The organism is Shewanella sp. QJM3NY_23, assembly GCF_056173105.1.
Map to the genome: position 1 here is coordinate 3,171,931 of NZ_CM149657.1, position 57,671 is coordinate 3,229,601.

53 protein-coding genes, 1 pseudogene and 1 riboswitch (1 of these 55 running past the window's edge) are annotated in these 57,671 nt (G+C 48.8%); of the genes and pseudogenes, 16 read left to right on the top strand and 38 right to left on the bottom strand.

Features of this window, described 5'->3' with window-relative positions:
- Nucleotides 1–2,099: the 3' portion of an OmcA/MtrC family decaheme c-type cytochrome gene (locus AC0VXX_RS14065; RefSeq protein WP_475514747.1), read on the top strand. Its footprint begins 79 nt before the window's first position; the window shows 2,099 of its 2,178 coding nt (coding positions 80–2,178); its start codon lies off the left edge, out of view; its stop codon occupies nt 2,097–2,099.
- A gap of 1,285 nt (nt 2,100–3,384) precedes the next feature.
- Here the strand turns inward: AC0VXX_RS14065 and AC0VXX_RS14070 are convergent.
- A pseudogene (locus AC0VXX_RS14070) lies at nt 3,385–3,510 on the bottom strand (phage integrase N-terminal SAM-like domain-containing protein); the annotation flags it as partial.
- 233 nt (nt 3,511–3,743) lie between these two features.
- Between AC0VXX_RS14070 and AC0VXX_RS14075 the strand changes: the two are divergent.
- Nucleotides 3,744–4,175, top strand: coding sequence for a hypothetical protein (locus tag AC0VXX_RS14075; RefSeq protein ID WP_475514748.1), 432 nt, complete (start codon nt 3,744–3,746; stop codon nt 4,173–4,175).
- A 695-nt stretch (nt 4,176–4,870) separates the two neighbouring features.
- Here the strand turns inward: AC0VXX_RS14075 and AC0VXX_RS14080 are convergent.
- The 3 genes from AC0VXX_RS14080 to AC0VXX_RS14090 all read right to left on the bottom strand — a co-directional run bounded on the left by AC0VXX_RS14080 (nt 4,871) and on the right by AC0VXX_RS14090 (nt 7,634).
- Nucleotides 4,871–6,277 carry a hypothetical protein gene (locus tag AC0VXX_RS14080; RefSeq protein ID WP_475514749.1) on the bottom strand — a complete coding sequence of 469 codons (1,407 nt, stop codon included), beginning with the start codon at nt 6,275–6,277 and terminating at the stop codon, nt 4,871–4,873.
- A 66-nt stretch (nt 6,278–6,343) separates the two neighbouring features.
- Nucleotides 6,344–6,862, bottom strand: a complete 519-nt coding sequence (locus AC0VXX_RS14085; protein WP_475514750.1) for a hypothetical protein — start codon at nt 6,860–6,862, stop codon at nt 6,344–6,346.
- The gene (locus AC0VXX_RS14090; protein ID WP_475514751.1) at nt 6,855–7,634 is read right to left on the bottom strand and encodes a winged helix-turn-helix domain-containing protein; all 780 of its coding nucleotides are present in this window, start codon (nt 7,632–7,634) and stop codon (nt 6,855–6,857) included. Before AC0VXX_RS14090 ends, AC0VXX_RS14085 begins: the two co-directional genes overlap by 8 nt.
- Nucleotides 7,635–8,293: 659 nt before the next feature.
- On the opposite strand from AC0VXX_RS14090, the gene AC0VXX_RS14095 reads away from it, so the two are divergent.
- Both AC0VXX_RS14095 and AC0VXX_RS14100 read left to right on the top strand, forming a co-directional pair.
- Nucleotides 8,294–9,115, top strand: a complete 822-nt coding sequence (locus AC0VXX_RS14095) for a cytochrome c3 family protein (RefSeq protein ID WP_475514752.1) — start codon at nt 8,294–8,296, stop codon at nt 9,113–9,115.
- An 11-nt stretch (nt 9,116–9,126) separates the two neighbouring features.
- Entirely contained in the window at nt 9,127–9,660 is a 534-nt protein-coding gene (locus AC0VXX_RS14100; protein ID WP_475514753.1) for a hypothetical protein, read from the top strand.
- Nucleotides 9,661–10,080: 420 nt separating this feature from the next.
- Here the strand turns inward: AC0VXX_RS14100 and AC0VXX_RS14105 are convergent, their stop codons facing one another.
- The 6 genes from AC0VXX_RS14105 to tkt all read right to left on the bottom strand — a co-directional run bounded on the left by AC0VXX_RS14105 (nt 10,081) and on the right by tkt (nt 17,421).
- Nucleotides 10,081–10,512, bottom strand: coding sequence for a winged helix-turn-helix domain-containing protein (locus AC0VXX_RS14105; protein ID WP_475514754.1), 432 nt, complete (start codon nt 10,510–10,512; stop codon nt 10,081–10,083).
- Nucleotides 10,513–10,788: 276 nt separating this feature from the next.
- A complete protein-coding gene (locus tag AC0VXX_RS14110) occupies nt 10,789–11,529 on the bottom strand; it encodes a DUF481 domain-containing protein (protein ID WP_475514755.1) in 741 nt (246 codons plus the stop codon).
- 198 nt (nt 11,530–11,727) lie between these two features.
- On the bottom strand, nt 11,728–12,792 hold the full coding sequence (gene fba, locus AC0VXX_RS14115; protein WP_110457336.1) for a class II fructose-bisphosphate aldolase: 1,065 nt from the start codon (nt 12,790–12,792) through the stop codon (nt 11,728–11,730).
- A 177-nt stretch (nt 12,793–12,969) separates the two neighbouring features.
- Complete coding sequence (locus tag AC0VXX_RS14120) at nt 12,970–14,145, bottom strand: phosphoglycerate kinase (RefSeq protein ID WP_475514756.1); 1,176 nt, start codon at nt 14,143–14,145, stop codon at nt 12,970–12,972.
- 124 nt (nt 14,146–14,269) lie between these two features.
- Nucleotides 14,270–15,289 carry an erythrose-4-phosphate dehydrogenase gene (epd, locus tag AC0VXX_RS14125; RefSeq protein ID WP_475514757.1) on the bottom strand — a complete coding sequence of 340 codons (1,020 nt, stop codon included), beginning with the start codon at nt 15,287–15,289 and terminating at the stop codon, nt 14,270–14,272.
- A 137-nt stretch (nt 15,290–15,426) separates the two neighbouring features.
- Nucleotides 15,427–17,421 (bottom strand): transketolase, encoded by a 1,995-nt coding sequence (gene tkt / locus AC0VXX_RS14130; RefSeq protein ID WP_110457333.1) that lies wholly within the window; start codon nt 17,419–17,421, stop codon nt 15,427–15,429.
- Nucleotides 17,422–17,984: 563 nt separating this feature from the next.
- Here tkt and metK point away from each other — a divergent pair.
- Nucleotides 17,985–19,139: a methionine adenosyltransferase gene (metK, locus tag AC0VXX_RS14135; protein WP_475514758.1), complete on the top strand. Its 1,155-nt coding sequence runs from the start codon at nt 17,985–17,987 to the stop codon at nt 19,137–19,139.
- Nucleotides 19,140–19,237: 98 nt separating this feature from the next.
- On the opposite strand, the gene AC0VXX_RS14140 is transcribed toward metK, so the two are convergent.
- The 6 genes from AC0VXX_RS14140 to AC0VXX_RS14165 all read right to left on the bottom strand — a co-directional run bounded on the left by AC0VXX_RS14140 (nt 19,238) and on the right by AC0VXX_RS14165 (nt 22,806).
- A complete protein-coding gene (locus tag AC0VXX_RS14140) occupies nt 19,238–19,870 on the bottom strand; it encodes a flavin reductase family protein (RefSeq protein WP_475514759.1) in 633 nt (210 codons plus the stop codon).
- Nucleotides 19,871–20,008: 138 nt separating this feature from the next.
- Complete coding sequence (locus AC0VXX_RS14145; protein WP_475514760.1) at nt 20,009–20,839, bottom strand: SDR family NAD(P)-dependent oxidoreductase; 831 nt, start codon at nt 20,837–20,839, stop codon at nt 20,009–20,011.
- Nucleotides 20,836–21,225: a thiol-disulfide oxidoreductase DCC family protein gene (locus tag AC0VXX_RS14150; protein ID WP_475514761.1), complete on the bottom strand. Its 390-nt coding sequence runs from the start codon at nt 21,223–21,225 to the stop codon at nt 20,836–20,838. The genes AC0VXX_RS14145 and AC0VXX_RS14150 overlap by 4 nt, the downstream gene beginning before the upstream one ends.
- Nucleotides 21,226–21,657 carry a DUF3429 domain-containing protein gene (locus tag AC0VXX_RS14155; protein ID WP_475514762.1) on the bottom strand — a complete coding sequence of 144 codons (432 nt, stop codon included), beginning with the start codon at nt 21,655–21,657 and terminating at the stop codon, nt 21,226–21,228.
- A gap of 159 nt (nt 21,658–21,816) precedes the next feature.
- Nucleotides 21,817–22,182 (bottom strand): hypothetical protein, encoded by a 366-nt coding sequence (locus tag AC0VXX_RS14160; RefSeq protein WP_475514763.1) that lies wholly within the window; start codon nt 22,180–22,182, stop codon nt 21,817–21,819.
- A gap of 75 nt (nt 22,183–22,257) precedes the next feature.
- Entirely contained in the window at nt 22,258–22,806 is a 549-nt protein-coding gene (locus AC0VXX_RS14165; protein WP_475514764.1) for an N-acetyltransferase family protein, read from the bottom strand.
- A gap of 119 nt (nt 22,807–22,925) precedes the next feature.
- On the opposite strand from AC0VXX_RS14165, the gene AC0VXX_RS14170 reads away from it, so the two are divergent.
- Nucleotides 22,926–23,903: a GGDEF domain-containing protein gene (locus AC0VXX_RS14170; RefSeq protein ID WP_475514765.1), complete on the top strand. Its 978-nt coding sequence runs from the start codon at nt 22,926–22,928 to the stop codon at nt 23,901–23,903.
- 16 nt (nt 23,904–23,919) lie between these two features.
- Here AC0VXX_RS14170 and AC0VXX_RS14175 read toward each other — a convergent pair whose 3' ends face one another.
- Nucleotides 23,920–24,126, bottom strand: coding sequence for a hypothetical protein (locus AC0VXX_RS14175; protein ID WP_475514766.1), 207 nt, complete (start codon nt 24,124–24,126; stop codon nt 23,920–23,922).
- Nucleotides 24,127–24,283: 157 nt separating this feature from the next.
- Here AC0VXX_RS14175 and AC0VXX_RS14180 point away from each other — a divergent pair, with 157 nt between their 5' ends.
- Nucleotides 24,284–24,697 carry an META domain-containing protein gene (locus tag AC0VXX_RS14180; protein ID WP_475514767.1) on the top strand — a complete coding sequence of 138 codons (414 nt, stop codon included), beginning with the start codon at nt 24,284–24,286 and terminating at the stop codon, nt 24,695–24,697.
- A 127-nt stretch (nt 24,698–24,824) separates the two neighbouring features.
- On the opposite strand, the gene AC0VXX_RS14185 is transcribed toward AC0VXX_RS14180, so the two are convergent.
- Nucleotides 24,825–26,144, bottom strand: a complete 1,320-nt coding sequence (locus AC0VXX_RS14185) for a dicarboxylate/amino acid:cation symporter (protein ID WP_475514768.1) — start codon at nt 26,142–26,144, stop codon at nt 24,825–24,827.
- 147 nt (nt 26,145–26,291) lie between these two features.
- Complete coding sequence (locus tag AC0VXX_RS14190) at nt 26,292–26,630, bottom strand: hypothetical protein (RefSeq protein ID WP_475514769.1); 339 nt, start codon at nt 26,628–26,630, stop codon at nt 26,292–26,294.
- A gap of 141 nt (nt 26,631–26,771) precedes the next feature.
- On the opposite strand from AC0VXX_RS14190, the gene AC0VXX_RS14195 reads away from it, so the two are divergent.
- Entirely contained in the window at nt 26,772–27,215 is a 444-nt protein-coding gene (locus AC0VXX_RS14195; protein ID WP_475514770.1) for an N-acetyltransferase family protein, read from the top strand.
- Nucleotides 27,216–27,297: 82 nt separating this feature from the next.
- On the opposite strand, the gene AC0VXX_RS14200 is transcribed toward AC0VXX_RS14195, so the two are convergent.
- Entirely contained in the window at nt 27,298–28,665 is a 1,368-nt protein-coding gene (locus tag AC0VXX_RS14200; protein ID WP_475514771.1) for an L-serine ammonia-lyase, read from the bottom strand.
- A 63-nt stretch (nt 28,666–28,728) separates the two neighbouring features.
- Nucleotides 28,729–30,000 (bottom strand): serine/threonine transporter, encoded by a 1,272-nt coding sequence (locus AC0VXX_RS14205; RefSeq protein ID WP_475514772.1) that lies wholly within the window; start codon nt 29,998–30,000, stop codon nt 28,729–28,731.
- 515 nt (nt 30,001–30,515) lie between these two features.
- Between AC0VXX_RS14205 and yjjX the strand changes: the two genes are divergently transcribed.
- The 5 genes from yjjX (at nt 30,516) to AC0VXX_RS14230 (ending at nt 35,393) form a co-directional block, all read left to right on the top strand.
- Nucleotides 30,516–31,085, top strand: a complete 570-nt coding sequence (gene yjjX, locus AC0VXX_RS14210) for an inosine/xanthosine triphosphatase (RefSeq protein WP_475514773.1) — start codon at nt 30,516–30,518, stop codon at nt 31,083–31,085.
- A gap of 193 nt (nt 31,086–31,278) precedes the next feature.
- Complete coding sequence (locus AC0VXX_RS14215) at nt 31,279–32,247, top strand: bifunctional helix-turn-helix transcriptional regulator/GNAT family N-acetyltransferase (RefSeq protein WP_475514774.1); 969 nt, start codon at nt 31,279–31,281, stop codon at nt 32,245–32,247.
- Between the two features lie 328 nt (nt 32,248–32,575).
- Complete coding sequence (locus AC0VXX_RS14220; protein WP_475514775.1) at nt 32,576–33,616, top strand: NADP(H)-dependent aldo-keto reductase; 1,041 nt, start codon at nt 32,576–32,578, stop codon at nt 33,614–33,616.
- Between the two features lie 89 nt (nt 33,617–33,705).
- Nucleotides 33,706–34,917: an aminotransferase class V-fold PLP-dependent enzyme gene (locus AC0VXX_RS14225; RefSeq protein WP_475514776.1), complete on the top strand. Its 1,212-nt coding sequence runs from the start codon at nt 33,706–33,708 to the stop codon at nt 34,915–34,917.
- A 32-nt stretch (nt 34,918–34,949) separates the two neighbouring features.
- Nucleotides 34,950–35,393: a SufE family protein gene (locus AC0VXX_RS14230; RefSeq protein ID WP_475514777.1), complete on the top strand. Its 444-nt coding sequence runs from the start codon at nt 34,950–34,952 to the stop codon at nt 35,391–35,393.
- Nucleotides 35,394–35,481: 88 nt separating this feature from the next.
- On the opposite strand, the gene AC0VXX_RS14235 is transcribed toward AC0VXX_RS14230, so the two are convergent.
- The 4 genes from AC0VXX_RS14235 to AC0VXX_RS14250 form a co-directional block, all read right to left on the bottom strand.
- A complete protein-coding gene (locus tag AC0VXX_RS14235) occupies nt 35,482–35,823 on the bottom strand; it encodes an FKBP-type peptidyl-prolyl cis-trans isomerase (protein WP_119977673.1) in 342 nt (113 codons plus the stop codon).
- A gap of 76 nt (nt 35,824–35,899) precedes the next feature.
- Nucleotides 35,900–36,364 (bottom strand): DUF6691 family protein, encoded by a 465-nt coding sequence (locus tag AC0VXX_RS14240; protein ID WP_475514778.1) that lies wholly within the window; start codon nt 36,362–36,364, stop codon nt 35,900–35,902.
- Nucleotides 36,365–36,373: 9 nt separating this feature from the next.
- Nucleotides 36,374–36,817, bottom strand: coding sequence for a YeeE/YedE family protein (locus tag AC0VXX_RS14245; protein ID WP_119977671.1), 444 nt, complete (start codon nt 36,815–36,817; stop codon nt 36,374–36,376).
- 64 nt (nt 36,818–36,881) lie between these two features.
- Complete coding sequence (locus AC0VXX_RS14250; protein WP_475514779.1) at nt 36,882–38,585, bottom strand: FAD-dependent oxidoreductase; 1,704 nt, start codon at nt 38,583–38,585, stop codon at nt 36,882–36,884.
- Between the two features lie 415 nt (nt 38,586–39,000).
- Here AC0VXX_RS14250 and pyrC point away from each other — a divergent pair, with 415 nt between their 5' ends.
- Nucleotides 39,001–40,029 carry a dihydroorotase gene (pyrC, locus tag AC0VXX_RS14255; protein ID WP_475514780.1) on the top strand — a complete coding sequence of 343 codons (1,029 nt, stop codon included), beginning with the start codon at nt 39,001–39,003 and terminating at the stop codon, nt 40,027–40,029.
- Nucleotides 40,030–40,306: 277 nt separating this feature from the next.
- On the opposite strand, the gene AC0VXX_RS14260 is transcribed toward pyrC, so the two are convergent.
- From AC0VXX_RS14260 to AC0VXX_RS14280, 5 genes are all read right to left on the bottom strand, one after another.
- Complete coding sequence (locus tag AC0VXX_RS14260; protein ID WP_475514781.1) at nt 40,307–40,690, bottom strand: MAPEG family protein; 384 nt, start codon at nt 40,688–40,690, stop codon at nt 40,307–40,309.
- 50 nt (nt 40,691–40,740) lie between these two features.
- Nucleotides 40,741–41,559, bottom strand: coding sequence for a cobalamin-binding protein (locus AC0VXX_RS14265; RefSeq protein WP_475514782.1), 819 nt, complete (start codon nt 41,557–41,559; stop codon nt 40,741–40,743).
- Between the two features lie 214 nt (nt 41,560–41,773).
- Nucleotides 41,774–42,019 (bottom strand): Rho-binding antiterminator, encoded by a 246-nt coding sequence (locus AC0VXX_RS14270; RefSeq protein ID WP_475514783.1) that lies wholly within the window; start codon nt 42,017–42,019, stop codon nt 41,774–41,776.
- 190 nt (nt 42,020–42,209) lie between these two features.
- Nucleotides 42,210–42,416 (bottom strand): zinc ribbon domain-containing protein, encoded by a 207-nt coding sequence (locus AC0VXX_RS14275; protein WP_110457298.1) that lies wholly within the window; start codon nt 42,414–42,416, stop codon nt 42,210–42,212.
- A 415-nt stretch (nt 42,417–42,831) separates the two neighbouring features.
- Nucleotides 42,832–43,044: a hypothetical protein gene (locus AC0VXX_RS14280; protein ID WP_475514784.1), complete on the bottom strand. Its 213-nt coding sequence runs from the start codon at nt 43,042–43,044 to the stop codon at nt 42,832–42,834.
- A 1,203-nt stretch (nt 43,045–44,247) separates the two neighbouring features.
- Between AC0VXX_RS14280 and AC0VXX_RS14285 the strand changes: the two genes are divergently transcribed.
- Nucleotides 44,248–45,207: an integron integrase gene (locus tag AC0VXX_RS14285; RefSeq protein WP_475514785.1), complete on the top strand. Its 960-nt coding sequence runs from the start codon at nt 44,248–44,250 to the stop codon at nt 45,205–45,207.
- 527 nt (nt 45,208–45,734) lie between these two features.
- Here AC0VXX_RS14285 and cobO read toward each other — a convergent pair.
- The 8 genes from cobO to AC0VXX_RS14325 form a co-directional block, all read right to left on the bottom strand.
- A complete protein-coding gene (cobO, locus tag AC0VXX_RS14290; RefSeq protein ID WP_373317383.1) occupies nt 45,735–46,412 on the bottom strand; it encodes a cob(I)yrinic acid a,c-diamide adenosyltransferase in 678 nt (225 codons plus the stop codon).
- A 109-nt stretch (nt 46,413–46,521) separates the two neighbouring features.
- Nucleotides 46,522–48,072, bottom strand: a complete 1,551-nt coding sequence (locus tag AC0VXX_RS14295; RefSeq protein ID WP_475514786.1) for a cobyric acid synthase — start codon at nt 48,070–48,072, stop codon at nt 46,522–46,524.
- A gap of 19 nt (nt 48,073–48,091) precedes the next feature.
- A complete protein-coding gene (gene cobU / locus AC0VXX_RS14300; protein WP_119977659.1) occupies nt 48,092–48,619 on the bottom strand; it encodes a bifunctional adenosylcobinamide kinase/adenosylcobinamide-phosphate guanylyltransferase in 528 nt (175 codons plus the stop codon).
- Nucleotides 48,616–49,383, bottom strand: a complete 768-nt coding sequence (locus AC0VXX_RS14305) for an adenosylcobinamide-GDP ribazoletransferase (RefSeq protein WP_475514787.1) — start codon at nt 49,381–49,383, stop codon at nt 48,616–48,618. Before AC0VXX_RS14305 ends, cobU begins: the two co-directional genes overlap by 4 nt.
- Nucleotides 49,384–49,444: 61 nt before the next feature.
- A complete protein-coding gene (gene cobT / locus AC0VXX_RS14310; protein WP_475514788.1) occupies nt 49,445–50,473 on the bottom strand; it encodes a nicotinate-nucleotide--dimethylbenzimidazole phosphoribosyltransferase in 1,029 nt (342 codons plus the stop codon).
- 38 nt (nt 50,474–50,511) lie between these two features.
- Complete coding sequence (locus tag AC0VXX_RS14315) at nt 50,512–51,576, bottom strand: FecCD family ABC transporter permease (protein ID WP_475517042.1); 1,065 nt, start codon at nt 51,574–51,576, stop codon at nt 50,512–50,514.
- Nucleotides 51,576–52,370, bottom strand: a complete 795-nt coding sequence (locus AC0VXX_RS14320) for an ABC transporter ATP-binding protein (protein WP_475517043.1) — start codon at nt 52,368–52,370, stop codon at nt 51,576–51,578. The genes AC0VXX_RS14315 and AC0VXX_RS14320 overlap by 1 nt, the downstream gene beginning before the upstream one ends.
- A 153-nt stretch (nt 52,371–52,523) precedes the next feature.
- A riboswitch (cobalamin riboswitch) is annotated at nt 52,524–52,694 on the bottom strand.
- A 149-nt stretch (nt 52,695–52,843) separates the two neighbouring features.
- Entirely contained in the window at nt 52,844–53,449 is a 606-nt protein-coding gene (locus tag AC0VXX_RS14325; RefSeq protein ID WP_475514789.1) for a histidine phosphatase family protein, read from the bottom strand.
- A 327-nt stretch (nt 53,450–53,776) separates the two neighbouring features.
- On the opposite strand from AC0VXX_RS14325, the gene metH reads away from it, so the two are divergent.
- Entirely contained in the window at nt 53,777–57,499 is a 3,723-nt protein-coding gene (metH, locus tag AC0VXX_RS14330; RefSeq protein WP_475514790.1) for a methionine synthase, read from the top strand.
- Nucleotides 57,500–57,671 lie beyond the last annotated feature (172 nt).

Below are 57,671 nucleotides of genomic sequence, written 5' to 3' on the forward strand. Positions count from 1 at the left end.
ATGATGGTAAAAACGGTGTTGATGGTGAAAACGGCCAGCCTGGCGTGCCAGGACAACCCGGCGGTAACGGCCTCAATATCGACATGGCTGACGAAGCCATCGCCAATATCAGCAGTGCGCGTTACGAAAATGGCATTATTACCGTCGACTTTAGCCTGGAAAATAGCCAAGGCGTTGGACTAATAGGATTAAATGGCACTAATCCCTTTCACGATTTTCGCTTCTCATTAGCCCAGTTGCAGACCAAAGATGGCACCGAGCTCAAGCAGTGGTTTTCACTTCTCAATGAAACCACCAATGATGCTGGCACCACCTTTGAGCAGGGCTTTGAAAAGATAAACGACTGCCCAGAGTGCTTAACCGATCATCAAGACGGTACTTACACCTATACCTTTAACACTAATCTAACCACGGCTGACGATCCTGCTGGCGTCACCTTCGACCCACAACTGACCCAACGCATCGCCATTGAGATGCAGTTTGAATATGACTCAGGCCATGAGCTGGCAGAGAATGCTCATTTCGATTGGATCCCATCGACCAATGCCAGTGAAGGCATAGAGACCCGCGATCTAGTCACCATGCAAACCTGTTACACCTGCCACCAGCCAGACAGCCTAAAAGCCCATGGTGGCCGTCGACTCGATATGGAAAATTGCCAGTCTTGTCACAATGGTATTGTCACCGATCCTAACGCTATTTCTGTCGAGTTAGGCCATATGGTGCACGCCATCCATATGGGGCCCCACCGTGAAGGTAAAGACAGCGAAGGCAATGTGGTGCCCATGCCCTACACCATCGCAGGTTATGGTGGCGATCACGCCTTTGACTACCCGGCTTTCCCGACTAAACCCTTTATGGATTGCGCCGCCTGTCACGTTGAAGATGACAGCTTAGCCGATAAAGATCTCTGGCTCGCTAATGCCAATGCCAACGCTTGTACCGGTTGTCATACCGACTCTCCTGTGCAGCATAAGTCAGATAAAAACCCAGAGCTGACCTGTACCGATTGTCACAGCGCTGCGGTGCATAACGACCATGCTAAGCCTTACCAAGCGGCAAAAGCCTATGACGCCGTCGTCACTAATGTTGCCATCAGCGTCGCCAATGAAATTAGCTTCGATCTGAAGATAATGGATGAAGCAGGTACGCTTGTCAGCCAAGATGAAGTCTATAAACAGGGTTACAGCAAGCCTTATGTTGTGGTGAGCTGGGATGTTGAGAAAGATTATCCCGATTATGATCAATCTCCCTACAGCCAGCGCCGTATCGACATTAAAGATCCAGCTAAAGCAACTTGGAATAGCGACAACAGTGTTAGCGTTAAGGTCGCGATGAACTTCCCAGCCGATATCGCTTCACGCTCACTAGAAGTACTGCCTGTGCTTAAAGTGTGTTTCGAAGAGAGCAGCACTAACCGTACTAGTTGTGATGCGACCAATGCATATCCTGCCTATGTCCAAACAGAGGCTTATCGCACCATCCTTAACGACACCGCTGCGGTTGTTGCACAGCGCCGCGCGATTATTGATGAGCAAACCTGCTACGACTGTCATAGCTATGAGTTTTACCATGACTCAAATGGCGTCAATTGTATCGCTTGCCACACCAACGATAAGAAACTCGGTGCGGTTGAAGATGCTAATGGCGACGCGCTTGCTTCGGGCGAAATGAAGTCCACCAGCTTTATGTATAAAGCCCATAAAGCACAAGGTCATGATAATGGCCATGGCGGTAGTGGTACCCTACTGAAGACTGACTGCACCACTTGTCATGCTGAAGTCGAAGGTTGGAGTGGTAAAGATTATGGTTTCGAGCTCGGTCGTAATGCAGGCCAAGCCCATGCTGTACCTAGCTTTATTCCAGGTAAAAATAACGATCCCGCGCTAACGCCAGTTGAAACTTGGTATGCTTCATCTGATGCGGCTTCGTGCATTAGTTGTCACCAGAAGTATCTGTCAGATGCCGCTATGGAACACATGAAAAATAACGGCGCCTACTTTGGCCCTGTTAAGCAAGAAGCCAAAGACGCTAAAGAAGCCTGTGCGACTTGTCATAGCCCAGAGAAAATTATGGAGCACCACGGACACCAGCTATAACCACAAGTGATACCCCATTAGGTGCTTGGTGATACCAAGCACCTACACTAACCCTGCAAAGTTAGTCCCTGCAACTGTTTCACCCTGCAAAGTCAAAGGCGCCCTCGGGCGCTTTTTTATTCGCTCAACATTATCAATTTAGCGTCTAGCAGTTGGATAAGCTGTGCGGCTCAACCGTGTTCGAGGCGTTCGGATAACTAATCGAGATCTAAAAAGCATTAGCGTCTAACGAAGTGGATATTGGGACAGAGGCTTGAAGGTCGATGATATTTGCCGATGATATTTGCTTGAGTAGCGGCTGGCTGCATTTTTATTTATTGAAAGTGTTTGAAGGTGTACCTTCATGGCAATCTATCACCTGCAGTGAGCTTATGTGCAAACACTTCTGCGACACGGTGAGTGAAGCGTAGCTTCGCGCTAACGAACGAGAGGCATGGACGCCGAACTGGCTTTTAGACATGGACGTTGTTCAAGCACATCCTTGTGGGCTCTACGAAATCATCCATGATTTCGAAGGCCAAAACCGCGCTTACACCTCCACCTAACGCCTCTTCGATTGGACTTCATTTGATACGACTAGTGAGTTAAAGGCTAACGTACTTTTGCCCCAAAGTTTGGTGGCCTTGAAGTGAAGGTATGGCATTTTTTTACTTTGTTTGGGTAGTGATTGGCGGAGTCTTTTTTGGAACGGGTGTTTGAAGGTGTACCTTCATGGCAATCTATCACCTGCAGTGAGCTTATGTGCAAACACTTCTGCGACACGGTGAGTGAAGCGTAGCTTCGCGCTAACGAACGAGAGGCATGGACGCCGAACTGGCTTTTAGACATGGACGTTGTTCAAGCACATCCTTGTGGGCTCTACGCCAGCATCCCTGCTGGCAAAGGCCGCAGCCGCGTTTACACTTATCTCTAACGCCTCTTCGATTTAGCCGTATTTGATGTGGGTTGCTAGTTCAAAAGCTACCTAGGTTTTGCCCCAAAGTGTGCTGGTCTTGGAATGAAGAACGATGACATTTGTTTGAGTAGCGGCTGGCTGTATTTTCATTTATTGAAAGTGTTTGAAGGTCGAACCTTCACTGTTATTAATCGCCTGTCCGGCGGGGAATGTGCAAGCGCTCTTTTGGCTCGCTGTGAATATATCCCTATACGCTCCACGGCGGCATCCATGCCGCCAAGGGCCAAAACCGCGCTTACACCTATCTCTAACGCTTCTTCGATTGGACTTCATTTGATACGACCAGTGAGTTAAAGGCTAAGAAGCTTTTGCCCCATTTCAAGTTAGAAGACGTTTGTGGTGGAAGTTAATAAATGCCTTGATCCAATACAGATAGGTTTTTTCCATTCTAATACTGTAACCACGCATACGCATTTTTTCTTGTACACCGATTAGAAATGGGCTTTTTAGACTCATGATAACCTCACTCTTGACGCTGTGTTTTTATACAGTGTTATTTGAGGTTCACGGATATCAAGGAAAATGGTGAAATAATGTTGCGCGTTTTTCCAGATGGTATATTTGGCAAAATGCTGATAAGTTCATTACATCCAGATAGTTAGCGGTGCGCTTTTTCACTGGCGCAACGAGGTAAACGCGCATGCGCACTAATAAAATGCTACATGCCCAGTCATAAAACGGAGAAATAAATGGAAGAAGTGACACTTACAATAGATATGTTTTGGCTGGTTATCGTTGTATCGGCGCTCGGACTGCTAGTTGTAGGGGCAGTAGTGTTCTTTGCTTGGAAAGCATTCTCAGATGATTCTAGAGGGTTTGTGAATTACGAGCGTTATCTGGACTTCTTGAGCACACACAAAATTAGATCTAATTTGCCCGTCTATATCAACGAAGCATACTCTGACTATCTTCAAAAGAGAAACGAATTTTGGTCTACATATGGGCAGGTTGTTGTTGCAATATTTATTGTGATAATTCTCGCAATTCTTATGCTTACGAAAACTATTACTGCTGAAGCGGGTCTTCCGATTTTGTCGGCTGTTTCTGGTTTTGCTATAGCCAAAGGCATAAACTCATCAAGAAATTCGCCTGCTAACCCAAATGACCAGAATTTCGGGTAAGCATGTAACAAGTAAAGGCAGCGGACGCTGAAAGCGCCACTGCTTTAAGCGTTATCCCATAGAAATTTTTTCCGAAACTGACAGGTTAGAGTTAAGGCTTTAACTCGAAAATGTCCAAAAACAACTTAACTTTTGATTGTCCGAATGACACGAGTAAGGTTAAATCGAAGAGATTAAGAACTCGGTGTAGGTGCGGCTGAGGCCTTCGATTTCAGGGATGAAATCGCAGAGCGCCCAAGGATGGGTTTACAGCGGTGCCGAGGAAGTACCTGCACGAAAGGCATGCTGCAGGCAATTGGCTGCCATGAAGGTTAACGCTACCATCAATCAATAAAAACTAACTCGACTAAATGTTACAAGCCCAAAAAAGCCAACACCTTGATTCGAAGGCCAACACACTTTTGTCCAAAAACAATTTAGCTTTTAACGGTTCTGTGGATACCAATTACGGCTAAATCGAAGAGAGTGAGAAGTCGGTGTATCTGCACTTAAGGCCTGCGGCAGGCAATTGATACACCATGCAGCCATGGTTCAAAATCCCCCCTCTAAACACCTAAAACGGGTAGAAGCGATGCTTCACTCACCGAGTCGAGGAAGTACCGGCACAGGCAATGGATAACAGTGAAGACACGAGCTTCAAACACAGGTAATTGATACTCCATCAAGCACAGCTTCGCTGCCAGCGAAGTGCCACCTTAGTCTTCGCTGTCTTGCTCCCCACCTATTGGCGTCATGCCATCGGGTAACTGGCTTTCGGTCACCTCAACGATGGTCGAACGGTTCATGGTGATCTTATAACGCGCATATTGCGGCGGATTACGCCCTTCTCGCAACCTTAAAATAAGGTTGACTTGGTAGCGCCGCTCAACAGAGTCATAACTGACTTGGCCAGCAGATTCTTTATAAATTTTGGCTCTGCCGCGCTCCAAATAACGCGCAAACGGCACCAAACTAAAGTTTACTTGCTCTTGAATGGTCGAGTAACCGGCTAAAAAGTCTTTCTGGGCGATGCGTGAGTATATACCGTAGTGCAAGATCTCCGAATCGACCTTATTTTGGCTATGACGGCGCTTTAATATCTCTTCAATCTGTTCAGGCAAGTCTTTGTACTTAATAAAATCTAGCCAGACTAACTGACGCCCAATGACCGCTTGCGTGGTGGTATCACGCAGAATGCGGCTCCAACGCGGCCGCCCCTTTTGAATAACCCGCCATAAGGCATTGCGAATATCTTCTTTAAAAATTTCACGAAAGCCATAGATCACCGCCAAGGTTAACACCAGTGACAGGGTCAGGCCGTTAAACACACCTTGGGCTTTAATAATCAAGGCCGACACGACCAGCATCACCCCTCCGGTGGCTACGCCGGTGGTGAGTTTCTTTAAGCCCACACCTAAGGTTTTAAGCTCCTCTTTGAGCACAACCCCTTGCTGGATCAAACGTCTTAATAACAACATCTTATTTGAGATGCGGTTAGGATCGTCTTTGGTTTGGGTGGAGTTATACTTTTTGACTTCACGATAGGTCCGCTCATTACGACACAGTGACAACACCTCTTCAGTCAACTCATTGTAATCACTGCTACGCGGCGCATGGGAGATCAGTTGTAATAGGCGCTGTTCACAAAACCACGACAGGTAATTATCGGAGTTTTCGAAATAGTGTTTCCATTTAGGGTCGCTCGGTTCATTACGGCGAAACTTTTTCAGTAGCTGGGCGACAATGTCACTGAGCTCATGCAGTGAGGTGTAAAATTGCTCAACATCTTCCACCTGGGCCAACTCTTTACTGTCGGTCTCAATCGCCACCGCAAACTGGTAAGCAAACAGGTTTAAATAGAGCCTAAACTCTTCGACGGTGCGCTTATTTTGACTAATAAAGCGCCCTTGCACTAAAGGCAGATGTAGACCTGAGGAGTAATAGGAGCGGCGCCCAGCGATGGCCGAGTAATAATATTCTTCTGCATCGAGGCTTTGAGAGTTAATTCCCATCTCTTTGGGTAAAAAGAAATAAAGGTCTAACCGCCTTTGATCACCCACTTTCATCTGGTGGGTAAACTTTATCGACAGTGACTCTTCCTGCTTAACGTAAACCTTAGACACACGACCTCGAAATAGTAAAAATATATCATGAACTTACGGGGTAATATTAGTATAACCCAAGATAGGTTAATGAACTAAGCGACAACCACATACGGTATTACTGGGTTGAAATAACACCACAGCGTAATCGCGATGCGAGTCTAAGTCTAATGATTCAATAGACAGATTATGCATACCTTTACTGTCTAAATTAAACGAGCTGACATAGGAAAGATACTGCATATGTTGCGGACGACTGTCGAGGCGCTCATCTAGGCTTTCTTCTTTGGTATACACCGAAAAATCAAACCGATTAGCCGCTTCATCATAATCGTTAAGTTTGCCCTGCATACGTATGGTACCAGCCGAGGTACCGTCTAGATTAAAATAACGATAATTAATCTGTGCTTGCTGCGCTTTGGCCATAATGTCGACCAACAGATAATGGCGGGCGCCGCCTAAGGGATCGCTACTATCATACAGCTCGGAGCTGCAGCTGAGCATAATACTTTTTGCCGGGTACAGATAGCGGTAACTGATAGTGATGCTTGCCGCGAGCAACAGCAAGATTGTGAGGTTGATGGCCCAAAGTAGTTTTCTATTCACACAAAGACACCTCTGCCAGCCAGGCGTCGGTAAGAAACGCTTTGCTCTGCCTAAAGTCGGTTAATTTAAGGTTGCGCACCACAGACTGACCCAATTTTTCCCCTCTAAGGGTGATATTAAACACCTGCTTATCGTGTGATAGCGATAAAAACACTTTTCTCCAAGGAGTGGATTCGCAATGCTTAATATCGTCAGCCAGCCGCTCAGCTAGCCCTATCAGTAAGGTATTATTGGTTTTTGAGGTAGCAAAACTACTCAGAGTGACTTGCTGGCCTGACTCCAGAGTCAGTGTTTGCTGGGCAAAGGGGGCCGTGGTTTGCGTCTCAAGATTGACCGTACTTAGCCATTGCCCCATAACTAAGACCATAATGAGTGTGACCACTAGCGCGATGAGCATTTTCATCCATGTACTGACATCAATACGCTGCCACTTAAGCCAGTCATAACGAGCGCTTAAACCTCGCTTTTTCGCCGATGGTGAAGCTAGTTTTAGTCGATAACCTTTGCCTTTGACGGTTTCAATCAAATGCTCATCTACGGGCCCCAAAAAAGAGCGCAGCATAAAGATGGCACGGGTTACCGACGAGTCGCTCAGCGGCGGGTGCTCAGCATCCGCCGCGCCCAGTACCTGCTTGGGTACCACTTGATCATGGTGCTCAAGTAAAATACGCAGCACTTGCCACTCAGCCCGTGGCAATTGCCACTGCTCTTGCGTGCCCTGGTGGGTCAATAGCCCTTTTTGAGCATCAAACAGGCAGTCACCTAGTTGCATTAATCACTTTACCCTTCACCTTGCCTCTCCTCACACAGTAGAGGCCGAAAATAAGTATCGACAACCCAGTCATGCACTCTACGCACACTGATTGACTCGACCACTTGCCTGTATTGCCCAACGGCGTCCCGATTGATATTAAGCAAATGTTAATTTAGACAGCAACCCAATTAATCATCAGTTTATTGTCATATAGCATAAGCAATGTGATTCATTATTTCTGTGATCGCCATTATCTCATTGCAATCTATATGGAAGTCATCGCCAAATCGAGAGGTTCACTTGCCGTTACGCGAAGCCTGTCACACTCTTCAGTCAATAAACATTAGGCCCAGCCCTAGCTTCATCTAGCGTAAATTTACATTAATGTTACAAATAAACCATTACAGCTCACACGCTAATCTTCAACCTTAATCGATTCGTGCATACATTAAGACTAAAACCGATTAAGCCTCCTCCCAATATCACACCTTGGACGAGTGGTTCACTATTTTCCACCTCAACAATCTTCATCCATCAGCGATCACACTATTTACAAGATTCTCACGCCAAACTGGCTTCAAGTTCAGCGGGATAGCCAACGCTTCCCCTCAACAATCATTGCAGTAACAACCCACTATTTTACTAATAACGAATGCTATCTAAGTGAGGATATTTTTATGACCATTAATAGACGCCAAGCACTGACCAAAATTATTGGCATCAGCACCGCCGCCGCAGGAGCCACCTTAATGGGCACCTCTGCCTTTGCTGCTACAGATGACCAAGGTAATTTTCATTTAGCCTTAGGGGATAAACTAAAGTACGTCCCACTCGATGCTATGGCGACGGCCAAGCTTGCCTATGAAACAGGTGGCGGATGTATGCACCAAGTGTTTCATTCACTGGTCACCATGTTAGCTAACTCATCCAGTGCCGATGCGGCAAAGTTTGCCACTATCCCAACAGCATTAGCGGCCTATGGTGGAGCGGGTATCGGTGGACAAGGTACTGTGTGCGGCAACATGAATGCCACAGGTATGTTGGTAAACATCTTAGCTGATATCAATGGTCAAAACAGTGCAGTGATTGGCGCGGCCTTTAGGTATTACGAGACGACTGAGTTACCGCTATCGAGCCCAGAATTTATTGCGGGCATCGGCTCAACCGATGAGAAAACGGCAAAAGTCGGTAAATCATCAGTCGCTAACAGTGTGCTATGTCACTCCTCTATCAGCAACTGGTCTAAGGCATCGGGCTTTGCCTTTAGCCAAAAAGGCGAGCGTTGCTACCGTTTGTCAGCCTCTATCGCTTATCACTTAGTTGAGCTACTCAACCGCGCTTATGCGGGAGAAGATCTTGCTTCATTGCCAGAGTCTAAGCCATCGAGCGAGGCACAAGGCTGTCAAAGCTGTCACGGCGTGACCGACACTATGGGCAGCGCAGCCAGTGTTAAAACCGATATGGAGTGCACTACTTGCCATACCGGTCACTTTAATTAAGGGAGGCTGATATGAATGATAAATTAATAACTGGCCTACTGGCGACACTGTTACTATGCGGCGGTTGTGGCAGTGATGATGCAGATACCACAGAGCCACCGATTGTTGTCCCGCCGCCAGTGGCGGACAGTATCGATATTAATGAGGCGGCAGCAATTAACCTCACATTAGCGCAGTTCGATGGCGACAGCGGGGCATTAAGCTTCTCCTTGGCAGATGATAGCGCACAGGCCATCACCAACGTCAAAGACTATCGCATTACCTATTTTGGCTTTCCTGATGATGAATCGCCATCACGTAAGGCTAAAGCATGGAAACGCTGGCACGTTACCCACACCTACGCCTGTGATAGTGCGGCGGCGCAATGTGATGGTGTGTTAGTCGAGTCAGATAAGGGCCAATACAGCTTCGAAGCAATCGGGCTCAATTGGGATGAAAATAGTGCACCCGGTGCGGTGAAACTCTATAAAGTGGCCATTGAAATTAACGGCGCGCTCGCCAGTAACGAGCTAACCTTACAACCTGCTACACCGCCTGCCACCTAACGGTAGGTAGCGTACATAGGGCATAGGCAATGATTGACTATGCCCTTTTTCTCGCTTCATCCAGCTAAGCTGCTCAATAAGAGCGCGTCACCTAAGCCCTAACAAGCAGCCTTCACACAACGACTCCCATAAGCAAGGTTATGCTGAGTGTTAAGTTGTAAGTGTTAAATGCTGACGGAGATGCCACTTCGCCAAAGTGGATAGAGCCGCCCTTAGTCCTTAGCGCATAGTTCATAGTTCATAGTTCATAGTTTACTGTTCATTTCAAATTCGCTTGGCTAGCCAACAAGCGATAACCTGAGTAGATCTGTGAGGAGCAATAGTGTTATGCCTGATCACATAAGAGAAGGATGGTGCAGGTAGGCTTATAATTAATGGTTAATGGTTAATAACTGCTCAGGCTTTGCAACACAGCATCAGTTAGGGGAAAAATATCTTAGCGGTGGGTTCAAATAGCGAATAAATCAGTAGCAGTAACAACACTAACTGAGCTATCAATAACGAATACTGTTTCAGCGACATGCTTTTACCCGGACGCAAGGCCCAAAAACCTGTGGCACGCGTCGATTTACTGTGCAAGATATATCCTTGCCCATCAACGGCTTCAATAAATAGCGCCGACTTACCTAAAAAGAAGCGTACACGCTTAATCGCCGCCTCTAGGCTGGCGAGCGAACGAGCCTGTTCTGGAAGACACGCCAACAGCTGCTCATTTGACAGCACCTTATCTCGATGTTCCACCAAAGTGTTAAGCACAGCGAACTCGGCTGGCGGCATTTTCCAACTGGTATCATTATCCTGATTTGACAGCTGTGCTTGAGCAATATCAAACCAGCACCGACCGATTTGCATAGGCGTGCTCGCATCAAAAACTATAAGTAATTGTACTCACAACCCCACTTAACTGCTGCGATTATAAAGCTATCAGCTAAAGCAATGTTGATTTCCGTGATATCTGCCACAAAATGCTCTTTCACTGTGGAAAAAATGACTCAACACCCGACCTTAAATACCAAAAAAGCGCCTTATCGGCGCTTAAAAAAAACCTCTGCTCTCAATACATTACAACATTAACTTCATCGAGAGCACTGTGGTTTACTTAAACTAAACCCTTACCTCACCCTTTTGTTAAAAAGAGTACAGTAATGTCATATTGGTTTCAGTATCGGTACTCTTTTTATTGTCCAACGGCTCACTGTTATAACGCACGACCACGGCAAATTTCATCGCCAGAGCGCCAGCAATATTGGCAGTGACAGAGGTTTCAGAGCGGCCTTCTAAACTCTCACCGTAATCGGCGGTAAATAGCTGCTTAAACGTTGAGTTATCTGAAATTTCAGTCTCGAAATTCATCACGCCGTGAGCAACCCAGCTTTTCTCGCTGTCATACCCTGCGGCTAAGCGGCTCTCCTCATCGAGGCGCTTATACTGGTAACCAGGACCCACTTCGACAGCAAATAAGGTCTTAGGGTTGTCGATAAACTTATGACCATAACCGACAGAGACGGTTGATTTTGAATCGAAACCGGTAAAAGGGTCTATCTCGTGATTGGCATTGGCAAACATGTAATTGACGTCATCAAACTGATAGTTGCCCTGCACTAAACCGTAGTAACGCTTACCCGTCTCTTCACCGGTATCTTCTTTATACAGCGCCTCTAGCAGGTATTGGTTCTCCCAATTACCAAGCTCATGCTTCATGTCTAGACGCCCTTTTAAAGACGTGGTTTCGGTGTTCCCTGTGGTCACTGTCGCACCTAGCTCAGCATCGGCAGCAAAGGTTCTATCACCCTTAACAAAATCCGCTCCTGCGTGAGCGGCAAATGGTGTTGCTAACAAAATAGCGGTGGCAGTCAGCAGTTTTTTCATCTTCACGTTACCTATGTTATCGAAGTCCCTTAAAATTGGCGCAATATTAACATTCAGCGCACAGAATTGAAAATAAGGCTTGCATCATCTGATTTATCGACTAGCAAATCGCTATCATGACTAGCCTTATGGCGCTCATACTTATTGTTAGGGCATAAAAAAACCACCTTGCGGTGGTTTTTTAAAGACAAACTTAACTTAGTTTATTTTTGGATCTAATTCGCCTGATTGATATGCCTTGTACATAGCTTGTAGTGACTTAGGCTTAATCTTAGAGCCCATGCCCGCACAGCCAAAGGCTTCATAGCGCGTGGTACAGATATCAGCCATGGCTTCCATCGACGCTTTAAGGAATTTACGCGGGTCAAACTCGCTTGGGTTTTCAGCCAAGAACTTACGTACCGCGCCAGTCGATGCCAAACGTAAATCGGTATCAATATTCACTTTACGTACGCCATGCTTGATACCTTCAACGATCTCCTCAAGCGGTACGCCGTAAGTTTCAGGAATAGCACCGCCATACTGGTTGATGATCTCAAGCCACTCTTGCGGCACTGAAGATGAACCGTGCATCACTAAGTGAGTGTTAGGAATACGTGCGTGGATCTCTTTGATGCGATCAATACGTAGCACATCACCGGTAGGTTTGCGGCTGAACTTGTATGCACCATGGCTGGTACCAATCGCGATGGCGAGTGCATCGACGTGGGTATCACGCACAAAACGCGCCGCTTCTTCTGGCGTCGTCAGCAGTTGATCGTGACTAAGTACGCCTTCGGCACCCACACCATCTTCTTCACCGGCCATGCCGGTTTCTAGGCTACCTAAACAACCAATTTCACCTTCAACCGACACACCACAGGCGTGAGCAAAGGCAACGGTTTTACGGGTCACATCGACGTTGTACTCATAGGATGCAGGCGTCTTACCGTCGGCCATCAATGAGCCATCCATCATCACAGATGACATACCAAGCTGAATTGAGCGCTGACAGATATCAGGATCAGTACCGTGATCTTGGTGAATACACACAGGGATATCTGGGTACTGCTCAAGCGCCGCTGCCATCAAGTACTTAAGGAACTGAGGACGGGCGTACTTACGCGCACCTGCCGATGCTTGTACGATAACCGGGCTGTCGGTTGCTTCAGCAGCCTGCATAATGGCACGCATCTGCTCAAGGTTGTTAACGTTAAACGCAGGCACACCGTAGTTATGTTCAGCGGCATGGTCTAGCAGTTGACGTAGGGAAATTAAGGCCATTTTTTTACTCCAATAATAGGGTGTAAGTTAATGTTTTAATGAGTCATTAACTGAGTCACCGAGGTCACTATCGTTTGGACAGATTTTTATACTAACGATGGCAGCCACATCCTGCAGCTGCACATCGTCAGCGGTTTTTTATAATATTAATGATTCGTGTTGCTTGTTCTGTAACCCTTATTCGCCGCGGCTTTCTAACATCGCCACTGCTGGCAGCTCTTTACCTTCGAGAAACTCTAAGAAGGCGCCGCCACCGGTTGAAATATAAGATACTTTATCGGCAATACCGTACTTGTCGACCGCAGCAAGCGTGTCACCACCGCCCGCAATAGAAAAAGCAGACGACTCGGCAATGGCCTGGGCAATTCGCTTAGTGCCTTCGCCAAATTGGTCAAACTCAAATACGCCTACCGGGCCATTCCAGACAATGGTACCGGCATTTTTTAGGATCTCAGCCAGTGCTTCGGCGCTGTCGGGGCCGATATCAAAGATCATGTCATCACTGGTGACCGCATCCACCGCTTTGAGTGTGGCCGTCGCTGTTGGGCTAAACTCGCTAGCCACCACCACATCGGTAGGCACAGGGATATCAGCACCGCGACTTTGTGCATTGGCAACAAGGCGCTTAGCTTCATCGATAAGGTCAGCTTCATACAGCGACTTACCCACTTCGTGACCGGCCGCTGCAATAAAGGTATTGGCAATACCGCCACCCACAACCAGTTGATCAACTATGCCTGATAGGCTTTCAAGCACAGTCAGCTTGGTTGACACTTTAGAGCCACCGACAATCGCCACCAATGGACGCGCAGGGTTGTCCATCGCCTTGCCTAATGCTTCTAACTCTCCCGCTAATAGCGGACCTGCACAGGCGATAGGCGCATAAAGACCGACACCATGGGTAGACGCTTGGGCGCGATGAGCAGTACCAAAAGCATCCATCACATAGACGTCACACAGGGCGGCAAGCTTTTTAGAGAGCGCTGCATCATTTTTCTTTTCGCCAAGGTTAAAGCGCACGTTTTCAAAAACGACCACTTCACCCACGTTAGCTTCGACACCGTCAAGGTAGTCGGTCGCTAGGCGCACAGGGCAATCGAGTGCTTTTGCAAGGTAATCGACCACAGGCTGCAGAGAGAACTCGCTGTTGTACTCGCCTTCTGTTGGACGACCTAGGTGAGACATCACCATGACCGCCGCACCTTTTTCTAATGCCAGCTTGATGGTCGGCAGTGAAGCACGCAAACGCGCATCACTGGTCACCACGCCATTACTGACCGGAACATTTAAATCTTCACGGATCAGCACACGCTTCCCTTGCAGATCCAACGATGACATATTGATAATCGCCATTTTACGTTTCCTTAAGTTCAAAAGTTAAAAGATAAAAGTTAATACAAAACCGGTTCATGCTGAGGATAATTAGGGACACTCCACCTAGATTAACATTCAGCGATTAAGCCTGCTGTAGGCTTATTTACTGCGCCCTTACGGCGTTAATCATCTCTAAACTGGTGTCGAGCATACGGTTGGCAAAGCCCCACTCGTTATCACACCACAATAATAGTTTCACTAAATGGCCATCGCTCACCCGAGTTTGGGTGCCATCGACAATCGATGAGCGCGGATCATGGTTAAAATCACATGACACCAATGGCGCATTAGTATAGCCCACCACCCCTTGATATGAGCCATTAGCCGCTTGCGCCAGCACTTGGTTGACTGTGTCGATATCGACGCGCTTGTCTATGGTCACCGATAAATCGATGGCGGTGACATTGATAGTGGGCACGCGCACCGATATGGCCTCAAACTTATCTTTCATTTTTGGCAAGATGCGCTCGATACCCCGTGCCAGTTTAGTATCGACCGGGATTATCGACTGCCCCGCCGCGCGGGTTCGTCTTAAGTCGTCGTGATAGGCGTCGATCACCTGCTGATCGTTCATCGCCGAATGGATAGTGGTTATCGCACCACTTTTAACCTTAAAGGCTCTATCGAGTACCTCAATAATGGGCACTAGGCAGTTGGTGGTACAAGACGCATTAGAGATGATGGTGTGGTGTGCCTTAAGTGTATCGTGATTAACACCATAAACTATGGTGGCATCGACATCACTCGATGATGGATGGCTAATCAGCACTTGTTTGGCCCCTGCTTGCAGGTGCGTCTCACAGGCTTGCCTATCGATTAAGGCACCAGTGGCCTCATACACTATATCGATATCCAGCTCAGCCCAAGGCAATTGGCTGGCATCGCGTTGATGCAATAACTGAATACGGTCATCACCCACCGTCATAATATTATCGACCAATGACGTCGGGGTTTGAAAGCGACCATGAGTGGTATCATATTGGGTTAAGTGAAGCATGGCTTCAGGTTTAGCCAGTTCATTAATGGCGACAATTTGAATGCGGTCTCGCTTGCCCGACTCGTACAGGGCACGAAGAATTGAACGACCAATACGGCCATATCCATTGATAGCAACTTTGATCATTAAGCGCCTTGACTCCTCACTCTATCCCTGCTCGCATACTGTTGATGCGACAACGGCTTACCTGATATCAACACCAGATAAGCCGTCCCATCTGGCGTGAGCCATTAAGGTGCTCACGCCTCGACTCACACTAACGCTTAAAACAAGGCGTTAACGGTCGACACTACGTTATCGACGGTGAAGCCGAAGTATTTCATGAGTTCGCCGCCTGGCGCTGACTCACCGAAGGTGGTCATGCCCACTACTGCGCCGTCGAAACCAACATACTTATGCCAGAAATCAACGTGAGCCGCTTCGATAGCAACACGCTTAGTTACAGCGCGTGGCAATACTGACTCTTTGTACGCCGCATCTTGTGCATCAAACGCATTGGTCGATGGCATAGAAACCACACGTACCTGCTTACCTTGCTCAGTTAATGCAGCGGCAGAATCCAGTGCCAATTGCACTTCGCTACCTGTCGCAATCAAAATGACATCAGGTGTACCAGCACAATCACGCAGTACATAACCACCTTTAACCACGTTAGCTAACTGCTCATCGGTACGGGCTTGAGCGGGTAGGTTTTGACGGCTAAAGATAAGCGATGTTGGTGCATCACGGCGCTCGATAGCATTCTTCCACGAGACTGCCGTTTCGGCCGCATCACATGGACGCCATACCATCATGTTAGGGGTCATGCGCAGGTTAGCGAGCTGCTCAACAGGTTGGTGAGTCGGGCCATCTTCACCTTGACCGATAGAGTCATGGGTATAAACGAAGATGTTTTGAATGCCCATCAGCGCCGACATACGTACCGCATTACGGGCGTATTCCATAAACATCATGAAGGTCGCGCCGTAGTTGATGAAACCACCGTGCAACGAGATACCGTTCATGATGCCGCTCATACCAAATTCACGTACACCATAATAGATGTAGTTACCGGCAGCATCGTCTTGAATGCCTTTAGAACCAGACCAAAGCGTCAAGTTAGAACCCGCAAGGTCAGCTGAGCCACCAAGTAGCTCTGGCAACATAGCGCCAAAAGCACCAATGGCATTTTGTGACGCTTTACGGCTAGCAATGCCTTCGCCTTTCTCTTGGCATTCTTTAATGAAGGCTTGTGCTTTCGCTTCGAAATCGGCAGGCAATTCACCATCGATCACCCGGCGCTTATATTCTGCCGCCAATTCAGGGAATGCAGCTTCATACGCGGCCAGTTTTTCATTCCAAGCCGATTCGTTGCTGGCGCCCACGTCTTTAGCATCCCAACCCGCATAGACGTTATCTGGGATATCAAATGGCGCGTGTTCCCAACCAAGGAACTCACGTGCAGCGGCGATTTCGGCATCGCCTAGTGGCGCGCCGTGGCAGTCGTGGCTGCCAGATTTGTTTGGAGAACCAAAACCAATAATCGTTTTGCAGCAGATCATGGTTGGCTTGTCAGTGACTGACTTAGCTTCTTCTATTGCGCTGCGAATCGCTTCGCTATCATGGCCGTCCACATCGGCAATCACATGCCAGCCATAGGCTTCAAAACGCTTAGGTGTATCGTCGGTGAACCAGCCTTCAACATGGCCGTCGATAGAGATACCGTTGTCATCCCAAAATGCAATCAGCTTGCCTAAACCTAAGGTGCCCGCTAATGAACAAGCTTCGTGTGAGATGCCTTCCATCAAACAACCATCCCCTAAGAAACAGTAGGTGAAGTGGTCGACAATGTCGTGACCTGGACGGTTAAACTGCGCCGCCAAGGTTTTTTCCGCAATCGCCATACCAACCGCGTTACTGATACCCGCGCCTAGCGGCCCTGTGGTGGTTTCAACACCTGGAGTGTATCCGTATTCTGGGTGACCTGGGGTTTTAGAGTGAAGCTGGCGGAAGTTTTGCAGTTCTTCGATGGGAAGTGCGTAACCAGTAAGGTGCAGCAAAGAGTAAATCAGCATCGAGCCATGACCGTTAGATAAGATGAAGCGGTCGCGGTCAACCCAGTTTGGGTTAGTCGGGTTGTGCTTAAGGAAGTCATTCCAAAGCACTTCAGCGATATCCGCCATTCCCATTGGGGCACCTGGGTGACCTGAGTTGGCTTTTTGAACGGCATCCATACTTAACACACGGATAGCGTTTGCGAGTTCTTTACGAGATGACATGCTCTCTCCTGCTTATTATTGGGGATTTTGCGGGCAATTGTGGACGCATATTTTCCCCTACTAGGCGATGGGACGCAAATAAAATTCGCCAAATTACCCAGATTAACCCGATCTAAGCTGTAGAACCCGTAAATGCAGGCCCAAGGAGTAGAGCCGATGTGTCAATCTGGGTATATCCGTTAACGTGACATTTAGCGCTTGCACGTTTTTTACTCCATTTTGCAAACCCATTATTAACACTTAATAAGCATCTTTAAGCAAAATGCCTAACACTACGTCATGACTCGCAGCGTCTCATGCAATAACTGCGCGGCGATAGCGCAAAAAATCACGCCCTGTAAGTCGCGGGTAAAACCATAAAAAAACGATAAATAGATGATGAATTACAGCTTGTTACCTACAGGCATATCTTTACTGCCAGCCTGAGCAAGTCATGATTTACTGCGCTTTACCCCACAATTTTTATCGAAAGGGGTGTTATCTAGCGTGATTTCCACTAAAATAGCCGTCTAGATGTAGATACTTCTACAGAATCAAATTGTTTACAGACGAGATTTTCCATTATGGCAAAGCACTTGTTTACCTCTGAGTCGGTCTCAGAAGGTCATCCAGATAAAATCGCCGATCAAATTTCTGATGCGGTACTCGACGCGATCTTAGAGCAAGATCCTAAGGCGCGCGTGGCATGTGAAACTTACGTTAAAACCGGCATGGTCTTGGTGGGCGGTGAAGTGACCACCTCGGCTTGGGTTGATATCGAAGAGATCACCCGTAAAACCGTGCGTGAAATTGGCTATACCCACTCAGATATGGGCTTTGATGCCGATTCTTGTGCCGTACTTAATGCCATCGGTAAACAGTCGCCCGATATCAATCAAGGTGTTGATCGCGCCGATCCTAAAGAGCAAGGCGCTGGCGACCAAGGGTTAATGTTTGGTTACGCCAACAACGAAACCGACGTATTGATGCCAGCCCCGATCACTTACTCGCATAAGTTGGTTAAGCGTCAATCGGAAGTGCGTAAAGACAATACCCTACCTTGGTTACGTCCAGATGCGAAAAGTCAGGTCACTTTTGCCTATAACAGCGATGGCAGCATTGCTGGTATCGATGCGGTAGTCCTGTCTACTCAACACTGTGACAGCGTAAGCCAGCCAGATCTGATTGAAGGCGTGATGGAAACCATCATTAAGCCTGTGCTGCCCGCTAAGTGGTTAACCAAAGATACTAAGTACTTCATCAACCCAACAGGCCGTTTTGTGATTGGTGGTCCTGTCGGCGATTGTGGTCTAACGGGTCGTAAAATTATCGTCGATACTTACGGCGGAATGGCGCGTCACGGTGGTGGGGCTTTCTCTGGTAAGGATCCATCGAAAGTTGACCGCAGTGCAGCATACGCGGCGCGTTATGTGGCCAAGAACATCGTTGCCGCTGGCCTTGCCGATCGCTGTGAGATCCAAGTGTCTTACGCTATCGGTGTAGCTGAGCCTACCTCTATCAGTGTTGAAACTTTCGGTACTGGTAAAGTGTCTGAAGAGGTGTTGATTAAGCTGGTTCGTCAGCATTTCGACCTGCGCCCATACGGCCTAACCGAAATGTTAGATTTGGCTCGCCCAATCTATCAAGCCACTGCGGCTTACGGTCACTTTGGTCGTAACGAGTTCCCGTGGGAGCGCACCGATAAAGCCGACGCCCTTCGCGCCGACGCTAAGCTATAATCGCAGCAAGCTCATAAAAAACCGCCCATATGGCGGTTTTTTTGTGGCTGTTTTTGGTAGCAGTCTTTGTGACTGAATCTTGTCACAGCCTACGCACATTAATCGATGATAACCGACGGCTTGTCTGGCTTAGCATAGCTCAGTCGCCCTAATCGCTCGGTCGTATGATAGCAATCGAGACCCGATACGCAGACGGTATTTAAGCTTTCAATGTCAATACTGCCATCGGGCTTAAGCGCCACGTCATCGAGCCAAATATCGGTAATTCGGCCTATCACTAACAGAGTTTGGTTTAGTTCGATAGTTTGATAACTTTCTAACTTAACAGCATATTTTAATCGACTCTCGGCCACAAAGGGCGCCACCACTTGTGGTTGATGCAACGGGGTCAGCCCCACCTCATTAAATTCACACTGGCCGCTGTCGTAGCGCGCCGAAGTTTGATGCGCTTGCTGCCAAATATCGCTATTCACCTGATTAATGGTGTAACTGCCGGTGGCAATAATGTTAGCTAAGGTATCTCGCTGCACCGTATCTGGACGGCTAATAAACCCCACCAGCGCAGGATCGGCGCCTAAATGAAATACTGAGCTAATGATGGCCAAATTAGTGCGCCCCAAAGCGTCTTGGGTACCGATAAGGTTAGCGCTTTTAAACCCAGACAAACTATTGATTAACTGCGCGCGGTAACGGCACTCTAATTGGCTTAATGAATCATGACTAATATGCATTACAGAATATCTTCCTTGTTTACTTAGACTTGTTTACTTAAATTAGTTACCTAGATTGGTTATTTAGATTGGCGATAGACAACAATGGCTCAATAAAACCCTCACGCGATAAAACCCTAACGCTAAGTAATAACGGCCTTACCACGAAATAGTCGCCCCATTCCAATCGATAAAATAAGCTTGGGGTGATGGCGTAAGGCCGGAGCTAACCTTAAGCAGACGCTGGCTGACAAATTCGGTGGTAAAGAGTTTCTCTTTAGCGACATTGTGTTGAAATGGTTTGGATAGTTCGGTGTCGGTTGTCCCAGGGTGAAACGCCAACAAGGCGACATTCTTAGCCCGTCTGGCGTACTCCACTGCCGCCGTTTGCAACAACATATTCAGCGCAGCTTTTGAGGCGCGGTAGCTATACCAACCGCCTAAACGATTGTCGCTAATACTCGCGATGCGGGCGCTCAACACAGTCACCACGCAGGGCGTTTGACCTTTCACCAACGGCAATAGATGCTTGAGCCAAAGCATGGGGATAACGCTATTAATATGAAACAGGGTTTGCATCGACTCGGCGCTTATCTCCTCTAGACGTTTCTCTGGGCTCAGACCCGCTTGATGCAACACGCCGTTAAAAATGTACACCCGAGTGACCCGCACCTGACGGCTCATCAGCGTTGCGATTACCCCTGCGATGGCGCTATCGCTATTGTCACAGCGGTAATACTCAAGACTATGGTGACCGCTTGAAGGGTGAATCGCCTCGCCACGGCCATGATGATGACCAATGTTATGATGGTCGGTGTTGGCATCATGTCCATGGCTGCGACTGATAGCGATAACCGGACATTCATGGCGCAACTGGGTTATTAGCGTCTTGGCAATACCACTGCTGGCACCAATTACTAATGCACAATCCTCAATTAATGCGCTATTCGCCACTAACCCATTGCCATGCACTTGATCCGCGCCGCTCATGATATGCCGCAGCGGCCACTGTCGCAGCGTTTTTTACCGGTCAGCAGATAAGACACCTTATGTCTGTGCTTGGCAAACTTAAGGTAGAGAAAATCGGCCACTGGCCTAACCATTGGCCAATGTAACGGTGCCACATAATGCTTTTTTCCCACCAGCGACCAGGCCAGATAAGTGACATCCAGTCCTTGCAATATTTCACCCTTATCGGTTTCCCCCTGTAATATCTGATTGGCATATTGGGCGTCGATGTGTGGATATTGCTCGGCAAAATTAACGTCGGCTAAATCGGCAAGTTCAATTAACCCCGCCTTGTCGCAGCGACTCAGTTTAGCCATTTCGGCGGCGCACAGCGGACATTGGCTATCATAAAAAATACGCAGTTTCATCTACTCCCCCACCACAATAATAATTAAATGGCACGTCAGTGCGACACCGGTTAATCGCGCCCTTAGCGCCATATAGTCATCGGCAATCACCTTCTGCTCACATTGACGCTTATCTTTTAGGTACATCACCACATAGCCGTACATTAAGATCAGCAAGGAGACATATAACTGGTTAATGATGATCGCCAGCCAAGCCAACACGCTAATCACATTACTGGTGAGCAGCTGTTTATCATCGCTGATACCGTTGGCTTGATGAGTCTGTCGCCCCCATAAGCTGCCCGCCAAAAAAGAGAGGATGACCGCACTGTAACTGACAAACAGCATAAAGGGATCTAGGGTCAACAACGGCATCCCCATCAAGATAAAGACGGTGGCGATAATAAAAGGCAATAACCCCGCGTAGCCCAACATAGAATAGGTGGTAGACATACAGACGCCCTGCTGACAGTAAATAGAGATATTACGTGTCTGGTAGGCGCAGCGATCACCGCCGCCCCGTTATTAATAGCAACTTAAAAGGGGGGCCTTAACATCGCCGCTTCGCTAGGGAGATTTTCTGGGAAGGTAGCAGAGCGTTCATGCACTCGCTTAACAATGGTCAAAGTGGCTGTATTGCATACACATAAAAGAGACCTGTTGCAGCGTTAAGATGGGCGCTGATACTGTTTTGGCTAAAGCCAGTTGCTCGGCGCTTGGTGTCTCGGCGGCGGCAATGGCGGCGCTGTAATCGTTACTCCAACCGCAATCGAGCCAATGCTGCTGATAACATACCAAATAACGCTCACGAGCCTGTTGACTCTCCCATGTAAAAGGCACTAGCCAACAGTCACACCGCTTACCTTGCTCGGCGAGCAGGGCGCGAATGAGCTTCACATTATCATAGGCGCTCAGTCGCAACTCGGCGTAGGGTTGCAATAAGCCTTGCACAAAAGGGGGCAGCGATACGGGTGCCATGGTCACTTCCTCGAACGATAGATCATGCAACTAGGGGCGCTATCCTAGCATATGGCTTACTTAGCATCACTTAGGTTATGTTTGGGTGGCACAGGCAAGCAAGTAATAGTCTCGACCATCAAAACCAAAAAAGTCGACCACTTGCATCGCCGCCTTATGGGTGTGGGCATTAAATGAGTGTTCATTATCTTCGGCAATAAAGGTCAACATGAAGGGATAGTGCGAGCACACCTCTTGCTTTAACTGCAAAACCATAGCGCTAAACACCCCCTGACCTCGATGGTTGGGATGGATCCAAATGGGGCCATACTGGCAACAATTGTGCAGACTCAAGCGGGTATTGCCCACACAGTGCTCACCTAAGCGGCTTAATAAACGACGATAAATAGGCCACGATTCAAAAAACGACCATTTACCAGCAATCACATAACCGATGAGCTCCCCTTGCTGCTCTGCAACCACTATCCAATGTTGCTCGATTAACACCTTAATGTCGGCGGCCGAAAAGGCTTGCCCCGTCATGACGCCACCGCGCTGGCTAGGATCTAATTCGGCTTCTATTTGCTCACGTTCTAATAATGCAATCGCCGCAGCGTCGGCCAGTTGAGCCCGTCTTACTAACATGGTTTTCTCGTTAACTTATCGACTAAAAAGTACCCTCTGCGCTCTTGGCGGAGGATTTGCTAAATACCGCTTCCGCGACCACAATTAAGCTACTTTTACCTTGATGGTTCAGTTGCCCCATGTTGCCAGAAAATATCGATACCGGCGCCAGTATACTTGAAAACGATAACACCCAGATAAACTTAGTCCGCTGGATGCATCAATGTGAACTGATGAAACGTTACTATCAAGCTGAAGTGGCTTTTGTGGTACAGCAAACTGATCTGGGTTTTGAGGTGATTGTCAGCTCAATTAACGACTCCCGTAAATACCTTGCAGGTACCGTTTACCCAGCAGATTTAAGCCTATTCAATCGCTTATCGAACAATCAACCCGACGGTACTAATATAGACTTTAGCGGTCAAAATATCCCACTCCCGGGCGATCTCGCCTCGGCGCGTAACATATTGTCTCGGCCGCTACATTGGCCTGACGGCACCGTTTTTGGTTGCCTGTGCGTGCTCAATATCCAAGGCGCTGAATCGATTAACGTCAATGCATTTATGCTAGAACCGTTTCAAATATTATTGCAGCAAGATTTGGCTTTATTGTGCCAAAGCCAGCGAATAGAGTCTTTGTCGATGCGCGACCGTGAAACCGGCATGCTCAATCATTATGGCTTTATTATGATGGCGCCTAGGCAGCTGAATCTAGGCAGACGCTTTGGCGCCCATGCTGGAATATTACTGTTTGAGCTAACTCCAACACCACCAGCGCTGAGTGTTATTGAACATAAACATACTCGATTGCTGGGCAACATTATTCAAGACACTATTCGTACCGCAGATATCGCCGCTCACTATAATCAATCGCAATTTGTGGTGTTGGTATTTATCGATTCCGAGCGCGATCTCAACCACATCGTCATGCGGGTCAAAAAAAGCCTTAAACAACAAAACGGATTATTGCAGCTCGATTCAGGCAGCGCCTTTTTTGCGCCCGAGTCCTCGGCCAAACTCGCGCCCATGTTAGCCCTGGCCAAAAGCCAACTGCGCTCGCAACAAGCCTCTACACAAGATGATCCCAACTCGATAAATTTTAACCATGGACTAAACTAAGCACCAATGCTCAATATTAGTCTTGTTTTTCTTGCTTTTGACCCCATTGAATAAACAGCACAATGGGAAACGGTGACATTAACACTAGGCCAAGACCAATCAGGCTCGACACCAGTAACATGCCATCGATCTGCTGCGTCAGGGAGGTAAAACCGTAAATCGCCAGCCCGACCAGCAGCATTAAGACACCAACCCAATGGGCTATTTTGAGTGCAGTCATCATCTTTTTGTATTCCTTATGCCATTGGAGGATAATTAAATTTGGCTATCGTCAAGTAAAATCTGTATAAATAAAAAATCATCTTAAAAACCGTTAATCACCCTTTTTTAATGTGATTAACATTGTCAGAATAGTCAGTTCAATTTTTATGGATTCTATCATGTCAAAGAAGCTTTTATTTATTGCCAGTGCCTTACTTGGCTTATCCGCTTGTCAAACAAGCACATCCGTGGACACGCCCACTATCGCTATTGAAGGGACGTGGCATATTGAAGCCGCCCAAGGTCAAAGCGTTATCGATTATAGCCCGGCGCAGCTGATCTTTGCCGCCGATGGCACCCTGAGTGGTAACAACAGTTGTAATCAGTTTTTTGGCCAATATAAGCTTGAAGGCACGCAGCTCACCTTATCGCCAGCGGGCAGCACCATGAAAGCGTGTATTGAAGCCTTGATGAGCCAAGAGCAGCGCGTGATGCAAGCGATGAGCAAAATCACCACCGCAGAGTCTGCAAATGGCAAGTTGCTCCTTAAAGATGCCGAAGGTGAAGCTCAACTGGTGCTAAGCAAGCAATAACCACTCGCAACACACATTTTGCGTTATTACCGCATAAAAAAACCGCCATCTCGGCGGTTTTTTATGCAGCAATTTTTGATACATGAGTGCTAGCTCAAGAGCCTGTGCACATAGCGAACCACAGCGCCTAACTGGCTTTTTCCAGTGCAGTTTGCTCAACTTTATCGGCCATGATCTGGCTTTGCTCGGCATCGGCATTGTAATGCTCAATATCCAGCTCATTTTCAGACTTAGCGATAACGGTCGTGGCCACTAAGTCACCCGAGACATTAACAACCGTACGCGCCATATCCAGCACACGGTCGATACCGGCAATGATCGCAACGCCCTCTAGTGGTAAGCCAACAGTGGTTAACACTAAGGTCAGCATCACCAGCCCTGCACCTGGCACACCTGCGGTGCCGATTGAGGCTAATGTCGCGGTTAAAATAATGGTGATGTAATCTACCCATGTTAAATCAATGCCAAAGGCCTGAGCCACAAATAGCGCTGTCACTCCTTGGTATAAGGCGGTGCCATCCATATTAATGGTGGTCCCCAGTGGCAAGACAAAGCTGGAGATCTTCTTATTAATGCCTAAAGACTCACTGGCACACTTCATACTGGCAGGTAAGGTGCCCGCCGAGCTAGATGTCGTATAGGCAACGGCTAAAGCGCTGCGAATACCTTTAAAGAACTGTAATGGATTAAGTTTAGCCACCGTCGTCAGCACTAGGCTGTAAAAACCGATAATATGCAGTGCACAACCTAGGTAAACAGCCACAATCACCTTGATTAGCGGCATCAACATATCGACACCATATTGGCCAGCAACCCACGCCATTAAGCCAAATACCCCATAAGGTGCCAGTTTCATGATCATATCGGTAAGCTTGTACATGGCCTCGGCCAATGATTCAAACACCTTAATCGCAGGTTTGCCATGATCGCCAATCAGTACCAAGGCGATACCCAGCGCCACCGCAAACACGATCACCTGTAAAATTTGGCCATTAGCTAACGCCGCCACGGGATTAGTCGGCACGATATTGATCAAGGTTTGCATCACCGATGGCACCTCTTTCGCGACCGCTACGCCAGCATCGGGCGTCATATTTAGGCCCGCACCCGGCTGCAAAATATAGCCCACCGCCAGACCAACAGTGATCGCAATCGATGTAGTACCTAAATAGAAGGCGAACGACTTAAAGCCAATGCGCCCCATCTTGGCGGTATCTTGCATCGAGGTGACGCCGACAATTAACGAGCAAAAGACTAACGGCACGATAAGCATTTTTATGGTGTTAACAAACAAAGTACCTATGGGCTTTAACACCACAGCCTGTTCACCTAAACCGATACCGACGGTGATCCCAAGTAGCATACCGATAAGAATTTGCAGCCACAAAGGCACAGACATCCAGCCAGACCAAGCGCGGCCTAGCCAAGATGAGGATTTTCGAGACATGTTATCAACCTTGAGTATAGAGAGAGTAAGCCTGGGACTAAGCCTCTGCTAGCGCGATACGCCGAGGCGGTTAGCCGTTAAAGCACAATTAGGCCGGCGATATTAGCACATAATACTTTGGTTGTACCCTATCCACATCACAGTCAGTTAAGCGTCGAATTGCGCCCGTGGGCCCTGTTGGTCAAAGTGTAATTGATGCAGCGCGGCGGGCGGTTGCTCACGCTCGATTAAATGGCTCCAATAGGCATCGTCAAAGCCATGAAAAAACTGTCCTTGCCGACCTTGAGACTTCAATATCAGTTGCCACCATACGATGCCCCACAAGCCGAAACTTAACAGGGTTAGTATAAAATGCAGCCGATGATGAATCGTGTCACCTTGATAACTCTTATTGGTTAATAACCTGATTTTATGATGATTAATGGCAGTATTTCGCGTTGAATTAACACCATAGTAATGACCGCTACTGGGTTTACGTTGCTGCATGGGTTCACCTATAACAACAGAGTTAAACGTGATGTTCAAAGTTTAGCAGAGTTAGACTTTAGTCGTAGGTACTCAGCAATATTGCACTCAATTTCGCCAACAAAGCGTGCTAAAGTAGCGGCCTTATTAAAGGAGAGAAGTATGCAAATTAGACAAGGCCTATTATCAGATCTGAATGCCTTAGTGCAGTTTAATCAGGCGATGGCCCATGAAACCGAAGGGTTAACCCTCGATGAACAGGTGCTGTCAGAGGGCGTTAAAACCTTGCTCGATAAACCGGAAAAAGGCTTTTATTTGGTGGCCGAGGCAGAGGGTGAGATTTTAGGGTCGCTAATGGTCACTTTTGAATGGAGCGATTGGCGCGCCAAAGATTACTACTGGATCCAGAGCGTCTATATTCGCCCGCAAAATCGCCGTCAAGGAATTTACGCCAAGCTCTATCAAGCGGTGAAGGATATTGCCGAGCAAAATGGTGGCGCCGCCAGCTTTAGGCTTTACGTCGAACAAGAAAACACTCAGGCACAATTGACCTATCAGGCCTTGGGGATGGAGCAAAGCTACTATCTGATGTACGAAGAGAAATAGCCTAACTGCACCAACAAAAACGCCCCAATCACTTTATCGTCATTGAGGCGTTTTCTCTCCAGCGTTAGCCATTATCTAACGACTAGGCACAAATACTGGTGACCTTAATCGCCAATCCACCTTGGCTGGTTTCACGGTATTTAACATGCATATCTTTGCCAGTTTCGTACATGGTGGCAATCACCTTATCTAAACTGACTCTAGGTTCGCTGTTACGGCGCATCGCCATGCGGGTAGCGTTAATCGCCTTAACCGCAGCAATCGCATTACGCTCGATACAAGGTACCTGCACTTGGCCTGCTACCGGATCACAAGTTAATCCCAAGTTGTGCTCCATACCAATCTCGGCAGCAATACACACCTGAGAAGGATTAGCGCCCATCAACTCGGCAAGCCCAGCGGCCGCCATCGAGCAAGCAACCCCCACTTCACCCTGACAGCCAACTTCGGCACCCGAAATCGAGGCGTTACGCTTGTACAAGCCACCAATGGCTCCGGCAGCAAGATAAAAGCGGCTATACTCTTTCTCGCCAACCGGCTGAATAAACTTATCGTAATAGGCCAGCACCGCCGGAATGATCCCCGCCGCACCATTGGTAGGCGATGTCACAACGCGGCCACCAGCGGCATTTTCTTCGCTCACCGCTAAGGCAAACATGTTGATCCAATCAACAATCACCATAGGATCCGATGATAAACGCTCGTTAGTCACTAACTGGCGAAACAGCGCCGGCGCACGACGTGGTACGCGCAGTGGCCCAGCCAACACCCCTTCGTTTTGACAACCGCGCTCAATGCCCTCTTTCATAGTGCGCCAAATCGCGCCAAATCCGTCGAGTATGGCCTGCTCACTACGCAGCACCTTCTCGTTGGCCATCATAATGGTACTGATGCTCATGCCGGTCTCATCGCACAATTTCAGCAGGTCGCTGGCATACGCAAAGGGATAAGGCACCACAATCTCATTGGCCGCGGCTAAACCAAAATGGGCTTCATCGACAATAAAGCCGCCGCCAATCGAATAATAGGTTTGGCTGTAGGTACAGGTGTCACCTATCCAAGCACTGAGCGTCATGCCGTTTTCATGCAGGGGTAAGGCGTGTTGATGAAACACCACCGCGTCCTTAGGAAAGTCGACTCGGTGGCCTTCTGCACCCAGTGGCAATGCAGATGTCAGCTCCACTTGGCGAATAAACTCAGGCATTAAATCAATATCGACCGTTTCAGGTAAGTTACCTGCCAGCCCCATGATAATGGCACTGTCGGTATGGTGTCCCTTACCCGTTAACGATAATGAACCGTAAATATCTACGGTAACTCGTGTGAGCTGGGCCAGCTCGCCTCGTTGACGTAAGTCGTCAATAAACCCTTTAGCGGCCTTCATCGGCCCGACAGTGTGTGAGCTCGAGGGACCCACGCCTATCTTAAAAATATCAAATGCGCTAACCATAATAGACCTTACACTTATGAGGCCGACCAACCATAACTTAGCTGGCGGCCTTCAATCAGTAGCTTAAGACAGCATGCCAAACAGAATGGCTGTCATTGCCAACAAGCCCGCAATGATCACAAACACATTGCTAATACGGCCACGATAGGCTTTCAAGCTTGGTACCTTGTACACGGCATACATAGGCATTAGGTATAAGATTGCAGCAATAATTGGCCCGCCTAACGCTTCAATCATGCCAAGAATACTTGGGTTGATAATCGCCACGCCCCAGATGGTGAGGAACATGAATGCCAAGATAAACTTATCAATTTTACTGTCACTGACCTTTTTATCAGTACCACGAAGCTGCTGAGTGATGATGCCGCGCATCCCCTCTGTCGCACCCATATAGTGACCAAAGAATGAAGAGACAATCGCGATAACCGCAATGATAGGACCAAAGTAGCTCACAAAACCGCTCGCATGTACGTTAGCCAAGTAAGATAGGATAGGTAAGTTTTGCGCTTTGGCTTCGCCAAGTTGCGCTGGGCTCAGTGACAACACACAAGAGAACACAAACAACATCACAAATCCCACCAACATCATGCTGGTGTTACGTAAAATCACGTCGGCTTTTTTCGCCGCGTTCTGACCGTGCTCACGCTTAAGTGATACCGAGAACTGTGAAATAGCTGGTGAATGATTAAAGGCAAACACTAATACCGGAATGGTTAACCACACAGTGCCTAAGAAGTCAGCGGTAGCAGGCACTTGCATCAAGGCATCGGTTTTCCAGCTAGGGATGAGGTACAAGGACATGAAGGCCAAGATACCCACTAATGGATACACCAATAGCTGGGTCACTTTAAGCATAAATTTCTCGCCAGACACCATCACGGCCATCATGGCTAAGATCAACACACCTGACAAAATAAAGCGTGGTGGCGATGCCATACCTAACTGATTGACAATAAAGCTGTCGACAGTATTGGTAATACCAACGCCATAAATCAGTACAATAGGATAAATCGCAAAGAAGTACAGCACAGTGATCGCTTTACCTGCGCCTGCCCCAAAATACTCCTCAACCACATGTGTGATATCACTACCCTGCTTTTGTGACGAACACACAAAGCGGGACAAACCGCGATGGGCTAAATAGGTCATGGGACCGATGATCAACGCCATCATCACGAGAGGCCAAAAACCGCCCATACCGGCATTAATCGGTAAGAACAAAATACCAGCACCAACCGCGGTGCCAAACAGGCTTAACATCCAAGTTGTATCGGTACGGGTCCACTTCGACGGAGCCGGGGTTAACACTTGAGATACTGTCGCTTCATTTTGCATAAATGTGACCTTTATTGATGCTCATGGCATCTTATGTATTGCTACGACTGACTAGGATGTTCCCAGCAGTACGACTAAATTCGGTCACAGAATATAGGAGAAAGCGCACTAAAAATTGATCTGACACGGTATTTTGTAATGAAATTTCAGAATTCACTAATATTGTGATCGGTGTTCAATTAAAGCTGTAGCATTTTTTCATATTGGTAATAAAGGAGTAACGCATATACACCTCTCATTAACAGTTGTGTTACGGCAAAGCCAGAGCGGCTGGGCGATGCCGTAATTGCACAAAAGCTAAATAACGACACTTGTCACACTAAAAGCAAAAGCGAGAGCGTTACCAGCAAAAGCACTCGTAACCCCAACCAAGATCACACAATGTCACACCAGGCAGCTTCGCCATAGTACAGCTAGAAATGTTACAATCGTGACAAAATCTAGCCGGGCTCATGCACTATGGCAACGGCTATGGCAAAATAGGCGCCTTAACACGGTTCATTCGAGATTATTTCATGCCCACTCTTTCGACTGCCAGTCCCATTCGTATTACCGTCGGTTCGACGAATCCAGTAAAAATTGCCGCAGCCCATAATGCCGTCGCCTTACTCTTTCCGACAGCGCTAATCATCAGCCAAGGCGTACACGCCCCCTCTGGCGTGGCCGCGCAACCCATGACAGATAGTGAGACTCGCACAGGGGCCATCAATCGAGCGCGTTACTGTGAGCAGCAAGCAGAGTTACAGCCACACTTAAGCGCCGAACTCTACATAGCGATGGAAGGGGGTGTTGACTGTTTCGAGCATGGCGCAGCCACTTATGCCTATATGGCCATTATCCATCAAGACAAACTGTCTATCGGACGCAGCGCCCAATTACCCTTGCCCACAGCTGTGTATCAAGCCTTAGTCGCTGGCGAAGAATTGGGTGATGTTATGGATAGGCTGTTTAACACAGTCAACATTAAGCAAAAAGGCGGTGCCATAGGCCTACTCACGGACGGCAAAGCCAGTCGCGAAAGCGTTTACACCCAAGCGATTGTGTTGGCAATGGCCCCCATTTTAAATCCACAGGTTTATGCTTAACGCTCAGACTTAGCCGCCCCTATTGCGATGTCAGCTACATTAGCAAATACTTGCATTTGAAAATCAAGCCGTCTAGATTAGGTATCTCTTGCAACTAATTCGATACCCAAGCTATCGATTTGATGACATCGTCGTGACACCTGTTAGCGACAGCTCATGCTATCACTAACCGATAAACAACACCGGATCGCCAATGACTGACAACAGCATCTCTCCTCTGAATAATGTCTCACAGGCAACAGAGACTACATTGCCGCAAACCTGCTCCTCGTTACGTAAAATATCGCGACGCTTAGTCAGGCAGTTGGGGATGCTCAACGCCGATGGCATGCCGTTACACTTATCGCCAGTGCAAGCCTATGCATTAATCGAGCTCAGTAACCAAGAATTATCGGTCAATCAACTGGCACAGCTGCTTAATATCAACAAGTCCAATGCCAGCCGAGCGGTCAGCCAACTGTGCGAAAAAGGGCTAGCACAGAGTCGCACCAACCCCAGAGACAGCCGCAGTTCATTATGCAAGCTGACTCCCCAAGGAAAACGCCAACTCAAAAACCTAAATCAGCAACAAAATACCTTATATCAGCAGATCCTCGCCCAGCTCTCTGCAGAGCAGGTAAGCCAACTCACCAACTCGTTAAACCTGTATTCGCGGGCTATCGCCTATGCCGAGCAGCAACAAGACTTTGAGATCCGCAGCATTACACCCAGTGACAACCCACAAATAGCCCAAGTGATCCGCTGTGTGTCGGCCGAATATGGGCTCACACCCGATAAGGGCTATGGCGTTGCCGATCCCACTCTCGACAGCTTGTATCAGGTCTATGAGATGAGTGATGCTCACTACTGGGTCATCACCCACAACGGTAAAGTGTTGGGCGGTGCGGGGATCGCGCCATTAGCGGGTCATGATGGGGTTTGTGAACTGCAAAAAATGTATTTTTCGCCCAGTTTGCGTGGCAAAGGCTTTGCGCGGCGCTTAGCCCTGCAAGCCTTAACATTTGCCCGCAACCGTGGTTATCAAGCCTGTTATTTAGAAACCACCGCCTGCCTTAAAGAAGCCTTGGTATTATATGAAAAACTGGGCTTCGAACACTTGAATCAGCCGCTAGGTGACACAGGTCATGATGCTTGTGAAATCGCCATGTTGCTTAAGCTTTGAGCAAGGCATTCATGTAGAGATCATTGCGTTAAATTATTGCGTTGTGGAGTAACAAATTAGCTAGTGTTTTATAACAAAGGTTGTTAGGGTTCAAGCAGAGTTGTTATGCAGGTTCAATGGGATTTAAACCACAGGATTTATAGACAGACTTGAAGGATCACGCCTCTTAGCTATGTGGGTGTGTGGCGGTTTAAGCCTGTAATAAAGGGTGAGTCGGAATACCACTCAATGTCATCGCCCCTTAGCAAAATAACCCATAAATTGTATTAAAACGTAAAAATCAAAGACCCTAGTTCAAACATTATTGTTGCGCATTCCGGAGACTTTCATGGACTATAGACGACTCCCGCATTCTAACCTCGACGTCAGCCAACTTTGTCTGGGCACCATGACGTGGGGCGAGCAAAATACCCAAAGCGAAGCGTTTGCTCAGCTCGATTACGCCATTGGCGAAGGCATCAACTTTATCGATACTGCCGAGATGTACCCTGTGCCCCCCAAGGCTGAAACCCAAGGGGAAACCGAACGCATATTAGGCCAATACCTCAAGGCTCGCGGCAATCGCGACAACCTAGTGATCGCCACTAAAGTGTCGGCCCCCGGTGGCAAGAGCGACTATATCCGCCCCAATATGGCGCTAGACTGGCGTAATATTCACCAAGCGGTCGATGACTCTTTGAGTCGCTTACAGATTGAGACCATCGATCTGTACCAACTGCATTGGCCTGACAGAAATACCAATTTCTTTGGCGAACTGTGTTACGAGCAGCAAGATCAAGAAAAACTCACGCCGATCATCGATACCCTAGAAGCCTTAGCGTCACTAATCAGCGCCGGTAAAATTCGCTATATTGGCGTCTCTAACGAAACCCCTTGGGGCTTAATGAAATATCTGCAATTAGCAGAAAAACATGGCTTACCACGTATCATTAGCGTGCAAAACCCCTATAACTTACTCAACCGTAGCTTTGAAGTGGGCATGGCGGAAATCGCCCACCGCGAAGAGTTACCGCTGCTGGCCTATTCACCACTGGCCTTTGGCGCCCTAAGTGGCAAATACCTTGACGGCCAATGGCCCGAAGGCGCGCGTATGACGCTGTTTAAGCGCTTTGCCCGTTATAACGGTACCCAATTAGCCCTCGAAGCGACGCAAGCCTATGTGGAATTGGCACGCGAATTTAACCTTAGCCCAGCGCAAATGGCCTTGGCCTTCGTCAACAGTCGAAAATTTGTCGGATCTAACATCATTGGCGCCACCAATCTTGAGCAGCTCAAAGAGAATATCGACAGTCTCAATGTCACTCTGAGCGAGCCGTTACTGGCCAGACTCAACGAACTAGCCGATCGCTATCGCCTGCCCTGCCCCTAACGGGCAAGGGATGTGACAAAAGCTTGCAATAGGCGCTAAGATCTCCCAAGATCCTAGCGCCTGTTTATTTATTGCTGCCGGAACCACCAATGGACTTAACTCAACTGCGCGCGCAGTTTCCCGCCCTTGCTCAAACTCTAGGGGATTACCCGCTGTGTTACCTCGATACCGCCGCCACCAGCCAAAAGCCATTAGCGGTGATAGAGGCGATGACTCAGTATTATCAACACGATAATGCCAATGTACACCGCGCAGCGCACCAGTTATCGAGCCGAGCCACCGCCAGTTATGAAGCGGTGCGCGACAGCGTGCAGCGCTTTATTCATGCCAAGCGCCGCGAAGAGATCATCTTTACCCATGGCACCACCGAAGGCATCAACATGATTGCCCACGGATTGAGTGAGCAGGTACGCAAAGGCGATACTATTTTAATCGACAGCGCCGCCCATCACGCCAACATAGTGCCATGGCAGATGCTCGCTCAGCGCACTGGCGCAAGGATTGTCCCTATTCCGCTCAATGCACAGCAGCGCCTCGACCAAGACGCCTACGTGCGGCTACTGGCCGATAAGCCTGCCATCGTCGCCCTTGGACATGTGTCTAATGTGCTTGGTACGGTCAATCCTGTGCAGCAGATGGTTAAACAAGCAAAACAAGCAGGGGCGATCACAGTGATCGACGGCGCGCAGGCCATTGCGCATTTGTCGGTGGATGTGCAGGCACTCGACTGCGATTTTTACCTGTTTTCGGCGCATAAAATGTATGGCCCAACTGGCGTTGGCATTCTCTATGGCCGCTTTGAACGCCTCGATAGCCTCAGCCCACTGCTCACAGGCGGTGAGATGATTAAACAGGTCAGTTTTGAAACAACCCAATTTAATTCGTTACCTAACCGACTGGAAGCCGGCACGCCTGCGATCAGCGCCGTTATCGGCCTGGGGGCTGCGATACGCTTTATTGCAGGCTTAGATAAAGTGCAGACACAACAACGTGAAACTGAGTTGCTGCAGTACCTGCAACGCAGGCTGAGTGATGTAGGCGATATCACCTTATACGGTGCCCATGAGGATAATATTGGCGCGGTGGCCTTTAACCTTGCTGGCGAGCACCATCAAGATGTGGGGATTTTACTGGATCAACAAGGTATTGCGGTGCGCTGCGGCCACCACTGCGCCATGCCGCTGATGCACGCCTTACAGCTTAACGGCTGCTGCCGCGCCTCTATTGGGGTGTATACCAGTAAGCAAGATATCGACCGTTTTATCGAGGCGCTTGCCTCAGTCAAAGACCTGCTGCTGTAAAGCGCGGCCCATTGCATAATTTAAGGACTTCCATGACGCAAGCCACTCCACAACCGGCCGAGGCCCTCTTTTTAGCCCAGCATTTCGATAGCGAGGCGATCATCAAGCGTTTTAATGCCGCCGCCAACTGGCAAGAGCGTTATCGTGAGATCATGTTACTGGGTAAAACCTTACCGCCACTCGATGAGAGCCTGCGCACTGAGACAGCTAAGGTTGAAGGTTGCGAAAGTAACGCGTGGCTGTATCACACCTCTATCGACAACAAACACTATTATGTGGCCGACAGCGATGCCCGTATCGTAAAAGGCTTAGTCGCCTTACTGCTTGCCGTCACCCATGGCCAAGACAGTGCAACCATCGCGGCGCTGGATATTAACGCCTATTTTGACCAGTTAGGCCTAACCGGTCAGCTGAGCCCATCTCGTACTAACGGCCTGTATGCACTGGCGTTAGCCATAAAAGCCGCCGCCAAATAAGGTCTAGGCCAGATGCGTCGGCGCATCTGGCCTAGCATGTACAAAGCGTCAAGGGGCAACTTACCCTTGAGCCTTAAGCCAGATGCGATTAATCATCGCGGGTCAGCACTTCTAGCAACTCAACGGTGAAATAGAGATCAGAATTGGGTTTAATTAACGCGCCAATTTGACGCTCGCCATAGGCTAAATGTGCCGGCACAGCTAACTTACGCGTACCGCCAACACGCATGCCCATCATCCCCTGATCCCAACCTTTGATCACTCGCCCTGTGCCAATCACACATTGAAATGGACGACCCTTATCATAAGAGGAATCAAACTTAGTGCCATCGGCTAACAGGCCCTCATATTGCACCGTAATTAACGCGCCTTTGACCGCTGCTTTCCCCTCGCCCACCTTAACATCAATAATCTCTAATTCCTGACTCATTGCGTGACCTCAAATAGACAAAAGAAAGCCCCCTAAACGGAGGCTTATTCTGCTGCTTATCATACCATAAGCAGAGTTACTGGCGACTGCTGGCCGTCAGCGGCAGGGTTCGATTCATCTGCCGGCCAATATAGGCCCCGGCGATCATCGCCACGACAAATAGCACCATAGGCAGATCCAGATGGGCTAAATTAACAATCGATGGCCCAGGACAGATACCTATCATGCCCCAGCCTAAACCAAACAAGGCAGACCCAATGACCAAGGGCGCATCAATAGCGCGCTTGGTGGGCAGGTGGTAACACTTATCAAATACCGGCCCAAGCTTGGCCTGCGCGCGAGGCTTAACCACCAGCAGATACAAGGGTAAATAAACCGCCAAACCGCCAGACATCACAAACAGCAAAGTCGGGTCCCACTCGCCGCTCAGCAATAAGCTTACATTTAAAAAGCCAATCACTTTAGCGGGATCGGCCAGCCCAGACAGCATTAAACCTGTACCAAATAATACACCACAAAAAAGTGCAACAATCTTTTTCATCTCAACACCTTAGTGGAAAACTACCGCAGAAATAATACCCATCACCATAAACACCAGAGTCGCCACAATTGAGCGGGGCGATAAGCGGCCTACGCCACAAATGCCGTGGCCACTCGTGCAGCCACTGCCAATAGCGCAGCCTAATCCCACTAAAACACCCGAGATAAGCAGTAACGGAGTCGACTGCGACACCGAGCTTAACTCGATAGGTGCAAGGCCAAATATCGCCTCAAGCGGTGCGCCCATGATGGCGCCGCTGAGCAGTAACCCGCCCAGAAAATACCATTGCCAACCCAAGCCTTTGGCTTGCGTTTTGCTGTCATCGCTACCCCATAGCGCGCCCGATAAAATGCCGCTAATACCGGCAATTCGGCCATTGAGCAAGAGCAATAAAATCGCCCCTAGCCCCACTAATACGCCACCGCATAATGCAATCACATAAGATGAAAACATCGAATACTCCTTTCATCTAAAACAAACAGGGATTTATCGGGGCCTAAGACCCCGTTAACGCTTATTAGACCTTGGCAAATTTATAGGTGCGATAACCACCAATTAAATTACGCGCCTTATAGCCATTATTCACCAGCTGACGATACGCCACATTGCCACGTAAACCGACCTGACAATAGATCACTATCTCCTTGTCTTTTGGCAGTTCATGCATGCGATCCCGCAGCTCATCGACAGGAATGTTGATCGCCCCATCGATAACATTTCCTTGTTGTAACTCGCCAGGATTACGCACATCCAGTAATAATTGCTCATCGCTAAGATGATCAATTTCATCAAAATGAATCGGCATCGCATCGCCTTTCATTATGTTACACGCAACGAAAGCGGCCTGATTTATCACATCTTTTGCGCTGCCAAATGGCGGCGCATAACTTAGCTCCAGATGCTGTAACTGCTCGATTGTCATCCCAGCGCGCTGAGCAACCGCCATCACATCGATGCGTTTATCAATACCATCTTTGCCCACAGCCTGCGCGCCAAGGATCTTGCCTGAACTTGGGTCAAATAACAGCTTAAACGATACCACTTCAGCACCCGGATAATAGCTAGCATGGCTCGCGGTGTGCACGTAAGCTTTTTGATACTCTATACCATCTTTTTTGAGCTGCTTTTCATTTTTGCCCGTGGAAGCCAGCGCTAAATCGAACACTTTACAGATCGCGGTGCCTTGAGTCCCCTGATAGGTTTCCTTGCGGCCAAACATATTGTTGGCAGCCATACGTCCTTGACGGTTCGCAGGCCCAGCCAAGGGCACTAAGGTGGCTTTACCTGTGACGAAATCTTGATCTTCCACCGCATCACCCACAGCATAGATAGCGGGATCACTGGTTTGCATCATCTCATTGGTGTAAATGCCATCTAGTTGACCGATCTCTAACCCAGCATCACGAGCCAGTTGCGTTTCTGGTCGTACCCCAATGGCCATGATTAACAGGTCAGTTTCGAGGGAATCACCGTTACTCAAAGATAAATTTAAGTGACCCTTAATATGCTGATGGGCAGTCTCTTCACCCGACGCATCGCTTGCCATATGAGTCTGTGGGACATACTCAACGCCAGACAAGGCGGTCCCCAAACGCAAGTCTATGCCCTTTTGCTTAATTTCAGCATGGGCAAATCCCGCCATCTCACGGTCAATTGGGGTCATCACCTGATCCGCCAATTCCAACAAGGTCGTTTTAATGCCTAAATAGTGCAACGACTCCATCATTTCAAGGCCAATAAAACCACCACCGACCACAGTGGCGTGCTCAACATTATTCATCTGAATCGTCTGCAGAATGCGATCCATATCGGGAATATTGCGCAGTGAGTGGGTCAAAGGGTTATCGATGCCTGGGATCGGGGGCACGATTGGCGAGGCACCAGGGCTGAGAAGCAAGCAGTCATAAGACTCTGTATATTCAGTGCCATCGAGGCTATTTTTAACTGTGACATACTTATCCAGACGATTAATGGCAACCACTTCGTTCATCACTCGCACATCAACATTAAAGCGCGCCTTAAAACTCTCAGGAGTTTGCAATACTAAGGCACTTCGTTGACTGATTTCGCCACTGATATGATAAGGCAAGCCACAATTGGCAAAAGAGACATATTCGCCGCGCTCAAACATAATAATTTCAGCATCTTCACTTAATCGTCTGGCACGAGCCGCAGCCGATGCACCGCCGGCAACACCACCAATAATTACTAACTTCTTCATTTACTGTCTCCTGACTTGCGATTCAAATCCACCCTGGCTTATAGCGAGGTGCCCTAGGTGCTGCAGCTTTTTCCTATGCTTGAGCCTTAGCTTGTTTGGCTGGTTTACAGCAAGCGGTTTTGCAAGGCATCGAGCTGAGCTTTTATGAGCCGATGAGTGTATTACATCTATAGGTATATGCAAAATTCTTTTATTAGAAAAAACCAATAGATCAAGTTTTCATCATTCATATTGAACTAGCACAGTTAATACGAATGATGCGAAGCTGTCGCAATTATGACTAAAGAACGACTTAAACAGAGATAAACAGATGATTTATCGCCGATTGGGCGTCAATAAGTACCCTTTTGGCTCTTTACAGCGCTCGCCTAGCCACATAAGATCCAGCCACTCTACGCAAAAGAAAGATACCTCAATGACCACAATAACCATTACTCGCCCCGACGACTGGCATGTTCACCTCCGCGATGGCGACGTGCTTGCCGATACCGTTAGAGACACAGGCCGCTATATGGGCCGCGCCATCATCATGCCAAATCTCGTGCCACCCGCCACTAATCTTGACAGCGCCATGGCCTACTATGAGCGCATCAAAGCGGTGACCACCACCAACTTTGAGCCGTTAATGGTGCTGTATTTAACCGACAACACCACGGCCGAAGATATTCGCGCCGCGAAAGCGTCGGGCAAAGTGGTTGCCGCTAAATTATACCCTGCTGGTGCCACCACCAACTCAGATTCTGGCGTGACCGATGTGAACAACATCTACCCAGTACTAGAGGCGATGCAAGAGGTGGGCATGCTGTTTTTGGTTCACGGTGAAGTCACCGACTCATCGATCGATATCTTCGACAGAGAAGCCATTTTCATCGAGAACACCTTAAAGCAAGTGGTGCGGGATTTTCCCAAGCTGAAGATTGTGCTTGAACATATCACCACCAAAGATGCGGTCGACTTTGTGATAAGCGCACCAGACAATGTGGCCGCAACCATCACAGCCCATCACTTACTGTATAACCGTAACCATATGTTAGCCGGTGGTATTCGCCCACATTTTTACTGCTTGCCCATTTTAAAGCGCAACACTCACCAGCAGGCACTGCAGGCTGCGGCGGCCAGTGGCAGCAAGAAGTTCTTCTTAGGCACAGATTCGGCGCCTCATGCTAAAGATCGTAAAGAAGCCGCCTGTGGCTGCGCCGGCTCATATACCGCTCATGCGGCTATCGAGCTGTATGCCGAGGCATTTGAGTCGGTTAATGCACTCGATAAGCTGGAAGGATTTGCCAGCTTCAACGGCCCTGACTTCTACGGCCTAGCGCGCAACAGCGACACCATCACCCTAGTAAAACGCAGCTGGGATGTGCCAGCAACTTATCCACTGGGTGATACAGGTGTGGTGCCGATTCGCGCAGGCGAGCGCATCGAGTGGCAAGTCGAAGACTAAGCCAAACAGCCTATAGCCTTGCGTGACTGTCGATATGCCTGAGCTTACTCACTGGGCGGTGAAGATTCGCACACTACTTTAGGGCCTGGCTAATGACCAAGCTAGATAACAAAACACCGCCATCACGGCGGTGTTTTTTATGGGCACGATACGCTTATGCAAACGCCAAGCTAATCTTAACTAAGCTTAACTAATCTTAACTAATCTTAACTAAGCCAAGGCCAAGCTGATCTGAGCCAAGCGCCGATAGCAGCGGCAATCGGCCGATTAAAGACCATTAAAAGGCTTGAGCAAAAATGGCAAAGCTGCAGCCGATGGCAACCGACCAAGAAAGCGAGCGTAAGGTGCTTTTATCCAGCAGATACAAAATATGGTAAGCGACCCGCGCAATAATATGCCCCACAGCAAGTAACGCCACAGTGTCATTCACCTTATCTAGCGCGATCACGCACAACACCGACAAGCCAAAAATCAGTAGCGATTCAAAGGCATTTTGATGTCCAGCGACCGCTCGCGCGCCAAAGCCAGTTAACTGCGCTTGCTGGGCTCTAGGTTGATGATTGTCATAGCCCCCCAACTTTGCCATAGCTACCGCCACCGGCCCCTTGGCCAAATAAGGCAGTAACATGGCTAACAATAAACACGTTAATAAAATGGTCATGATGCATATTCCTTTTAGCAAATAACGGGCAAGGGGTTAATCACCGCACTTTATGAGCGCGCCTTATCTAGCGCTTGGCACAGCGCCTGGATACCTAAGATAGCGCGCGGCGCGGCGCGATGTAATAAATCGGCATTAAGTTGATAAATGTGCTGCTGTTTTACCGCCGGGATCTCCTGCCAACTCGACCAGTCTACCCCATTGACATTGCCTTTATCTTGGCTTTGCAAAATCACCTGTGGCATCTTCAATAGCACGGCTTCGAGGCTCACCTGCGGATAGGCGCTGGCTGCATCGGCAAACACATTCTCGCCATGACACACCTCGATGATCTGCTCTATCCAACTGCCTTTGGCCACCGTCATTAGCGGCGTCGACCATAACTGATAAAACACCTTCACCTGTGGCTTATCTTGGTTTTGCTGGCGCAATTGTTGCAACTGCTGCTGATACTGGCTGGCCACCTTTTGCGCCTGCGCCTCATGGCCGGTGAGCTGTCCCAATGCCAGTAAATCTTCTGCCACTGCGGTCAACGATTTAGGGTCGCTGTTATAAATGGGGTAGCCTAATTGGCTTAGACGCTCAATCTCTTCGGCCTTATTGCCACTGCCCCACACCACAATTAAGTCTGGGTTGAGCTCAATCACCCGCTCAATTTGAATCCCATAATAGCCACCGATGCGGGGGATCTGCTTTGCCGCCTCGGGAAAATCGGCGTGATCTGTGGTGGCGACAATATTATCACCCGCGCCAATGGCATAAAGCATCTCAACGCCATGGGGCGACAGGGCAATAATCCTGCTCGCAGGGGCGGCCAATGCCACCACAGGCCAGCTTAATAGCAGGGCTAACATCCATTTTTTTATCATTTTATTCTTATCCTTTAATCGCATTTCGCGCTGCTTACCTCAATCCTCGTCCGCTAGCTAGAAGCTGCTCATGGTGCAGCAATCCAAGCCAGACATAAGCAATTGCATAGGTTCTTTTACTGGGTCAGGAGTATATCGCTATACGCTCGGTGGTGGAAACAGACCTGCATGAGCTGGGGATGTGCAGGTACTTCTGAGCGAAGCTGCTGCCGACTTAGTCGAATAAAACTTCCTTAAAATGGGGGTTATCAACGACAATCGTTAGCTTTGCCATCGAGTCTAAAACAACCAATAAATCATCGTGTTCAATCTTGAGTTTTATGCACTCTTCACCTTGATGATTTTTTGCGGTATCAATAGCTTTTCCTGTGATGACCTCACCCGATTTTAATGTGATTTCGACAGGATAATTAAACAAGCAAACTATCTCTATGTCGTCATAATTAGCGCAACTCATCATAAACGGCGTCCTGTTCACTTGGATAGAGTAGGCAGAATAACACCACTTTCAGGTACGTGTCCCCAACGCTAACCTTAGAGGCAACCGCCAAATGAAATTGCCCTTAAAAGAGCCAAACGGTGGACTTCAAGGTTAAGCCAAACAAGATTGAGCCCATGGATGGCGTCCACTTAACTTTTATCAGCTTTGATTAATTAGTGAATAGATCGAAAATATTACCTAAGGCACTCGTCTTACCGCGATAAAATTCGGTATAAGTACAGTTAGTGCAAATTACAGCGGTAAATTTTCGGTTTTGCATATCAAATATTTTAGACCAACCACTTCCCGTCGTTGCAATAGTATCCGTATCATAATCACAACAATCACATTTGGGGCATTTCCAATTTTTAGACATATGAATTCCTTTGTTATAAATGTTACCAAATAGATACCCAGCCGTTTTTAATCAACAACATAACTAAGTTCCTAACCAATATCAATACACATTGTCATGCCCTACATCAGCAAATACACTTTCAACGCCTATTGTTATTTATGAATAAGGAAAACGGTTTATTTGAGTCTAAATAGTGAGTGTTATGATGCGGATGGCAAACTCTTTTGGCTAGAGCATTAACTATGCCTGTCTATGTATTCGCTACTTTTAAAAGCGTTGCTTAAAGCGAAAGAGTCAATCAATAAGCACTGAACGAGAGCCAAGAACAAATAGAAACTAAGGCAAAACTGCCTCGGTTAGCGAAGTACAGCCTTGACTAACTGGGAGCGTCCATATATGTCTATTTATTTCTCTATCTATTTATTTTCTATAACTATGAATGATTTTTACCACTTTCATACGACTTAGCTTTAACAATCGTAAAATAAAATACAAGGAAGCCTAACCAAGAAAAAAACAAAGTCAGAAAGAACCAAGCCAGTTTATGATAACCGGATACAGCTTTTGACTTTAAAGATAAGATTAACGGCATAATAAAAATAATAAGGGCAATTATTTGACCTAGTGAAGTAGCATTAATATCCATTTGTAGCTCCTGACTTTTGATTTACTTATAACGCCCACTTAAGCGGACAAAAATTGTTGGCTATAATGTGTAGCGGAGCGAAACGTAGCCAACTGTTTTTGTTCCGTTTAAAGTGCTTGTTATATGCTCGCGATCAGTTTGAAACCTCTGATAATACAAGTACATAACGAAATGGAATGATAACGCAAACCACCAACATTTAAAGCCACTTAAGTATTAACTTTGAACTCCGTAGAAAACACTCTCCGATAGTTACTCAAAACTAATAATTAAACAGTTTACGAACGTGTGAAACCACCCTTTGAGATTACAAATCCGTAATTCAAAAACTAGCTGACGAAATGGAAAAAACATAAGTCAGCAAGCCAAAACACCGTAATTTACAGATTGACTAATTCTACATTTGACCAATCAAAGTAACGGCGCAATCGAGGTTACTTTTAAGCATTTTTGGTTTAGAAAAAGCTACGAAAACAACATGGTAAAACAGTGCTCAAAGCGTATATGAAAAACTAAAACATAACCTAAAAGGTAGCGACATATAACGATCTAGTTCACGAGCCGAAGGTCTCGTGTAACGGCTTGTTCTTTACTTTCGGAGAGAGGAGGTTATCGCTACTCAATCCGTGAGTTCATATTCCATACCCTTGGGGCTTAATTGATGCCCCCTGCGGCGTGAGGGAAGCATCGCTGCTTCACTTGAAGTCAATTGCAGGTCTCTTTAAAAGCTACGCTTTACGAGCCTTGGCAAGTGCCTTCAAGCTACCATAGAAAAGGCGTTTCTTCCATCGCGTTTGGCTCTATCTATTCCTTCAGCTAGACTTAAATATCACTTCTTTTTTGCTAAAAATTGTCTACCGCAGGTCAAGAACAGCTTATTGATTAGCAGCAGGATAACCTCCTGCTTTCTTGTAAGTCTCTTCGTCAAAATATCACTTGTAAGTGTTTGTTGTAAATATATTTTTTAACAAAAAAACACAGGTTAAACATGACAATTTAACAGATAAAAAAGATGCATAGGTGTTTACGAGGTCTGCATAGCACTTTTATATATATTACAAACTATTGATAATAATGAGTTAATGTTTAAAAGTTAGTATTATCGATGCGCCAATCAAACGATTTATGCATCTTTTTCATAGTAATTATCTTAACTTGAACTATAACTGTATATACATACAGTACGCTAGTGAGGTAACGGTTATGGGGCAATTAACATTTTTGGAGGCTATACGGACAGAGATCAGGGTACGCCATTACAGCTATCAAACAGAAAAATCCTACCTCTATTGGAACCGCTATTTCATTCGACATTGCAATATTCGTCATGGCGCTGATATAACCCCCGCTTTGATTGAACAATTTCTCTGTTTTTTAGCAGTGGAGTGCGAAGTGTCGGCGAGCACCCAGAAACAGGCCCTATGTGCCATTTTATTTGCTTGTCGCCATGTGTTAAAAGTTGAGCCCAATGAGTTACAATTTCCCTATGCAAAAGCCCCTAAACGAATACCGCAGGTATTGTCTAACGAAGAAGCAAAACTGATCATCAGCAATTTGTCAGGCTACCACTATTTAATTGGTGCCATCCTATTTGGCTCAGGCCTAAGATTAAAGGAAGCCCTAAAACTTAGGGTAAAAGATATTGATCTAACCACTAAATCTATCTTTGTGTACCGAGGTAAAGGGCAAAAAGATCGAGTTTGTATGCTACCTAACGGATTGATTGATGCTCTAAAGTCACAAATAAAACAGGTAAAAAAGCTCCACGAGACGGATTTGTCAGATGGCTTTGGACTTGCTTCATTGCCCATCTCTCTCATCAGAAAATACCGCAGTAACGCCTCTAAGTTTCATTGGCAATATATCTTTCCTGCTAGCCGCCGTTGTATGCACCCAAGTGACAACTACGTGTGCAGACACCATATTCATCCAACGGCTTTTTCACGAGTATTAAGGCAAGCTACCACTAACAGTGGTATAGATAAGCGCGTTACCGCCCATACTTTCCGCCATTCATTTGCAACATCTTTATTACTCAAAGGGCATGATATTCGTACCATCCAAGAGTTATTGGGACACAGTGATGTCAAAACAACCGAGATATATACCCATGTGATTGGTGGCCATCATACTGGGGTCATAAGCCCTCTTGATAGTCTTTAAGGCATACTACAAGACAAGTTACTAGGGCCTTATCTTTTGCTTTCCGCATTAGTTAATATAAGGTAAACACAGAAACACAAAGTTCGAATGAGTAATTGTTCTAAATGATAAAGGGGCAAAACTGAGTTAGCTTTCTACTCGCCACTCACACCAAATGCAGCCAAATCGAAGAAACGTTCGATACCAAGTGTAAGCGCGGTTTTGGCCTTCGAAATCATGGATGATTTCGCAGAGCCCACACGGACGTGCTTGAACAACGTCCATGCCTAAAAGCCAGTTCGGCATCCATGCCTCTCGTTCGTAAGCACGAAGCTATGCTTCACTCACCGAGCCAAAAGAGCGCTTGCACATTCCCCGGCGGACAGGCGATTAATAACAGTGAAGGTTCGACCTTCAACACTTTCAATAAATGAAAATACAGCCAGCCGCTACTCAAACAAATGTCATCGTTCTTCATTCCAAGACCAGCACACTTTGGGGCAAAAGTACCTTAGCCTTTAATTCACTAGTCCAAACATCTCTCTAACTTAATAATCAAACCCGATTTGCGCTTTTACTCCGGCCTCAAAGGCATGTTTTATCGGCTGCACTTCGCTCACAGTATCGGCTAACTCAATAATGGCGCGATGGCACGCCCTGCCAGTGATGATCACATGCTGCATCGGCGGCCTATTTTTAAGTGCCTCAAGGACGCGCTCGAGCTCAATATAGTGATAGCTCACCATGTAGGTCAGCTCATCGAGTAAAATAATGTCGATACTGTCGTCTTTAAGCAAGGTTTCGGCCGCTTCCCAAGCGCTTTGCGCCGCGGCGGTGTCTTTGGCTTTATCTTGTGTCTCCCAGGTAAAGCCTGTGCCCATAACATGAAACGCAACCCCGACTTTTTCTAATACGGCGCGTTCACCACAGGGCCAATTGCCCTTGATAAACTGCACCACGGCGGCTTTTTTGCCGTGACCCACTGCGCGGGTAATATTGCCAAAGCCGCCTGTTGACTTGCCTTTGCCGTTACCGGTTAACACTAACAGCACGCCCTTTTCCGTTTGCGCCTGAGCAATTTTGGCATCGACCGCCGCCTTCACTTTTTGTTGGCGCGCCTTATGACGCTCGGCTTTATCCTGCTCTCTGCTGTCGTGATCGCGCTCAGGGCTGTTATCAGTGCTGCTCTGGTGATTGTTTTCACCCTTGTTAATATCCGTCATCATCTTTGTCTCTTGTGTGGTATCGCCGTGATGTAACGGCTTGTAATTGGGTTAATTTTTAAAGCTAATACTCAGCTCACCTTACTTATATTGGGCTCATTTTATACTGGGCTTAGACGCCAGCGATAAGCTGCTGCAGCTTATCCATGTCCATATTTTCGGCCAACATATCGGCTAAGCGATCTAACTGTTGCTGCCTAAGCTCATCGATATCGATGGCGGGGGCGTGGGTCATTCCCGCCCAGCGCAGCAGTAGCTGGCACGCCTTGGGCTGATCAAAAATGCCATGCAGATAGGTGCCCAATATCTGCCCATCGGCGGATAAATAGCCATCTTCGATATCAACCCCATGATTGCCATCATCGGCGCGCAGACGCAGTAGGCTTTGCCCCTGACCTAAATGTTGGGATTGACCACAGTGGATCTCATACCCACTCACCTTGGCTTGTTCGCCTAGCAAATTCAATACGCCCGATACCTGCGCCAAACGCTTAGTGGCGGTTAATTCGGTGACCAGCGGCAAAAGCCCCAGCCCCTCACTCTCGCCGGCCTCGCCCTCGACACCTAACGAATCGTCAATGGCCAGCCCCAGCATCTGATAGCCGCCGCAGATCCCAATGACCTTGCCGCCATACCTAAGATGAGTTTGCAGCAATGTGTCCCAGCCATTACCCAGCATAGTCGCTAAATCTTGGCGCACGCTCTTGCTGCCGGGTAAAATAATCAGGTCTGCTTGGGGCGCAGTGCCATCAAACGCAGATGTGACGGTTAAATAACTAAACTCAATATCAGGGTGTAAGCGCAAGGCATCGAAATCGGTATGATTGCTAATGCGCGGCCACACCAATACCAACACCTTAAACTTAGGGTGAGTAGATTTTTGCGGCGCGACCATTAGGGCATCTTCGGCGTCCAGATAAAGGTCATTTAGATAAGGCAGTACCCCTAATACAGGTTTATTGATCTCAGCTTCTAGCCAATCTAATCCCGATTGCAGCAGGCTAATGTCGCCGCGAAAACGGTTAATCACCACCCCTTTAATTCGCGCACGCTCGGAGTCGGACAACAAGGCTAAGGTACCAACGATATGGGCAAACACGCCGCCTTTATCGATATCGGCGATCAAGATAACCGGGCAATCGACCGCTTCGGCAAAGCCCATGTTGGCAATGTCGCCCTCACGTAGATTGATCTCTGCAGGGCTCCCCGCCCCCTCGACCATGACGAGCTCATACTGCGCCGTTAACCTTGATAGCGAGTCGAGCACAGCTGCCATCGCCTTGGTGCGATACCCTGCGGCATTTTTGCCAAAATAGGCTTGACCGTCCATATGGGAAAGGGCTTTACCTTGCACTATCACCTGCGAGCTGGTGTCGGAACTTGGCTTTAATAAAATAGGATTAAAATCGGTGTGCGGTGCTAAGCCACAGGCCACCGCTTGCAACGCCTGCGCGCGGCCAATCTCACCACCATCGGCGGTCACCGCGCTGTTTAGCGCCATATTTTGCGGCTTAAAGGGCGCCACCTTGACCCCGTTACGGGCAAAGTAACGACACAGGCCAGCCACTAAGGTGCTCTTGCCCGCATCTGATGTGGTGCCCTGCACCATCAAGACGTTGGCCACGGCTTTATTTTGCATAGCATTGTTATTGGATTGACTCATCGTCTCATCATCTTATTGCTTATCCCTTTAAGCGCATCGGCAGGCCAGCGGTGACTAAGGTTACCTCATCGGCAAGGGCCGCTATCGCCTGATGCAACCAACCGGCTTCATCGACAAAGCGCCGGCTCAAGGGATCGGCTGGGACTATGCCGCTGCCCACCTCATTGGAGATTAAAATAACATCGCCCGGGAGCGCCGTAAGGGTTGCCAGCAACTGCGCCTTCACCTGCGGCCAGTCGTGCTCGTCGCTGAGCAACTGATTGGTCAGCCACAAAGTAAGACAATCGACTAAGATCACCTGCTTAGCGTGAGCCTGCTGAGCCAAACATTCACTTAAATCCAGTGGACACTCAAGCATGCGCCACGCAATCTCATCGCCCGCACGCTCGGCTTGATGACGTGCAATCCGCGCCGTCATCTCATCGTCAAAGGCCTGGGCAGTGGCGATAAATAACGCCTCGGCGCCGCGGGCAACATAGTGCGATACCAACGCCACACCATGGCTGGATTTACCACTGCGCGCACCACCTAATACCAAATGGATCATAGGGTGATGGCCAAGATAAACAGGTAACAGGTAAGCTCTGCCACCTGCTGCGCCGCGCCTAAGGTATCGCCCGTGTAGCCACCAATTTGACGCCTAAAACCGCGGATAAGCAGATAACGCACCAGCAACAGCAAGGCGCACAAACTCAGCGCATTGGCGATGCCCGCCACCCATAAGGTGATCACTCCGCTGGCCAGTAATATCAGCAACTCATTGACGGTTTGCGATTGTGCCAGCGGCTTACTCTTACTGCTGGCATCTTCACGCACATAAGGCTCAGAAAAAATCAGCGACGCCGCCACGACTCGGCTAAGGCAATGGGCCACTATCAGCGCCGCCGCCACTAAATCGGCCTGATACAGAGCGATTTCGCTGAGCAGCACAAACTTAAACAACAGCGCAAACACTAAGGCCAACACGCCATAGGTGCCGACCCGCGAGTCTTTCATGATGTTGAGCTTATCTGCCAGCGTCCAGCCACCGCCAAAACCGTCGGCGGTATCGGCGAGGCCATCTTCATGAAAGCCGCCAGTCACCAGCACACTGGTTACCATCGCCAAGATGATGGCAACGCTGCTGGGCAGCACCATGCTGGCCAGCGTATAAACCAGCGCGCTTATCGCCCCTACCAGCACGCCCACCAAGCCAAAGTAACGGCTCGCCTGATTGAGCCGCTGGCCGTTAACCTCGACCCAGCGAGGCATAGGAATGCGGGTAAAAAAGCCCATGGCAATCAAAAATAGGCTTAACTCTTTATGCAGCATCAGCTTCACTCCCGTCCGCTTGCCCTGTTAGTGCAATGTTCTAAATCGCTGGTTAAATGGATTAAATCGCGATGCCAACATCTTGCAGGCTCGCCATCTCGTTATAAAACGCCGCAGCAGCGCGCACTAATGGTAAGGCCAGCGCCGCCCCAGTGCCTTCACCTAAACGCATCTCTAACTGTAATAGCGGCTTAGCTTGCAGATGTTGCAGCATCAACTGATGTCCAGCCTCATCTGATTGATGGGCAAAAATCATGTAATCACGCGCCGCAGGGGCGATGGTCACCGCCAGTAATGCGGCTGTGGTGGCAATAAAGCCATCGACCAAGATCAGCATTTTCAGCTCGGCCGCCGCCAACATGGCACCGGTCATCTGCACAATTTCAAAGCCGCCCAGCGCCGCCAATATCTGCTGTGGTGTGTTTAATTGCCCTTGATGCAGCTGTATGGCTTGAGTGATTAAGGCCTGTTTACGCTGCAAGGTTTCGCTGTCGATACCAGTGCCGCGCCCAACACAAGCGGCGACATCCACAGGTAAGAGCGCCGCCATAATCGCCGCCGCCGAGGAGGTATTGCCAATGCCCATCTCGCCAAAAGCAATGAGATTTGTACCATTGTCATGATGCAAGGCCACCCGCGCCTTCGCCATAGCAAAGCCTTGCTCAACACAGGAAGCTGACATGGCCGCCTCGAGATGAAACGCGCGCGTGCCGGCGCCAAGGCGCTGATCGATAAGTGCCTCATGGCCTGTAACTGGATGGGCTATACCACAATCGATCACCTCCATCGCAAAGCCTGCTTGGGCACAAAACACATTGATGGCCGCGCCGCCATGCAGAAAATTAAGCACCATCTGGGTGGTCACTTCGCTAGGGGCAATCGACACGCCCGCGCTGGCAATACCGTGATCGCCGGCAAACACCAGCAGCTTAGGCTGCTTAATAGTCGGGCACGTTGCCCCCAGCACCTGCGCCACTTGCAGCGCCAAGGGTTCGAGTCGGCCCAATGCGCCTAATGGCTTGGTTTTACAATCGATTTTTTGCTGAATCTCGCCATCAAATTGGTGGTTCACCGGCGTTACGCTAAACATGGGTTATATCCTTAACGGGTCTGCAGCTGGCCTCGTCTTTAGCCGCGGCGCTTGCTGCCTAAAATAAACAAGAAAAACACACTGCCGATCACCGCGGTAATAATGCCGATAGGTAGCTCTTGGTAACTCAGCAAGCAACGGGCTAATACATCGACCCAGATCATAAACAGCCCGCCCACCAACCCTGTGGTCAACAAGGCGAAGCGACCAGGCAGCAACAGGCGCACCATATGCGGGATCATCAAACCCACAAAGCCGATTCCGCCACAGTTAGCCACCAGCACGGCTGTGATTAACGAGCACAAAAGCAACATGGCTAGGCGCAGGCGCTGCACATCGATCCCTAAAGTGTGGGCGGTTTCATCACCGGCTTTCATGGCAACTATCTGGCGTTTAAACAGCAATATGATCACAGTTGCGCCTGCCACCACCAACAAGGGCAGCCCCAAGCCAGACCAACTGGCCTTGGCAAAACTGCCCAAGCTCCAAAACAGCACAGAGGCGGCCGCCTGAGGGCCCGAAAAATAGAGTAATAAACTGGTAAGCGCACCAAACATAAAGGAGATCGCCACCCCAGAAAGCAGCATGCGCTCGATTTGAGTGCTCATGGCGCGGCCGCACAAGGCCAATACCATCAGCACTGCGAGACTGGCGCCAATAAAGGCGCCCATCGGCAGGCTGACGCTGCCAAGCCATGATATGGATAAGGCGTTCGATAGCGCGCCCGCACCGCCAAACAGGGTAAGCACCACTACGGCACCAAAGGAGGCGCCAGAAGAGATGCCAAAAAGATAAGGGTCGGCCAGTGGATTGCGGGTCACAGTTTGCAGCACGGCGCCGGCGATGGCTAAACCAAAACCGGCGATAAACGCCAGCACGATGCGCGGCATCCGCAGCTCCATCACAATGCGGGCGGTGACGCTGCTTGGACGCTCACCGCCAAGGGTGGCCAGCACCACATCGACCACTTGGTTAAAGTCGATATGCGCCGCACCAAAACTGGCGGCTAACAGCGGCGTCATTAGGCTTAATACCCCAAACCCTGTGACCAATAGCAGGCCGCGCCAAAGGCGCTCGCTGGCCGATAATCCGGACGAGCGCATCATGGCGTCTCCCCTTGGGTGACATTATGGTAGCCATAAAAGTAATTAATTTGCGGATTACCGTGTTGTGGGTGCGGGCTCACTTGGCAGCACACCTCAAAGACCTCTGCAATACGCTGCTCGGTCAACACCTCATTGGGGCGGCCTTGGGCAACTGCGTGGCCTTGGTCGAGCAGCAGCAATTGGTCACACAGGGCGCTGGCTAAATTAAGGTCATGGATCGAGATAACCACCGTCATCTCTAAGCTACGCAGTAGCTCTAAGATCTGTATTTGATAACGGATATCTAAATGATTAGTGGGCTCATCGAGGATCAACAGCTTGGGCTTTTGCACTATGGCGCGGGCGATTAACGCCCGTTGTTTCTCGCCGCCAGAAAGTTGCTCATACCCTTGGTCGGCCAACGCGGTTAAACCTACTGTGGCTAAGGCGCGGCGCACATCGTGCTTGTCTTGGTCGCTGGTGAGCGAAAACGCCCCCTTATGGGGCGTCAACCCTAGCGCCACCAGCTGCGCCGTGGTCATGTCAAAATGGTGCGGCGTGTCTTGCAGCACCACCGCCACTTGCTGGGCAAAGGATCGCGCCGAAAAGTCGCCCACCGCTCGGCCAAATAAGGTGATATCCCCTTGGCTTGGGGTCAAATAACGATATAGACAGCGCAGTAAGGTGGATTTACCGGCGCCATTAGGGCCGATGATCCCCAGCATTTGGCCTTGGGGCAGTTCGACACTGACATCAGCCAAAATGGCGCGCTCGCCCGCGTGCCAACTAAGGTGTTGGGCAGATAACGCCATAGGGATTGACGTCACAGGCTCATCATCCAAGCCGCAAAGTAATAGGGTAAAGTGTGTTGCGACCGCGCAGGTGTCGACCTGCCGCTGCCAAGCGGGGCTAACGCCCCAAGTCGGTTGTTCATCTTTAGCTCCCTCAAGTCACCCGCTTGAGTCATTAGGCTATAGCGTAAGGCAGGTATCCTGACTTGTGGTTGCAGACAAGGCCAATTGCCTTACTCAACACACTCACAGTTGCGGGCACAGTTTGGGCTGATGACCTTAGGTCACTCCCCAATTCCCTATTAAGTTTGAGTTACTCGACCCACGTTAAGTGAGTCGCTGCTCAACACCTTACGCTCGGCGTCATCTGTATGCTAGACACCTAAAATTGTTGGCTATTATGCGGTATTTCCCCTAAGAGGCAAACCACCTTTTGTATTTGCCGCGCTGGTTGACGACAAACGCTGATAACTAACGCGCACTGAGCTTAGGCATTAACCCAAATGTAAGCGCCAATAGCCTTTACCATCGTTATCGACCAAGTGGCTTAACTTAACCACACTGGCATAATCGAGACTTAACTGGGTATAGAAGCCCACTTCGCCGCGGATCCCCAGCGCCAGCCCCATCAAATGGCGGATAACCCCACCATGGGTGACAAGCAGCAGGGTTTTGCCACTGTGTCTATGTAACACTTGCTCGATACAGGTCTCGACCCGCTGCTCAAAGACATCTAGCGGCTCACTGCCTGGCAATGGCGCCCGCCAAGGATCTTGCCAGTAGGCGTTAAGCGCCTCGCTATGCTCAGCAAACAAGGTATCAAGCGCCTCACCGTCCCAGCGGCCAAAATCAATCTCCATCAAACCCGCTTCAACTGAGTAAGGTAACTGCTGTTTATTGGCATAATACTCGGCAAACACTTGGCAGCGGCTTAAGGGGGAGCTCACCAGCGCATCTATCGTCTCGGGTAATTTAGTCGCACTGGCCAGTTGCATCTGGGCAAATCCCAGCTCACTCAAAGGCAGGTCGCTTCGGCCTCGCAGCACATTACCGCCCTCGCACTGACCATGGCGCATTAAATAAAAAATCGTTTGTGTCATTGGCTTACCTTGATATTTGTCATGCCGTGGCAGCATACGCCGAGACGGCGCGCCAATGCAATATGGGTCACACTGCCCCGCGGCTGCAATTGCGCCAAAACAAACATCACCCACAGGCTAAGCGACAGCCTATAAGCCACTGGGCTAACGAGGGGGAAAACTGATACTCTTTTGACTTGCCCTAAGCCTAATAAGTCGCTTACTATAGCAATTGCTATAGACGTCTATACGTTTATACATCTAAAAATAATAGCAGGGTGATCACACCCTCGTCGCACTGCATCGGCAGTAGTGAACATGCATCGAGTAGGATATAGGTAGAATTTTATGGCGACCCGACCCCCTGTTACCCCAATAAGACAGATAACAGCGCAGATCACCGAGCAGCTCGAATCACGTATTTTAATCCTCGACGGTGCCATGGGCACCATGATCCAAGATCATAAGCTTGAGGAAGCCGCCTTTCGCGGCGAGCGTTTTAAAGACTGGCCCTGCGATGTCAAAGGTAATAACGATCTGCTGGTACTGACTCAGCCAGCCATTATCAAAGATATCCATAAACAGTACCTGCTCGCTGGCGCCGATATCATCGAGACCAATACCTTTAACGCCACTCGTATCGCCATGGCCGACTACGAGATGCAGGAGGTGTCTGTTGAAATTAACCTTGAAGGTGCACGCCTTGCCCGCGCCGCGGCCGATGAAGTCAGCGCAGAAACGGGGCGCGCGTGTTATGTTGCCGGGGTACTTGGCCCCACCAACCGCACCTGCTCGATTAGCCCAGATGTTAACGATCCCGGTTACCGTAATGTCAGCTTCGATGAGCTGGTCGATGCCTATATTGAGTCGATTGAGGCGCTGCTTAAAGGCGGCGCCGATATCATCATGGTGGAAACCATCTTCGATACCCTCAACGCCAAAGCCGCGTTGTTTGCTATAGAAACGGTATTTGAACAGCTTGAGCTGCGCGTGCCCATCATGATCTCAGGCACCATCACCGATGCCTCGGGCCGCACCCTCACAGGGCAAACCACCGAAGCTTTTTACAACTCGCTGCGCCACGTTAAGCCACTGTCGATTGGCCTTAACTGCGCCCTTGGCCCGCAAGAGCTACGCCCCTACGTGCAAGAGTTGTCAAAAATTGCCGAATGTTATGTGTCGGCGCACCCCAATGCGGGGCTGCCTAATGAGTTTGGTGGCTATGATGAAAGCCCCGAAGAGATGGCAAGCGTTATTGGTGAGTGGGCCCAAGAGGGCTTTTTAAACATTATTGGCGGCTGCTGTGGTAGTACACCGGCCCATATTAGCGCCATTCGCGAGGCGGTTATATCCCATGCGCCGCGAGCGCTGCCCGACATCCCAGTGGCTTGCCGCTTGTCGGGGCTTGAGCCACTGACCATAGATGCCAACTCGCTGTTTGTGAACGTGGGCGAGCGCACCAATGTCACCGGCTCGGCTGCCTTTTTACGGCTGATCAAAAATGGCGAATATGAAACCGCCCTCAGCGTCGCACGTGAGCAGGTAGAAAACGGCGCCCAGATCATCGACATCAACATGGATGAAGGCATGCTCGACGGCGTCGAGGTGATGCAGAAATTCCTTAACCTTATCGCCTCTGAGCCCGATATCAGCCGGGTGCCGATTATGATCGACTCCTCTAAATGGGAGGTGATAGAGGCAGGCCTTAAGTGCATTCAAGGCAAAGGCATAGTCAACTCCATCTCGTTGAAAGAGGGCGAAGCGCAATTTATTCACCACGCCAAATTGGTTAAACGTTATGGCGCCGCGGCCATCATCATGGCGTTCGATGAGCAAGGTCAGGCAGACACCAAGGCACGTAAGATCGAGATCTGTACCCGCGCCTATCGGGTGTTAGTCGATAAGGTGGGCTTCCCGCCAGAAGATATTATTTTCGACCCCAACATCTTTGCCATTGCTACCGGTATTGACGAGCATGACAACTACGCTGTCGACTTTATTGAAGCCACGCGTGAGATCAAACGCACCCTACCCCACGCGATGATCTCGGGCGGGGTATCGAACGTGTCGTTCTCATTCCGTGGTAACAACCCGGTGCGTGAGGCGATTCATGCCGTGTTCCTCTATCATGCGATTCAAGCGGGGATGGACATGGGTATCGTCAACGCGGGTCAGCTGGCGATTTATGACGATATCGACAGCGAGTTAAAAGCGCGCGTTGAAGCGGTAGTGCAAAACCTGCCCTGCCCAGTGGCAGATTCAAATAACACCGAGCAACTACTTGAGGTCGCCGAGAAGTTTCGCGGTGATGGCAGCCAAGTGGCTAAGAAAGAAGATTTAGAGTGGCGCAGCTGGGAGGTGAGCAAACGTCTTGCCCATGCCCTAGTGAAAGGCATTACCGACTTTATCGATGAAGACACCGAAGAAGCAAGACAGCAGGCGACTCGGCCACTGGATGTGATTGAAGGGCCGCTCATGGATGGCATGAACGTGGTCGGCGATCTCTTTGGTTCGGGCAAGATGTTTTTGCCCCAAGTGGTCAAATCGGCGCGAGTAATGAAAAAAGCGGTCGCCTACTTAAACCCCTATATCGAACTGGAAAAAGTCGAAGGTCAGTCTAACGGTAAAATCTTGATGGTCACTGTTAAAGGTGACGTGCACGATATCGGTAAGAACATCGTCGGCGTGGTGCTGGCCTGTAATGGCTATGAGGTGATCGATCTTGGGGTGATGGTCCCCGTTGAGAAGATCATCGAGGTCGCCAAGGCGGAAAATGTCGATATCATCGGCATGTCAGGCTTAATCACCCCGAGTCTCGATGAGATGGTGCACAACGTTAAAGCCTTCCATAAGGCGGGGCTTACTATCCCGTCGATCATTGGCGGCGCGACCTGCTCGAAAATTCATACCGCGGTTAAAATCGCGCCCCACGCCCCAACGGGCGCCATCTATATTGCCGACGCATCACGCGCCGTGCCTATGGTATCGAAACTTATCAGCAATGAGACGCGTCAAGCCACTATCGATGCCACCTATGATGAATATCAGATGATGCGCGACAAGCGTAACTCACAAGAAAAACGCAAACAGATCATCCCCATTGCCGCCGCGCGCGACAACCGCTGCCAGCACGATTGGGCCAATTACACCCCATTTGTCCCTAATCAACTAGGGCGTCAGGTGTTCGATGACTACCCATTGGAAGACTTAGTCGAGCGTATCGACTGGACCCCGTTTTTCCGTAGCTGGGAACTGCATGGCCATTTCCCGAAAATCTTGGACGACAAGGTGGTCGGTGAAGAAGCCCGTAAGCTATTCGCCGATGGCAAAGCCATGCTTAAGCAGATCATCGACGAAAAATGGCTTACCGCCAAAGCCGTTATCGGCCTGTTCCCTGCCAATACCGTTAACCATGACGACATTGAGCTCTACACCGACGAAACCCGCACAACAGTGGAGATGACGACCCACCACCTGCGGATGCAGATAGAGCGCGTAGGCAACGATAACTTTTGTTTGGCTGATTTTGTCGCCCCTAAAGACTCAGGCGTGGCCGACTACATGGGCGGTTTTGCCGTCACCGCAGGTCATGGTATCGACGAGCATATTGCCCGTTTCGAAGCCAACCACGATGACTACAACGCCATCATGCTCAAATGTTTAGCCGACCGTCTGGCCGAAGCCTTCGCCGAGCGCATGCATGAGCGAGTACGTAAAGAGTTTTGGGGCTACGCCGCCGATGAAGATCTCGATAACACGGCACTCATTCGCGAAAAATACAAAGGTATTCGCCCAGCACCGGGTTACCCCGCCTGCCCAGATCACACCGAAAAGGGCTTGTTATGGGACTTACTTAAGCCAAATGAAACCATTGGACTTAATATCACCGAAAGCTACGCCATGTTCCCCACCGCCGCGGTATCTGGTTGGTATTTTGCTCACCCACAATCACGCTACTTTGGCGTGACCAATATTGGCCGCGATCAGGTGGAAGATTACGCCGCACGTAAGGGAATGAGTATCGAGGAAACCGAACGCTGGCTAGCACCAGTATTGGATTATGATGTTTAACGGGGAGTGATGTGGAGTCATCACCTTGACTCCTTTGATTACCCAAACTTCGTTTGAACATTAGTACTGAGGCTTCGCCTCACTAACCCATACGGCCTTACGGCCGAGGTAAGTCGCATCTGTTATGGATCGGAAGCCCACTAGAGCCTCAGACGCAAGTCCATCATCTAGA

Coding starts and splice junctions, on each gene's coding strand:
- AC0VXX_RS14075 (WP_475514748.1), top strand. CDS start 3,744: ATGGAAGAAGTGACACTTACAATAGATATGTTTTGGCTGGTTATCGTT.
- AC0VXX_RS14090 (WP_475514751.1), bottom strand. CDS start 7,634: ATGCAACTAGGTGACTGCCTGTTTGATGCTCAAAAAGGGCTATTGACC.
- AC0VXX_RS14095 (WP_475514752.1), top strand. CDS start 8,294: ATGACCATTAATAGACGCCAAGCACTGACCAAAATTATTGGCATCAGC.
- AC0VXX_RS14100 (WP_475514753.1), top strand. CDS start 9,127: ATGAATGATAAATTAATAACTGGCCTACTGGCGACACTGTTACTATGC.
- AC0VXX_RS14105 (WP_475514754.1), bottom strand. CDS start 10,512: ATGCAAATCGGTCGGTGCTGGTTTGATATTGCTCAAGCACAGCTGTCA.
- AC0VXX_RS14110 (WP_475514755.1), bottom strand. CDS start 11,529: ATGAAAAAACTGCTGACTGCCACCGCTATTTTGTTAGCAACACCATTT.
- fba (WP_110457336.1), bottom strand. CDS start 12,792: ATGGCCTTAATTTCCCTACGTCAACTGCTAGACCATGCCGCTGAACAT.
- AC0VXX_RS14120 (WP_475514756.1), bottom strand. CDS start 14,145: ATGGCGATTATCAATATGTCATCGTTGGATCTGCAAGGGAAGCGTGTG.
- epd (WP_475514757.1), bottom strand. CDS start 15,289: ATGATCAAAGTTGCTATCAATGGATATGGCCGTATTGGTCGTTCAATT.
- tkt (WP_110457333.1), bottom strand. CDS start 17,421: ATGTCATCTCGTAAAGAACTCGCAAACGCTATCCGTGTGTTAAGTATG.
- metK (WP_475514758.1), top strand. CDS start 17,985: ATGGCAAAGCACTTGTTTACCTCTGAGTCGGTCTCAGAAGGTCATCCA.
- AC0VXX_RS14140 (WP_475514759.1), bottom strand. CDS start 19,870: ATGCATATTAGTCATGATTCATTAAGCCAATTAGAGTGCCGTTACCGC.
- AC0VXX_RS14145 (WP_475514760.1), bottom strand. CDS start 20,839: ATGAGCGGCGCGGATCAAGTGCATGGCAATGGGTTAGTGGCGAATAGC.
- AC0VXX_RS14150 (WP_475514761.1), bottom strand. CDS start 21,225: ATGAAACTGCGTATTTTTTATGATAGCCAATGTCCGCTGTGCGCCGCC.
- AC0VXX_RS14155 (WP_475514762.1), bottom strand. CDS start 21,657: ATGTCTACCACCTATTCTATGTTGGGCTACGCGGGGTTATTGCCTTTT.
- AC0VXX_RS14160 (WP_475514763.1), bottom strand. CDS start 22,182: ATGGCACCCGTATCGCTGCCCCCTTTTGTGCAAGGCTTATTGCAACCC.
- AC0VXX_RS14165 (WP_475514764.1), bottom strand. CDS start 22,806: ATGTTAGTAAGACGGGCTCAACTGGCCGACGCTGCGGCGATTGCATTA.
- AC0VXX_RS14170 (WP_475514765.1), top strand. CDS start 22,926: ATGTTGCCAGAAAATATCGATACCGGCGCCAGTATACTTGAAAACGAT.
- AC0VXX_RS14175 (WP_475514766.1), bottom strand. CDS start 24,126: ATGATGACTGCACTCAAAATAGCCCATTGGGTTGGTGTCTTAATGCTG.
- AC0VXX_RS14180 (WP_475514767.1), top strand. CDS start 24,284: ATGTCAAAGAAGCTTTTATTTATTGCCAGTGCCTTACTTGGCTTATCC.
- AC0VXX_RS14185 (WP_475514768.1), bottom strand. CDS start 26,144: ATGTCTCGAAAATCCTCATCTTGGCTAGGCCGCGCTTGGTCTGGCTGG.
- AC0VXX_RS14190 (WP_475514769.1), bottom strand. CDS start 26,630: ATGCAGCAACGTAAACCCAGTAGCGGTCATTACTATGGTGTTAATTCA.
- AC0VXX_RS14195 (WP_475514770.1), top strand. CDS start 26,772: ATGCAAATTAGACAAGGCCTATTATCAGATCTGAATGCCTTAGTGCAG.
- AC0VXX_RS14200 (WP_475514771.1), bottom strand. CDS start 28,665: ATGGTTAGCGCATTTGATATTTTTAAGATAGGCGTGGGTCCCTCGAGC.
- AC0VXX_RS14205 (WP_475514772.1), bottom strand. CDS start 30,000: ATGCAAAATGAAGCGACAGTATCTCAAGTGTTAACCCCGGCTCCGTCG.
- yjjX (WP_475514773.1), top strand. CDS start 30,516: ATGCCCACTCTTTCGACTGCCAGTCCCATTCGTATTACCGTCGGTTCG.
- AC0VXX_RS14215 (WP_475514774.1), top strand. CDS start 31,279: ATGACTGACAACAGCATCTCTCCTCTGAATAATGTCTCACAGGCAACA.
- AC0VXX_RS14220 (WP_475514775.1), top strand. CDS start 32,576: ATGGACTATAGACGACTCCCGCATTCTAACCTCGACGTCAGCCAACTT.
- AC0VXX_RS14225 (WP_475514776.1), top strand. CDS start 33,706: ATGGACTTAACTCAACTGCGCGCGCAGTTTCCCGCCCTTGCTCAAACT.
- AC0VXX_RS14230 (WP_475514777.1), top strand. CDS start 34,950: ATGACGCAAGCCACTCCACAACCGGCCGAGGCCCTCTTTTTAGCCCAG.
- AC0VXX_RS14235 (WP_119977673.1), bottom strand. CDS start 35,823: ATGAGTCAGGAATTAGAGATTATTGATGTTAAGGTGGGCGAGGGGAAA.
- AC0VXX_RS14240 (WP_475514778.1), bottom strand. CDS start 36,364: ATGAAAAAGATTGTTGCACTTTTTTGTGGTGTATTATTTGGTACAGGT.
- AC0VXX_RS14245 (WP_119977671.1), bottom strand. CDS start 36,817: ATGTTTTCATCTTATGTGATTGCATTATGCGGTGGCGTATTAGTGGGG.
- AC0VXX_RS14250 (WP_475514779.1), bottom strand. CDS start 38,585: ATGAAGAAGTTAGTAATTATTGGTGGTGTTGCCGGCGGTGCATCGGCT.
- pyrC (WP_475514780.1), top strand. CDS start 39,001: ATGACCACAATAACCATTACTCGCCCCGACGACTGGCATGTTCACCTC.
- AC0VXX_RS14260 (WP_475514781.1), bottom strand. CDS start 40,690: ATGACCATTTTATTAACGTGTTTATTGTTAGCCATGTTACTGCCTTAT.
- AC0VXX_RS14265 (WP_475514782.1), bottom strand. CDS start 41,559: ATGATAAAAAAATGGATGTTAGCCCTGCTATTAAGCTGGCCTGTGGTG.
- AC0VXX_RS14270 (WP_475514783.1), bottom strand. CDS start 42,019: ATGATGAGTTGCGCTAATTATGACGACATAGAGATAGTTTGCTTGTTT.
- AC0VXX_RS14275 (WP_110457298.1), bottom strand. CDS start 42,416: ATGTCTAAAAATTGGAAATGCCCCAAATGTGATTGTTGTGATTATGAT.
- AC0VXX_RS14280 (WP_475514784.1), bottom strand. CDS start 43,044: ATGGATATTAATGCTACTTCACTAGGTCAAATAATTGCCCTTATTATT.
- AC0VXX_RS14285 (WP_475514785.1), top strand. CDS start 44,248: ATGGGGCAATTAACATTTTTGGAGGCTATACGGACAGAGATCAGGGTA.
- cobO (WP_373317383.1), bottom strand. CDS start 46,412: ATGATGACGGATATTAACAAGGGTGAAAACAATCACCAGAGCAGCACT.
- AC0VXX_RS14295 (WP_475514786.1), bottom strand. CDS start 48,072: ATGAGTCAATCCAATAACAATGCTATGCAAAATAAAGCCGTGGCCAAC.
- cobU (WP_119977659.1), bottom strand. CDS start 48,619: ATGATCCATTTGGTATTAGGTGGTGCGCGCAGTGGTAAATCCAGCCAT.
- AC0VXX_RS14305 (WP_475514787.1), bottom strand. CDS start 49,383: ATGCTGCATAAAGAGTTAAGCCTATTTTTGATTGCCATGGGCTTTTTT.
- cobT (WP_475514788.1), bottom strand. CDS start 50,473: ATGTTTAGCGTAACGCCGGTGAACCACCAATTTGATGGCGAGATTCAG.
- AC0VXX_RS14315 (WP_475517042.1), bottom strand. CDS start 51,576: ATGCGCTCGTCCGGATTATCGGCCAGCGAGCGCCTTTGGCGCGGCCTG.
- AC0VXX_RS14320 (WP_475517043.1), bottom strand. CDS start 52,370: ATGGCGTTATCTGCCCAACACCTTAGTTGGCACGCGGGCGAGCGCGCC.
- AC0VXX_RS14325 (WP_475514789.1), bottom strand. CDS start 53,449: ATGACACAAACGATTTTTTATTTAATGCGCCATGGTCAGTGCGAGGGC.
- metH (WP_475514790.1), top strand. CDS start 53,777: ATGGCGACCCGACCCCCTGTTACCCCAATAAGACAGATAACAGCGCAG.